Consider the following 55760-nt stretch of genomic DNA (forward strand, 5'->3'; position numbering starts at 1 on the left):
CGATGCCCGTCACCAGCAATTTGACGAGCTCGTACTGGCAGGTATTCGTGTCCTGGTACTCGTCCATCAAGAGGTAGCGCAGCTTGCGCTGCCAGCGGTCGCGGATCGACTCGTTGTTGCGGAACAGTTCCACCGGCAGGCGGATCAGGTCGTCGAAGTCGACCGCCTGGTAGGCGGCCAGCGTGGCGACATAGCTGCGGTAGATGCGGCCGGCCTGGGCTTCATCCTCGTCTTTCGCGGCATTGATCGCGTCTTCCGGGTCGACCAGGCCGTTCTTCCACAGCGAAATGGCATTCTGGATGCGCCGGATTTCCTGCTTGTCGGTGGTCAGGCCAAGGTCGGACACGATCGTGTAGCAGTCGTCGCTGTCCATGATGGAAAAGCGGTCTTTCAAACCGACGCCGGCCGCCTCCTGGCGCAGGATTTTCACGCCGAGCGAGTGGAAGGTGGAGACCGTGAGTTGCTTGGCCTGCTTCGGCTGCTTTAACAGCTTGGCGATGCGCTCCTGCATCTCGAGCGCGGCTTTATTCGTGAAGGTCAGTGCGGCGATCGTGCGCGGATCGTAGCCGCGGTCCTCGATCATGTAGGCGATCTTTTGCGTGATCACCCGCGTCTTGCCCGAGCCGGCGCCAGCCAGCACCAGGCAGGGGCCGTCGAGGTAAAGCACGGCTTCGCTTTGCGGCCCGTTCAGGCCGAACTTTGGTGCGTTGGACATGGGAAATATTCTTGAAGACAGCCGAGCATTGTAGCGAAGCCACCCGGGCTGCGCGCTACAATGTTCAGCATGAAAAAATTGCTTATTTTGCTGCTGGCTTGGACCCTGGCGCTGCCTGCGCAGGCGCGCCCGCTGCTGGTCGCTGCCGCCAGTGATCTCGGCTATTGTATCGACGAACTCGTCGGCGCGTACCGGAAAACGGCGCCCGATGCCGAGCTCAAGGTGTCGCTTGGTGCGTCTGGCAACTTTTTTGCACAAATTCGCAACGGCGCGCCCTTCGGCGTGTTTTTATCCGCCGACATGGACTACCCGCGCCAGCTGGCGAAGCTCGGCGCGGCCGATGGCGCCACCCTGACCCCGTATGCGTTTGGGCGCATCGCGCTGTGGTCGACCGATCCGCGGATCGACCCGGCGCGCGGGCTGGCAGCGCTCGTGCGTGACCCGCGCGTGCTGCGCGTGGCCATCGCCAACCCGGTCACCGCACCGTATGGCCGCGCCGCCAGGGCCGCCCTGGAACGCGACGGCCTGTGGACGGCGGTCCAGCCGAAACTTGTCGTTGGCGAAAACATTGCCCAGACCGCGCAATTCGTCCAGACCGGGAATGCCCAGGTGGGGATTGTGTCGTTCGCCACCCTGCATGCGACCAAGCTGAAGGGCGTCGGCCGGTATGCGCTGGTACCGCATGAAGGCCTGGCGCCGATCGAACAGGGCGCCATCGTGACGAAAGCCGGCGCGGGCAATCCGCATGCGGCCGGCTTCCTGCAGTACCTGTCCACACCCGAAGCCCGCGCCATCCTCGCACGTAACGGTTTCAGCCTTCCAGAAGGCGCGGCCCGATGACGGATTGGCAGTTCCCGGCCGAGCTATGGGACGCCATCGGCCTGACCCTGCGGCTGGCGGCAGTCACGTCCATCGTGCTGCTGGTGCTGGGCATTCCGCTGGCCAATTGGCTGAATAACAGCAAGATGCGCGGCATCATTTTTATCGAAACCCTGGTCAGCCTGCCGATCGTGCTGCCCCCCACCGTGATCGGTTTTTATTTGCTGATGCTGATGGCGCCGCAGCAGCCGGTCGGGGCGGCCTGGATGAATGTGTTCGGCCATCCGCTGCCGTTTTCCTTCGCCGGGCTGGTGGCCGGTTCCGTGCTGTACAGCCTGCCGTTCGCGGTGCAACCCTTCCAGGCGGCGTTTCGCGGCGTCGGGCGCGAGCTGGTGCAGTCGGCGCTGGCACTGGGATTAACGCGCCGCCAGACCTTCTGGGCGATCGTGATGCCGCTGTCGAAACACGGATTGCTCACCGGCGTCTCGCTCAGCTTTGCGCACACGATGGGCGAGTTCGGCGTCGTGCTAATGCTGGGCGGGAATATCCCCGGACAGACGCGGGTTGCCTCGATTGCGCTCTATGATGAAGCGCAGAAGTTGAATTACGGCGCAGCGCACGCATATGCACTGGTATTGCTGGCGATTTCGTTCGCCATCCTGATTGGCATTGCATTTTTACAGCGCAGGCAGAACGCGATCCTGCTGTCGAATTAAGTTCACCCCCTGGCGCGCCGCCAAGGTGGTACCACCCACTACGAGTACGAGAAACAATGATATTTGAACACCTGATTGAAATTAACGACCCGCTCAACCCGCTGCTCCACACGATCACGCGCGAGCAGCTATGGCGCGGGCTGGTGGTCCGCGCCGAGTCACCGAAGCTGTTCATCCCGCACCTCGACGAGTGCACCATCGGCGACCGCGACAGCGGCGTCTTCAAGCGCCGCCTGCGTTACGGCGACCTGATCGTCGAAGACACGGTCGTGCTGACCCCGCTGCAGGAGGTGCGTTTCGACGTGCCGGCGCAAGGCGACATCAGCGCCTCGAGCCTGACCATGACGATCGAGGCGCCGGACGAATTCCAGCTGTTCGTGCGCTTTTGTTACGACGACGGGATGGGCGAGGCGCTGGACGCTGCGACCGAAATGTATGCCGAGTTCAAGAAGTCGGCCTACCAGGAGGCCGATATCGACACGGTGCGCATCGTGCGCCAGATGGCCGAGCAGGGCAAACTGGATGCGAGCTATTTGAACTGACGGCGGGCGGTTGCGCCGCGGGTTCAAGGCTTACGTTCCCGGCTCCGAATCCGCCGCATCCGTGTGGCTTGCCCCTTTCGCCAGGTCCGCTGCCAGGTCGCGCAGCGCCGTGCGCACGCCTTCCTCGATCACGGGATGGTAAAACGGCATGTCCAGCATCTGCGGCACCGTCAAATGCGCCTGCACCGCCCAGGCCAGCAGGTGCGAGATATTCTCGCCGCGCGGCGCGATCATCTCGGCGCCGAGGAAGCGGCAGGTGCCGTACTCGGCATACACCCGCAGCATGCCCTTGTTCTGCAACATCACCCGGCTGCGCCCCTGGTTCTCGAACGACACCTTGCCGATCGCGAACTTCGGGCGTCCGCCCTCGCACAGGGTCCGGTAGTTCTTGCCGAGCGTCGCGATGTTCGGCTCGGTGAACGCGATCCCGAGTGGCGTGCGCCGCAGGCCAGGCCGTACGTCAGGGTAGCGTCCCGCGTTTTCGCCGGCGATCTTGCCGTGGTCGGCCGCTTCGGCCAGCAGCGGCAGCTCGTTGTTGGCGTCGCCTGCAATGAAAATGTGGCTGTTCCCACACTGCATGGTGCGGCTGTCGAACACGGGCACGCCGTTGTCCTTCAGCTCCAGCCCGGTTTCCTCCAGCCCCAGGCCGCCCACGTTCGGCGTACGGCCCGTCGCTACCAGCACGTACTGGAAGCGCTCGCTCGTTTCCTTGCCCAGCGCGTCGCGCGTGGTGAGCAGGACCTCGTCGCCCTGCTGCTCGGCACGCACCACTTCGGTCTGGAAACGCAGGTCGAGTTCCTCGCGCAGCGTGCGCATGGCCACGTGCAGCACCTCGGGGTCGCTCAGGTGGGCGACGCTGCCGCCGCGCGCGAAAATGCTCACGCGTACGCCAAGGCGGCTCAAGGCCTGGCCCAGCTCGAGCCCGATCACGCCGGAGCCGATCACGGCCACCGAGCTCGGTAAATCGTCCCAATAAAACACGTCGTCGCTGGTGACGATGCCGGGGCCGACGTTTTGCAGCTGCGGCAGCACCACGGGTGTGGAGCCGGTCGCAATCACGATGCGGGCGGCTTCGACTTCGGTATCGTCGTCGATCCGCAGCGTGTGCGGGCTGGTAAAGCGGGCGTGGCCGCGAATCCTGTCCTCTTCCGGGAAGCCCTCGACGCTCTCGAGGACAAAGCCGACGAAACGGTCGCGCTCGCGCCGCACGCGCTCCATCACGGCCCGTCCGTCGATGCGTTTTTCGCCCGGATGCACGCCGAAGCCCGGCGCCACGTCGAGCATGTGGGCAGCATCGGCGGCGGCAATCAGCAGTTTGCTCGGCATGCAGCCGACGCGGGCGCAGGTGGTGCCGTAGGCCCCGCCTTCGATCACGACCGTGCGCGCGCCTTGCGCATGGGCCGCGCGGTAGGCCGACATTCCGGCGGTGCCGGTGCCGATGACGGCGACATCAACTTGCAGTTTTTTCATGTTCTTTCCCGTGTATCTTCCGGCTTCACGATACGCCGTTTTCTAATCAAATGTCGAGCGGGTCCACTTCCAGCGACCAGCGCACGCGCGACTTCATCGACCGCAGCAGGGCCAGCCACTCCTTGAGGAAGGCCTGCAGCGCCGGACGCGAGTTCGATTCGACCAGCAGCTGGGCGCGGTCGACGTTATATACGCGCGTCATCGTCATCGGGATCGGGTCGTTGAGCGTGACGGCCTCGCTCGGCAGGATGTCGCGTGCTTCCTCCAAAAAGGCGACGGCGACCGCCAGCTCCGGCGCCTCGGCGCGCAGCAGCGCCTGGTACATGTAGGGCGGCAGCGCGGCCTGGTGGCGCTCTTCCAGCAGGTTCATGGCGAAGCGGTCGTAGTCGTGGCGCACCACGGCCGAATACAGCGGATGCTGGGCGTAGCGCGTCTGGATCAGCACTTCGGAGGCCAGGCCGGCGCGACCCGCGCGCCCCGCCACCTGCATCAGCTGCGCGAACAGGCGCTCGCTGGCCCGGTAATCCTGCGAGAACAGCGCGGTATCCGGGTTCAGGATGCCGACCAGGGTCAGCTTTTTGAAATCGTGGCCCTTGGCGACCATTTGCGTGCCGATCAGGATGTCGACTTCGCCGCGGTGCACGGTGTCGAACGCTTCCTGGGCGCTGCCCTTCTTGCGGGTCGAGTCGGCGTCGATGCGCAGGATGCGCGCTGCGGGGAACATCGCCGATAGCCCCTCCTCGAAGCGCTGGGTGCCGCGCCCGAGCGGCTGCAGGTCGACGTTGCCGCAGGTGGGGCAATGGCGCGGGATGCGAAGTTCCAGGCTGCAGTGGTGGCAGCGCAGCCGGTGCTCGGGCTTGTGCAGCACCATGAACGAGGTGCAGCGCGTGCAGTTACTGATCCAGCCGCAGGCTTCGCAGGTGATCACGGGCGCGTAGCCGCGCCGGTTCAGGAACAGCAGCGACTGCTCGCCCCGCTCCAGGCGCTGGCGCAGCGCGGCCAGCAGGCCGGCAGTGAGACCTTCTTTTGGTTTATCGCGCTCCATGTCGAGCAGGCGCACGGTCGGCAGCACGGCGTCGCGCACGGCGCGCTCGCGCAGTGGCAGCAAGTCGTAGCGCCCGGTCTGGGCGTGGTGCCAGCTTTCCAGCGAAGGCGTGGCCGAGCCGAGAACGATCGGGATCGCCAGCTGGCGCGCGCGCCACACGGCCAGGTCGCGCGCCGAATAGCGCAGCCCTTCCTGCTGTTTATACGAGGGGTCGTGCTCCTCGTCGATGACGATCAGCTGCAGGTGCGGCAGCGACGCCAGGATCGCCAGGCGCGTGCCCAGCACGATGCGCGCCTGGCCCTGGTGGGCCGCGAGCCAGTGCAGCATGCGCTCGCCCTCGGACAGGCTGCTGTGCAGCGTGGCGAGCATCAGGCCCGGGAAGCGCGCACGGATGTTCCCTTCCAGCTGCGGGGTCAGGTTGATCTCGGGGACCAGGATCAGGATTTGCGCCTGCGGGTCGCGCGCCAGCACCTGGGCGCAGGCCTGCAGGTAGACCTCGGTCTTGCCGCTGCCGGTGACGCCGTACAGCAGCGCCGGCGTGAAGCCGACTGCGCCGCCGATGGCGTCGGCCGCCTCCCGCTGCTCCGTGTTCAGCGGCGGCATGCCGCTCGGGGACGGGTCGCCCGGCGGCGGCAGCTTCGCCATTTTTTTCAGCGCGCGGTCGAGGGCGACGGTGGTCGGCACCCGCAGGTTTTTCGGCAGCCCGGGCAGCGCCACTTCGCCCAGCGGGCGCTGGTAATAGTCGGCCGCGAAACCCGCCAGCGCCAGCCACTGCGGCGAGAGGGGCGCGAGCTGGCTGCGCACGGCAATCGCGTTTTTCAGCTTGTCGGCCGGGACATCGCTCTCGGCCACGATGGCGACGATCAGGCCGACGACTTCACGCCGCCCGAAAGGGACCAGCGCTAACTGACCCACCTGCGGGCCAACCTGCGGTGCAGCATCGACTTCATGCGGCCAGCGGTAGTCGAATACGCTGTTAAGCGGCGTGTCGAGCGCGATTTGAAGAATGCAGTACGACAATCTTTACCTTATACCTGAGGCTGTGGACAACTTTGTGGAGAATGAAGCGCTTGACCCGTGGAGAAGTTTACGTTAAGTCAAACCGAACCTTGTTCAATTAAAACCATGAGGAAATAAATCATGAAAATTCAATGACTTAGCGCCAGCAAAGTAGTCCACAGCAACTACCTTCCTCTATCGCAACGATTGTGTATAACTGTGTTTTTGCTTACGGTAAATAGCTGCGCGCCGTGACGATTTAAACAAGTATCTTCGATGCATACGATAAGTGCTTGTCAACGCTGGGGATTTTGCTGATGAGCCGTGCAGCCTGTTGATAACTTTGTGAACAAGGGTGCACAAGCGGTCATTTCTGTAACGTAAAATCCGCTGCCCGACAGTTATTTCTCCTCCATTGTCGAGATAAACCCCAGCGATTTCAACGGCTTAGCTCGCCCGGCAGGATACTGTACATGTCCACAGCCTCCATACTCATGGTTTTACAACATGTGAACAAGTGTGATTTTGCTGCGCTGCGTAATGCCGCGCAGCGCGTCAAACGGGCACGGCGAAGCCTGCTCCTGGCCTCGACCGCGGCTTTACACCGCGCGCTGGCGGCGGCTGAAGTTGTGCACTGCTTCCACCATCGCCGTCACCGATTCCGGCGGGGTGAATTGCGAAATGCCGTGGCCGAGGTTGAACACGTGGCCCGAGCCAGCTGCTGGCACGCCGTAGGCGGTGAGCGAGCGCTCGACTTCCGCGCGGATCTGCTCGGGCGAGGCGAACAGGATGGCCGGATCGAGGTTGCCCTGCAGGGCAACGCGGTCGCCGACCAAGGCGCGGGCGCGGCCCAGGTTCACGGTCCAGTCCAGGCCGAGGGCATCGGCGCCGATATCCGCCATTTCGTCGAGCCAGATGCCGCCGCCCTTGGTGAACACGATGGCCGGGATGCGCACGCCGTCCTTTTCGCGCTGGAGCCGGCTCAGGACCCGCTCCATGTAGCGCAGCGAGAACTCCTGGTAGGCGCCATCGGCCAGCGCCCCGCCCCAGGAATCGAAGATCATGACGGCCTGGGCGCCGGCGTCGATCTGCGCGTTCAGGTACTGGGCGACGGCGGTGGCATTGATGTCCAGGATGCGGTGCATCAGGTCCGGGCGCGCGTACAGCATCTTTTTGATGGTGTGGAATTCGCGCGAACCCTGGCCCTCGACCATGTAGCAGGCCAGCGTCCACGGGCTGCCCGAAAAGCCGATCAGCGGCACGCGGCCATTGATTTCGGTGCGGATCTGCGTAACGGCTTTAAAAACGTAGTCGAGCGAGGCCATGTCCGGCACCTGCAGCGCCATCACGTCACTTTCCGTGCGCAGCGGGCGCTCGAACTTCGGGCCTTCGCCGTCGGCGAAATACAGGCCCAGGCCCATGGCATCCGGCACCGTCAGGATGTCGGAGAACAGGATCGACGCGTCCAGCGGATAGCGGTCAAGCGGCTGCAGCGTGACCTCGGTCGCGTAGTCGGGATTCTTTGCCAGCCCCAGGAACGAGCCGGCGCGCGCGCGCGTGGCGCGGTACTCTGGCAGGTAGCGTCCCGCCTGCCGCATCAGCCACACCGGCGTGTACTCGGTTGGCTGGCGCAGCAGAGCGCGCAGGAAGGTATCGTTCTTGAGCGGGGCAAATTGTGGCATGGCTGACAATCGTTGGCGTCGGAGGACGGCTATTATCGCATTCTCGGGACGCGCCGGGCAGTGGCGCGCCCGATGGCTTCGGGTGCCGGCCTTCCCTGTTCAGGTCCGCTGCCGGCCCCGGCCCTGCAAAGCTTCAGCCACCGGCACGCTTCGGATGATGGCCATGCTTCCTGAGCGCTTCCATCACCAGCTCGCAGTGGTCGCCCTGCACCTCGATGACGCCATCCTTTACCGTGCCGCCTGAGCCGCATGCAGTGCGCAATTGCTTGCCCAGCAGCGCCAGTGCAGCGGCATCGAGCGCGAGCCCCTTAACGAGTGTCACACTCTTGCCGCCCCGGCCCTTGGTCTGGCGCGACACGCGCACCACACCATCGCCTGCGGCCACGGCCCTGGCCTTGCACACGCACCCCTCGAGGGGCTGACGGCATTCAGGGCACATGCGCCCGCCATCGGTGGAATAGACCAGACCGCCGTTTGAACTGCTTTTCATGTTTTGCTCGATCAGGACCGCTTCAACTGGTCGATGACGCTCGCCACCTTGGTGGTAATGACATCGACTGCCGGGCCATTCGCGCCGTGGGGCAAAATGACATCGGCGTGGCGCTTGGTGGGCTCGATGAATTGCTTGTGCATCGGGCGTACCGTTTCCAGGTACTGGCCGACGATGCTCTCTACCGAGCGCCCGCGTTCGTTGATATCCCTTTGCATGCGGCGGATGAAGCGAACGTCGGAGGCGGTGTCGACAAAGATCTTCAGAGACATCATGTCGCGCAAGTCCGCGTCATACAGGGCAAACAGGCCTTCGACCACGATGACCGGGGCCGGTTTGACTGGAATGGTCTTGTTGGAACGGTTGTCGATCGTGAAATCGTATTCCGGCATCTCGATCGCCTCGCCATTGCGCAAGGCCTGGACGTGCTGCACCAGCAGTGGCCAGTCGAACGCGTTCGGATGGTCGTAATTCTGCTTGCGGCGTACGTCAGGGGTGAGATCGGACTGGTCGCGGTAGTAATCGTCCTGCATCACGACCGAGACCACATCGGCGCCGAACGACGCGAGGACTTGCTGGGACACCGTCGACTTGCCACTGCCGCTTCCGCCAGCGACACCAATGACAAACGGAGGGAAGGAAATCTCATTCATTCCCGAATGATACCGGAGTGGGGACTGAACTGACAGGGCCGGGCCGATTGCAGCCATGCCAGTGCACGAGCAATGTTTCTCTTGCGGCAAGCAAGCTGTGGCAGCCGCGCCGGGTGCCGGCGATTCGGCTCGCACCAACGTGACTCTGCCTGCGCGGCAGGGCTCTTATAATGCGGTTCCACCCTTTGAGAATGCCGACGCCATGACCCAGCCGAACCGCAAACAGGCCGCTCCCTGCGGCACCTGGACTTCCCCGATCAGCGCCGCCGTGGTGGCGGCCGGCGCCACGCCGCTGTCGCAGGTCGCGCTCGACGGCGCCGACGTGCTGTGGCTGGCCGGGCGCGCCAGCGAAGCCGGGCGCACCACGCTGCAGCGCTGGCGTGCCGGCGAGACCACCGACACGGCCGCTGAACTGACTCCGGCCCCGTTCAACGTGCGCACCCGCGTGCACGAGTATGGTGGCGGCGCGTATGCGGTGGACAAGGGCACGGTCTGGTTCTCGCATTTCGCCGACAACCATCTGTACCAGGCCGAAGCGGGCGGCGAACCCGTCATGATCACGAAAGAAGAAGCCGTGCGCTATGCCGACTTCGTGCCCGACCGCGCGCGCAACCGCCTGGTCGCGGTGCGCGAAGACCACTTGGCAGGCGAAGCCTACCCCGTCAACACGATCTGCGCGGTCGGCTTCGACGGCAGCGAGACGATCCTGGTCGACGGCAACGATTTTTATGCGGCGCCGCGCCTGTCCCCGGACGGCCGCCAGCTGGCCTGGCTGTGCTGGGACCATCCGCGCATGCCGTGGCAGGGCACCGAGCTGTGGGTGGCGGACATCCTGGAAGACGGCACGCTGGTCGATGGCCGCCTGATCGCCGGCGGCATGGACGAATCGATCTGCCAGCCGGAGTGGTCGCCCGGTGGCCTGCTGCACTTCGTGTCGGACCGCAGCGGCTGGTGGAACCTGTACCGCTTCGAGGATGGCTTGGTGCACCCGCTGTGCCCGCGCGAAGCGGAATTCGGCGGCCCCCACTGGAGCTTTGGCGGCTCGATGTACGGTTTCAGATCGAGCGAGGAAATCATCTGCACCTATATCGAGGATGGCGTCAGCCGCCTGGGGCGCCTGTCCACCCACGGCTGCACGCTCACCCCGATCGCCACGCCGTATGAAGAAATCCGCGAGCTGCGCGTCTCGCCGCAAGCGGTGGCCGTGCTGGCCGGCTCGCCGACGATTGCGGTGGAGCTGGCGCTGATCGACCCGGAGTCGGGAAAGCGTACCATCCTGGTGCAGTCGAGCGCGAACCTGCCGCACGTGGACTACCTGTCGGTCCCGCGCAGCATCCGCTACCGCAGCGCAAACGGGCGCACCGCCTACGCATTCCACTACGCGCCTGCCAATAAGGACTTCGAACCGCAGCCGGGCGAACTGCCGCCGCTGATCGTCATCGGCCACGGCGGCCCGACCAGCATGGCGACCAGCACGCTCAAGCTCGCCACGCAATTCTGGACCAGCCGCGGCTACGCCGTGCTCGACGTGAACTATGGCGGCAGCACCGGCTTCGGACGCGCCTACCGCGACCTGCTCAAGGGCCAGTGGGGCGTCATCGACGTCGAGGATTGCGTGGCCGGCGCGCGCTACCTGGCCGAACAGGGGCTGGCCGACCCCGAGCGCCTGCTGATCCGCGGCAGCAGCGCCGGCGGCCTGACCACCCTGTGCGCCCTCACCTTCCACGACGTGTTCAAGGCCGGCGCCAGCTATTACGGCGTGTCCGACCTGGCCGGGCTCGATGCCGACTCGCACAAGTTCGAGTCGCACTACAACGACTACCTGATCGCGCCCAAGCCTGCGGCCGAGCAGATCTACCGCGAACGCTCGCCGATCCACCATACCGATGCCTTGAAACGCCCGATGATCTTCTTCCAGGGGCTGGACGACAAGGTGGTGCCGCCGCAGCAGTCGGAAACGATGGTCGATGCCCTGCGCCGGCGCGGCGTGCCGGTCGCCTACATGACCCTCGAGGGCGAGGGCCATGGCTTCCGCAAGGCCGACAGCGTGGTGCGCACGCTGGAAGCGGAACTGGCGTTTTATTTGCGCGTGTTCGGCATTCCGGCGCCGCAAGGATTGCCTTCGGTCGAGATCGAGAATTTGGTTCAATGAGCGACTGCATCAGCGGAGCGCCCCTGATCGACGCGTTTGCCGCCAGCACGGCGCACCAGAAGCTGATCCTCGGCCTGCTGGCACTCGCCGGCGAGCCGTTCGGGCGCACGCGCCTGCGCGAGCATCTCGATCCGCTCGGCGAGTTCACGTCGGACGACGCGCTTTCCGAGGACCTTGCGCAGCTGCGCGAGCGCGGCCTGGCGAGCGAACTGGCGTCGCGCGGCACGGTGGTGGTGCCCGAGGCTGCCTGGCCGGCGATCGATTACCTGCTGCGCAACGGCCGCTTCACGGAGCTGCGCGAGGTCTTCGAGAGCGTCGGCCCGCTGCGCCGCGACTGGCAGGGCAACCCCGTGCTGCGCAGTTACCGCCAGGGCCTGTCCCTCTTGCGCATGGCCTTGGTAGGGGGTGACGGTCCCAGGACCGTCACCCCATTATTATCCGCCTGCCTGCGCTGCCACGAGGCGGCCTACCTGCACCCGCTGGTCGACATCTGCGCGCGCCCGTTCGAGCCCGGCCTGATCGAGCGCATCAATCCGGCGCTGCGCGACGAGGTGCTGGCGGTCCTGATCGACCACGCCCAGCGCGAACCGCTTGCCGCGCCGGCGATCCGCGCCCATGTGGAAAGCCATGTCGAAGGCTATGCGAACCCCGGCGGCGCGGCGATGGCGCTGCGCGTCGCCCTGGCCGAGCACCTGATCCTGTGCGGCCGCCTGGACGACGCCGACGCCCTGCTGGCCGACCTGGACGACTCGACCGCCCTGTTCTTCCGCAGCGTGCTGCTGCTCCTGCGCGACCACATCGACGAGGCGCTGGCCGGCTTCGACGCCGCCCTGAAACTCCTGCGGCGCGAAACCGGCAAGCGCAAAGCGGTGTTTGCCGGCATCGGCGGCCACCTGTACGTCGCCGCGTTATTACGGCGGGGTGATGCGAAACATCAAAAGGCCGTCGACAGCTATCTCGACAGCGCGACGCGCGCGGTGCAGAGCCATGACACGGCCGTCTACCAGCAACTCTCTATGCTGCGCCAGATCCGCGGCGGCACGGTCGACGCCGACGTGCTGCCCTCGCGCAATTGGGAAACGGCCTTGCAAGCCGTGATGTTCCGCGCCCTGCTGCACTGGTGGCTCGGGATGCCGCAATTATCAAATCAGCGCGCCCGGCTCGAAGAAGCGCTGGCCTCGTCGGAGGCGGCCGGCTTCGACCTGCTCAGCGCCCAATTGGCCGGCCTGCTCGGCCAGCTCGGGGGAGTCAGCCACGAGCAGCGCGCCATCGCCCTGCGCCAGCAGCATCGCTTCACCGACCTGACCCACTGGTTCGAGCGCGAGCAGCCGTGGGAGCGCCAGCTCAACGCGCTGATCAACCTGCAGCCGGCCGTGAACGTGGAGGTAGTCAAAGAGTCGCGCCTGGTCTGGCTGATCCGCCATGACCCGCACCTGGGGGTGCAGGAAATCGAGCCGCGCGAGCAGAAGCGCGACGCGCAGGGCGCCTGGAGCCGCGGCCGGCCGATCGGCCTGAAGCGCCTGACGGAAGACGCCGCCGCGCTCGACTTCCTCACCGCGCAGGATTTACTGGTCGTCTCGACCATCGGCGCCGCGCGCCAGTACTACGGCAGCGGCCTGCGCTACGAGTTCGACCTCGACAAGGCCCTCGCCGCGCTGATCGGACATCCCCTGCTGTTCTGGTTCGACGCGCCCGGCACCCGGGTCGAGCTGCTGCCGGGCGAGCCGGAACTGCTGGTGAAAGCGGCGCGCGAGCACGTGACGATTTCGCTGCAGCCGCCCATCCGCGAAAGCGCGGGCGACGTCGTCGTCACGCGCGAGACACCGACGCGCCTGCGCGTGGTGCGCATCCGCGACGAGCACCGCCGCATCGGCGCCATCGTCGGCGAGGCACTGGTCGTGCCCCTCGAAGCCGAAGTGCGGGTGCTGCAGGCGATCGGCGCGATTTCCTCGATCGTCACTGTGCAGTCGGACATCGGCGCCAGCGCCGCCGACATCGAACGGATCGCCGCCGACGCCCGCCTGCACGTGCACCTGCTGCCCTACCAGCAGGGCCTGCGCATGCGGATCCTGGTGCGCCCGCTCCCGAATACCGGCGCCTATTACGCACCCGGCAGCGGCGCCGAGCGCGTGATCGCCGATTTCAACGGCATCCGCACAGAAGCGAAACGCGACCTGAACGCCGAGCGCGAAGCCGAGCGCCAGCTGGTCGCGTCCTGCCGTGCCCTGGAAGGAGCCGAGCCGGAACACGACGAGTGGCTGCTCGGCTCGCCCATTTCCTGCCTGGAGCTGGTGAGCGAACTGCAGGAAATCGACGCCTCCCGGGTCCTGATCGCCTGGCCCGAGGGCGAGCCCTTCCGTGTCAGCAGGAAGGTAAGCTCGAAATCGGTGCGCATGAATATCAAGCGCGACAAGGACTGGTTTGCCGCCAACGGCGACGTGGTCATCGACGAGGGGCGCGTGATCGACTTGCGCGAGCTGCTGGAGAAGGTGCGCGGCAGCGACGGCCGTTTCGTGGCGCTCGGCGACAACCAGTTCCTGGCGCTGACCAATGAGCTGCACCGGCGCCTGCTCGACGTCGCCGCCTTCACCGACGCCGACGGCGAGGTATTGCGCGTACACCCGCTGGCCAGCTTCGCGCTGGAAGACCTGGCACTCGACGCCGGCGCCGTCGACGCCGACCGGGCCTGGCGCGCGCACCTGAAAAAAATGGCGGACAACGCGAAGTACGAGCCGCAGCTGCCCTCGACGCTGCAGGCCGAGCTGCGCGACTACCAGCGCGAAGGTTTCGAGTGGCTGGCGAGACTTGCGCACTGGGGCGTGGGCGCCTGCCTGGCGGACGACATGGGCCTCGGCAAGACGCTGCAGGCGCTGGCCCTGATCCTGCTGCGCGCGCCGAACGGCCCAACGCTCGTGGTCGCGCCGACCTCGGTCTGCACCAACTGGATCGCGGAGGCCGCGCGCTTCGCGCCGACCCTGAACGTCAAATTGTTCGGCCCCGGCGAGCGCGCCGCCATGCTGGACGATGCCGGACCCTTCGACGTGATCGTCGCCAGCTACGGCCTGCTGCAGCTGGAAGCGCCGCTGTTCGCCAAAAAGCGCTGGCACACGATCGTGATGGACGAGGCACAGGCGTTCAAGAACGCGCTCACGCGGCGCTCGCAGGCGGTAATGGCCCTGCAGGGGGATTTTCGCATGGTGGCCACCGGCACCCCGCTGGAAAACCACCTCGGCGAACTGTGGAACCTGTTCCGCTTCATTAATCCGGGCCTGCTCGGCACGCCCGACCAGTTCCAGCTGCGCTTTGCCGGCCCCATCGAAAAGGCCCAGCAGGACAAGAATTACGATAAACGTGCAGAAGCAGGCGCGCGGGCGCGCCTGCGTCGTTTAACCCACCCCTTCATCCTGCGCCGCACCAAGAGCCAGGTGCTGACCGAGCTGCCGCCGCGCACCGAGATCGTGCTGCCGGTCGAACTGACGGCCGAGGAAATGGCCCTGTACGAATCGCTGCGCCGCGAAGCGCTGGATAAACTCGCGTCCCTCGAAGCGCCACAGAACCAGAAATCGATCGCCATCCTGGCCGAGATGATGCGGCTGCGCCGCGCCGTCTGCAATCCGGAACTGGTGGCGCCGGGCCTCGGGATCGCCAGCAGCAAGCTGGCCACCTTCGCGCACCTGGTGGAAGGGCTGCTCGAGAACCGCCACAAGGTGCTGGTGTTCAGCCAGTTCGTGGATCACTTGTCATTAATTCGCAAGCACCTCGACGCGCGCGCCATCCGCTACCAGTACCTCGATGGATCGACGCCGATGCAGGAGCGTAAGAAACGGGTGGATGCCTTCCAGGCCGGCGAGGGCGACCTGTTCCTCATCAGCCTGAAAGCAGGCGGTGTCGGCATCAACCTCACCGCCGCGGACTACGTGATCCACATGGACCCGTGGTGGAACCCGGCGGTGGAAGACCAGGCTTCGGACCGCGCGCACCGCATGGGGCAGCTGCGGCCGGTGACGATCTACCGGCTGGTTGCGCGGCACACGATCGAGGAAGGCATCGTCGACCTGCACCGCCACAAGCGCGACCTGGCCGACAGCCTGCTCGAGGGCGGCGATGTGTCGGCCCGGATGTCGCCCACGGACATGCTGGCGATGCTCCACCTGGGGCTGGGCTCTAGCGTGGGCAACCGATCCATGTGATGATTCCGCTTTTTTGACGGAACACCACCATCATGGAAGAACAGAACGCGCCTGCCTCTCCACAGGCCCACGTCATCGGCGTCAAGTCGTGGCTGGCCTATGCCGGCGTGGCGGCGCTGGCCGTGCTCCTGTTCGGCGTGGCGCTGCCGGCAGCCTTCCTGTGGCACGAGCTGGCCGCGCTCGCGGTGCTGGTACTCTCGGCACTGCTGGTGGCCTACGAATTCCTGCAGGTGCGCAGCGTGCAGCTGTATTACGACGACCTCGGCGTCTGGGTGCACTCGGGCGTGCTGCCCTGGAAAAAGGGGATCACTGGCGTGAAGTGGCGCGACATGGACGAAGCGACGTTTATCAACGGTTTCAAGAGCTGGGCCACCGGCTCGTACACGATCCGCATCGGCCACCGTTTTACCCGGGGCAGCGAAATCGTGCTGACCAATATCGCGCGCGGCAAGCAGGCCGTGGCGACTCTCAACGCGCGCCACCAGGAGCTGATCCGCTCGGGGATCGTCGACTGATGGGGGTGCCGGAGGCGCTGGCTGTCGGCCGCACCAGGCCCAACATTTGTTACAAACCGGAGGGCGCGCAAGGGGCGCGAAAAATGCTAATCTGGCGCGCTGTCGCGCTCTACAAGGGCGCGCCGCCCACCCGATGTCTCCATATTTACGGGCCGAACACATGATCAAAACGAAACTCGCGCTGGCAGCCATCATCGCCAGCCTCGCACTGGCGCCCGCCAGTGCCAAGCAGACCAAGTCCTCCAAGCCGAAAGCGGTTAAGGTGGTCAAATCGAAGGCCTCCGCCAAGCGCGTGGCCGCCCCCAAGGCCAAGGCCGTCGCGAAGGCGAAAGGGCCAGTGAAAGCGAAGGGCAAAGGCAAGGGCAAGGCCGCCGCCGCTGTAGCCGCAACCGCTGCCGCCGCAAGCGCCGTGGCAGCAACCGCGCAAGCGGAGTCGCCATCGGCAGCGCCAGCGCCAGCGCCGGCGCCGGCATCGAACGAAAAGCGCCTCGACCGCCGTGCCGATTCGCTCGCCATGCAGTACCTCACCGCCTTGTGGCGCGTCGATCCGGAAGGCGGCATCGCGGTCGGCAAGTTCGAGGCCGCCGCCAACCTGACCATTCCCGACGAGGCCACGCGCGCCAAAAAGCTCGCGTTCGCGAACGAATGGCTGGAAAAATTCCGCAAGATCGACACGCGCCAGCTGTCGCCGCGCCAGCGCACCGACCTCGCGCTCCTGGTCAACAAGCTGGAAACGGACCGCTGGCGCCTGACGACCTTCCGCGAGTTCGAGTGGAACCCGGCGCTGTATAACATCGCCCAGCCGCTCGACCTGATCCTCAACACCGAGTACGCCGCCAAGCCGCAGCGCCTGCGCACCATCCTCAAGCGCCTGGCGAACGTGCCGGCCTATTACCAGGCGGCCCAAAGCTCCATCGCCAACCCGACCCGCGAGCACACCCAGCTGGCGATCGCGCAGGCGCCGGGCACGCTGGTCGTGCTGGCCGACCTCGGCCAGGCGGCGCAAAGCTCGATCCTGAATGCCCAGGAAAAGGCGATCTTCGCGCAGCGCATCGCCAACGCCGGCGCCGCCGTGGTCGCGTATGTCGACTTCCTGACGAACCTGGAAAAGACGCAGTCGCAAAGCGGCAAGGCGCGCCCGTTCAGGATCGGCAAGGCCTTGTATGAACAGAAGTTCGCGCTCGAGATCCAGTCGGCCAGCAGCGCCGAGCAGACCTTCCGCAAGGCCCTGGCCGCGCGCGAAGAACTCCTCACGCGCATGAATACGATTGCGGACGAACTCTGGCCGCGCTACATGGCCGGCACGAAAATGCCGCAGGACCGCTTCCAGAAGATCGGCATGCTGATCGATAAGCTGTCGGCCCGCCACGTCGCGCGCGAAAACTTCTTCCCCGAGATCCGCCGCCAGATCCCGCTGCTGCACGACTGGGTAATCAAGAACGACCTGCTCACGCTCGACCCGGGCAAGCCGCTGGAAGTGCGCGAAACGCCGATGTACCAGCGCGGCGTGGCCGGCGCCAGCATCGACGCGCCCGGCCCCTACCGCCCGAAGGACAAGACCTGGTACAACGTGACGCCGCTCGACGGACTATCCGCGGAACAGGCCGAGAGCAGCCTGCGCGAGTACAACGAATGGATCCTGCAGATCCTGAACATCCACGAAGCCATTCCCGGCCACTACGCCCAGCTGGTGCATGCGAACCGTTCGCCGTCGCTGGTGAAGTCGCTGTTCGGGAACGGCGCGATGGTCGAGGGCTGGGCCGTGTATGGCGAACGCATGATGCTCGAGTCAGGCTACGGCGGCAATGCGCCCGAGATGTGGTTGATGTACTCGAAGTGGAACCTGAGAAGCGTCACCAACACCATCCTCGACTACTCGGTGCACGTGAACGGCATGGGCCGCGAAGAAGCGCTCGACCTGTTGACGCGCCAGGCCTTCCAGACGCGCCAGGAAGCGACCGAAAAGTGGCGCCGCGTGCAGCTGTCGTCGGTGCAGCTGACCAGCTACTTCAGCGGCTACGAGCAGATCATGGAGCTGCGCGAGCAGCGCCGCCAGCTTCTCGGCGAGCGCTTCAACCAGAAGCAGTTCCACGACCAGTTCCTCAGCTACGGCAACGCGCCGGTGAAGATGATCGCGGAGCTGATGCGCGAGTAACCGTCGCAGCATGCAGCAGATCGAACCGGGGCCGCGTGCCCCGGTTTTTTTTGCACCCGCTTTTTCCCGCATCGGCTGGCTTGAAAATTGCATGCCTGACGGATGAGCTCAACGCGAGAAGGATCGTCGGATGCTGCTTCGAAACGATGTACTGCACTACGCCGGGGAGCGGCCGCGTACGCTGCGGATCCTGTGGATCGACAGTGCCGCCGCCCTGGCCTACACCTATGAAGTGGGCGTGGCCAATGCGTTACCGCGCGCCGCCTCGACCGCGGAGCTGATGGCCGACGTGCGCGAGCGGCACGCGCGCCTGGTGCCGCACGATCCGCTGCGCCAGGCGATCGATCTATCCACGCTGCCCCCCAGCTACCTGGCCTTGCGCGCGAATGCATGGGCCATCGTCAGCACGCTCATACGCGAGGAGCCGGCACTGTTCGACCCGCGCCTGCGGGCCCGCCTGGTGGCCGCCTGCAGTGCGGCGCATGGCGTCTCGCACCCGACCATCTACCGCTACCTGCGCCGCTACTGGGAGCGCGGGCAGCATCCCGACGCCCTGCTGCCCGACTACGCCAACTCGGGCGCGCCCGGCAGGACGCGTGCCGCCAATGCCGACGTCAAGCGCGGCAGGCCCAGTAAATCGGGCTCGCCCGGGCTGAATGCCGATGCCGCCGTGCGCGCCACGATGCGCGCCGCTGTCCTGCGTTACGCCGCCACCCACGAGGCATTCTCGCGGCGCGATGCCTACCGCCAGATGCTCGTCGATTACTTCGGCGCCAGCCGCAGCACCGCCCCGACCTACGGGCAATTCAGCTACTGGATCGACAGGGAAGATACGCCGTTCCCACCAGGCTGAGCCTTTCGCCAGAGCCGGGAGGCGCTGTGTGCTGTAGCGATGCATTTCCATCGAAAAATACTATTGCAGTGCGTAATGACGCAATTTGGTGCAGCGCACCAAATTGCGCTGCCCAGCTACGTTTCAAGGCATCGTCCGACTGCTGCCGTCTGCTGAAAAACATAGTGTGATCCGCAAAATAAAGTGTGTTCTCCGGACGGGTTAGACGCCGTCGCCGGCCATCCTGCTGCGTTCAGCAAACAAGGACATTGTTGTACGCGCCATTGCAGTGGATGCTGCATCGCAAAAAAGACATTATTTTCAGAGGCCTTCTTCCCCCTGCACCGGGCGTCCATGGCACGCCCCTTGCTATATGTTGCTTATATACAACATGAAAAGGGGTGACATATGGGTGGTCCGAACAAGTCATTAACACGGCGCGATTTCCTGTACCGGACGGCAGCCCTCGGCGGTTCGGCCCTGCTGCTCAACACGATGAACGCCTGGGGCATGGGGATTGCCTCGCGCGTCAGCGCGCCCCCGGTCCTGAGCGGCAGCGGCAAAGGCAAGAAAGTGCTGATCCTCGGCGCCGGCCTGGCCGGCATGACGGCGGCCTTCGAACTGGGCAAGCTGGGCTACGACTGCCAGGTGCTCGAGGCGCGCAGCTTTGCCGGCGGGCGCTGCCAGACGGCGCGCAAGGGTTTCAAATTGCAGGAACTCGGCGGCGAGGTCCAGGAATGCCAGTTCGACGCGGGCCATTACATCAACCATGGCCCGTGGCGTATCCCGATGCACCACGGCTCGACCCTGCATTACACCCGGCTGTTCAATGTGCCGCTCGAGGTGATGGTCAACGATAACGACCAGGCCTGGATCTACCTTGAAAACGGCGGGCCGCTGGCGAAGCAGCGGCTGCGCCCGGCCCAGGTCAAGTCCGACATGCGCGGCCACGTCGCCGAGCTGCTGGCCAAGTCGGTCAAGAACAGGCAGCTCGACCAGCAGGTGAACGCGGCCGACAAGGAGCTGCTGCTCGACTACCTTGCCAACGAGGGCCACCTCGACGCCGGCGACTTGCGCTACAAGGGCCGCAGCGGCCGCGGCTTCCGGGTCAACCCGGGCGCCGGCATGCAGCCCGGCGCTGGCCAGGCCTCCGATCCGCTCGGTTTCGGCGACCTGCTCGCATCGAAAGTCGGCAAGGTCTACAGCGCGGTACAGGACTTCCCCATGCAAAACACCATGTTCCAGCCAGTGGGCGGCATGGACCGCATCGCGCGCGCTTTCGAACAGCGCGTGGGCCGCCGGATCCGCTATGGCGCCGAGGTGCAGACCCTGCGCCAGGACGCCGGCAAGGTCACCGTCACGGTGAAGGACACGGCCAGCGGCAAGCTGTCCGCGGTCAGCGCCGACTACTGCCTGTGCACGCTTCCGCTGTCGGTGCTGCGCATGATCGACACCGATTTTTCGAGCCGCTTCAAGACGGCGGTGCAAGCCGTCACTTACATGCCGGTCGGGAAAATCGGGCTGCAGATGAAGCGCCGCTTCTGGGAAGAGGACGACCAGATCTACGGCGGCCACATCCTGACCGACCTGAAGGGCATCAACACGATCTCGGTGCCGTCCTCGAACTGGCAGCAGAAAAAGGGTGTCCTGCTCGGCTACTACAACTACATGCTGGACGCCATCGAAGTCAGCGCCCTGTCCCCGGCCGAGCGCGCCGAGTTCGCCCTCGCGGCCGGCCAGCAGATCTTCCCCGCCTACCGCGACGCTTACGAGAACGCCTTCTCGGTGGCCTGGCACCGCGTTCAGTACAACCTCGGCGGCTGGGCCGAGTGGACCGAAGAGAGCCGCAAGGCAGCCTACCCGCTCCTGCACGAAGGCGAAGGCCGGGTACTGCTCGCGGGCGAGCACCTCAGTTACCTGACGGGCTGGCAGGCCGGCGCCATCGAGTCGGCCTGGCAGCAGATCGAACGCATCCATGCGAGGGCCCAGGCATGAACCTCTACCGATTCTTCGTTGCCACCTTCGCCTGCGCCGCCCTGCTGCAGCCCGGCGCCGCCAGCGCCCAGGGCCAGGACGGCAAGGCGCTGTTCCAGAAAAACTGCGCGGCCTGCCACCAGGCCAACGGCAAGGGCATTCCCGGCGCCTTTCCGGCACTGGCCGGCAACCCGCTGGTGCAGGGACCGCCGGCCGAGGTGGCCACGGTCCTGCTCAAGGGACGCGGCGGCATGCCGGACTTCAGCGCCAGCCTGTCCGACGCCGACATCGCCCAGGTGTTGAGCTATGCCCGCGCGAGCTGGGGCAACGGGGCCGGGGCCGTTCCCGACAGCGAGGTCGCGGCGCTGCGCGCCTCGCTGCAGGCGGCGCGTGCCGGCACTGCGCGCCTGAGCAACAAGCACTGATTTCCCACTACGACAGGAACCACCATGAAAAACCTTTTGATCCCCTCCCTGCGCACGCTGCTCGCTCCCGCACTCCTGTGCGCCGCCATCGGGCCCGCCACTGCCCAGGACATCGTGCGCCACAAGATCCCCGGCTCCGACTTTCCGATCGCGCAGGCGGTGACGCTGCCGCCCAACGCGACCATCCACTTCATCAGCGGCCAAGTGCCGCCGGTGGTCGACAAGGGCGCCCCGGGCGACTCGCTGGCCGCCTTCGGCAACACCCGGCAGCAGACGGTCGGTGTCCTCAACAAGATCAAGGACATCCTCACCGGCATGGGTCTCACCATGGGCGACGTGGTCAAGATGCAGGTCTTCATCGTGGGCGACCCGGCCAAGGGCAACAAGGGCGACGTGGCCGGCTTCATGGAAGGCTATACCCAGTTCTTCGGCGGCGCCCAGCCCAACCTGCCGGCGCGCGCCGTGTTCCAGGTGGCGGCGCTCAGCAACCCCGGATGGCTGATCGAGATCGAGGTGGTCGCCGCCAAAAAATAAGCCTGCCCGCAGCGCCGCAGATCGCCGGCCACCGCGCCGACCACCGGGTTTCAACTATCGCTCACCAAACAGGGGTATCCATGCTCAAGGCCACACTCAAACAAGGCGCCGCCGCCATCATCCTGCTGCACTCGGGCCTGTCGTTCGCCCAGGAAGTACAGGTCGCCATGGCCGACATGCCGGCGCCGGACGCGCTCTCCGGCCCCACCACCACCGGCGTCGTGATCGTCACTGGCACCCGTGCCGCCGGCCTGAAAGTCGAGAACAGCGCTTCGCCGATCCAGGTGCTCGATTCCGCCTCCCTGAACCGCACCGGCCAGGCCGACCTGCGCCAGGCGCTCGGCCAGAACCTGCCCTCGTTCACGATCCAGGCCTTCGGGTCCGACATGGCGGCGATGACGCTGTCGGCGCGCCTGCGCGGCCTGAGCCCGAACAATACGCTGGTGCTGGTCAACGGCAAGCGGCGCCACGGCACCGCCAACCTGGCCGTGCTGGGCGGCGCCTTCCAGGGCGGCGCCGCGGCTGACCTGAACTACATTCCGCTGGCCGCGATCGACCATGTCGAGGTACTGCAGGATGGCGCCGCCGCCCAGTACGGGACCGATGCGATCGCCGGTGTCATCAACATCATCCTGAAGTCCAACAACAGCGGCCTGTCGGGCAACATCAACGGCGGCGGCTACCACGACGGCGGCGGGCATACCGGCCATGCCAGCGCCAACATCGGCCTGGCGCCCTTCGAATCGGCCTGGCTGAGCCTGACGGCCGAAACGAAATACCACGGCTTTTCCAACCGCGGCGGCATCGACCCGCGCGTGAACGACCCGGCCACGCTCGCGGCCCAGCCGCAGCTGCTGCAGGCGCCCGGCTACCCCTACCTGAACCGGATCCAGGGCGACGCCCAGTACCGCCAGCACGTGGGGGCGATGAACTTCGGCTTCGACATCGGCGCCGACACCAGCTTCTACAGCTTCGCGACCTATGGCGAAAAGCGGGCGCGCGCCTTTGAAAACTACCGCATGCCGAGCCGCATTCCCGCCGTCTATCCGCTCGGCTTCAGCCCGCTCGAAACCTTCGACGAAACCGATGCCGCCCTGACCGCCGGGATCAAGGGCACGCTGGGCGGCTGGAAATGGGACCTGTCCAGCACCTACGGCAAGGACGTCACGAAGGTCGGCGTGGACACCTCGGTCAACGTCTCGCTGTTCGCCGACACGGGCTTTTCGCCGACGGTGTTCAAGGCCGGCGAATTCCGGGCCAGCCAGTGGACCAACAACCTCGACCTCAGCCGCGAGTTCGACATTGGCTGGGCCGCGCCGCTGAACTTCGCGGTCGGCCTCGAGCAGCGTCGCGACACCTACGAGATCGTCGCCGGCGACCCGGCCTCGCGCTACAAGGAAGGCTCGCAATCCTATCCGGGCTTCCTGCTGACCGACGCCGGCCGCCATGAGCGCGACAACGAAGCCTTCTACGTGAACGTCTCGTCGCAGCCGGTCGCGAACCTGACGGTCGACCTGGCCGGCCGCTACGAGCATTTCAGCGATTTCGGCAGCGCCAGGGTCGGCAAACTGACCTCGCGCTACGATTTCTCGCCGGCCTTTGCCCTGCGCGGCACCTTCAGCAACGGCTTTCGCGCCCCGACCCTGGCCGAATCCTTTTATTCGGCCACCAACGTCTCGCCACGCAGCGCCTTCGTGCAGCTGGCGCCTAACTCCCCGGGCGCGCGCCTGGTCGGCATCGACGGCCTGAAACCGGAAGCCTCGACCAACCTGTCGGCCGGCATGGTCCTGAACCCCGCCCCCGGCCTCACGGTCACGCTCGACGCCTACCAGATCAAGATCCGCGACCGCATCGTCGGCAGCGGCGCCCTGTACGGCTCGGGTGGCGCGGTGAATTCGCCGGCGGTGACGGCGGCGATCCTCGCCAACGGCAACGTGCTCGACCCCACGGTCGTCGAAACCGGCATCAACATCTTCTCGAACGCGGTCAACACCCGCAGCCGCGGCCTTGAATTCGTTGCCACCAAAAGCAGCAACTACGGCGGCTACGGCCGGGTCGACTGGTCGGCGGCGGCCAACTACAACGTGGTCAAGGTCATCCAGGTCAACCAGGCGCCAATCCAGCTGCAGCCCCAGCTGCTGCTCGACACCACGGCGATCTCGGACATCGAAACCGCGTCCCCCAGGCTGCGCCTGAACCTGGGCGCCTTATGGAAGTCAGGCGCATGGACGGTCAATCTGCGCGAAGCGATCTACGGCAAATCGTCCGAGATGCAGTCGCCGGACGGCGGCGCCACCTATTACAAGACCGAAATCGGCAACCTGGCGGTGACCGACCTGGAGGCGGCGTACAAGATCAGCCAGGCCTGGACGCTGGCGGTCGGCGCGAACAACCTCTTCAACAAGTACCCGGACGGGATCAACCCGGAGGTGCTGCGCATCCAGCGCGAGAACCTCGACAATTCGGCGGTCACGATCTATCCATCGTTTTCGCCGATCGGGATCAATGGCGGTTATTACTACGCGCGGGCCAACTTCAAGTTTTGAGGCCATCCCGCCATGATTATCGAACCGGGGCCGCGTGCCCCGGTTTTTTATGCATCCGCCCCCCTTCTGGGGGCAATTTCGCATCAGCCCTACCGTACTTTTGAGTTGCGGCAGGGGCAGGAACTCGGCCGATCCGTCGCCTACAAACAACAGGATCACAGGTTTGGGGCAAAGCTTTGTGGTGAATCATGCGCAATTTTGCCCCAGCGCACATGCTTCACGGAAACCGAATAAGTAAAGAGCTAATGATTCGTGGCATTATCACAGATGCACTGGTAGCGTTAGCGTTTTGCAACTGCTCGTTTTTGTCCTGAAAGACAACGAGAACGGCGTTTCGGAAAACCCCATATCAACAACCGGAGAGCATCAATGAAGAAGACGAGCCTTGCCATCGCCCTGTTATCCATCCTGCCGCTGGCGGCCCACGCGCAGACCAACGTGACGATCTACGGCATTGCCGATGCCTCGGTCGGCCGCGAAGACACCGATGCCCCAGGCGTGGGCGCGCGCACCGTGATCAGCTCGGGCACCCAGTCCACCAGCCGCATCGGTTTTCGCGGCACCGAGGACCTGGGCAACGGCCTGAAGGCGCTCTTCAACTTTGAAGCCGGTCTCGCCCTGGACACTGGCGCGCAGGATGCCGCCGGCCTGTTCCAGCGCCGCGCCGTCGTCGGCCTGCAAGGCGCGTTCGGCACCGTGACCGTCGGCCGCGAATACGGCCCGATCGCGGCCGTGGTGCAGGCCAGCGACCCGCTCGGCCATGGCTTCTATGGTTCGAACCTGGGTAGCTTCGGCGCCAACCGCCTGACCCGCCGCCTGTCGAACTCGGTCAACTACAAGAGCGAATCCATCGCCGGCTTCACCGGCCTGGCCGCGTACAGCGCAGGCGAGCGCAACGAGAGCGAACCGTCGGGCGACCTGGCCGGCGCCGCGCTGGAATACCGCAACGGCCCGGTGTACGTGGGCGCCGGCTACCAGCGCGTCGAGCGCCTGGCCACCGGCGACGACAAGGAGTTCGCATTCGGCGCCGGCCTCACCTTCGGCGCCTTCGAAGTGCGCGGCAGCTATTCGGAGGCCGACCTGACCGGCCCGAACAACGAGTTCAAGTACCTGATCCTGGGCGGCAACTACACCCTCGGCGCCAACAAGTTCTTCGTCGCCGCCCACCAGCAGCGCCAGGAGGCAGGCAACGGCCGCGGCAAGGGCTTCACGCTGGCCTACAGCTACACCCTGTCAAAGCGCACCAACCTGTACAGCACCTACGCCCGCGTAAACAACAACGGCACCGGCAACTTCGGCCTGACCTCGGCCGGCGGCACCTTCGCCCCGCCAGCCACCGCCTTCGGTGCCGATCCATCGGTGTTCAACGTCGGCGTGCGCCACTCGTTCTAAACGCGTAGCAAGCACGGACCTCCGATGAAGAAAAAGTGTGACTTCCGGGCGGGCAGAAAGCGGCGGGACAACCCGATGGAATGAGTGACAGTGACCGTCATCTCGCCTGGGCTCGCTGTCCGTAGACCCGAGCGCTCATGCGCCATGCATGGGCGCCCGGGCGCTTGCCTGACTGCCGGTACAAAACCACGCTATTCACCGCAGGATGTGAGCTCGATTTCAGGCCTGCGGCCCGAAACAATATCGGCCAGCGCCCGCCCGGAGCCGCAAGCCATCGTCCATCCCAGCGTGCCGTGCCCGGTATTAAGGTACAGGTTGGCATAGCGTGTCGTGCCGATGTACGGTACGTTCGATGGCGTCAGCGGCCGCAGGCCCGCCCAGTAGCTTGCGCGATCGTAGTCGCAGGCCTCGGGGAACAGTTCGCGCACGCGGCGCGTGACCGCCTCGCAGCGGATGGTGTCCAATGCGCGCGAATACCCGTTCAATTCGCAGGTGCCGGCCACGCGCAGGCGCGATCCCAGCCGAGACAGCACGAGCTTGTGGCCGTCGTCGGTCAGCGACACGGTCGGTGCTGCAGCCGCGCTGATGATCGGGTAGGTTGCCGAATAGCCTTTGCCGGGATAGACCAACAGCTTGACTCCCAGCGGGGCGAGCAACGTGGCCGAAAAACTCCCGAGGGCCACGACGAAGGTGTCTGTATGCAGCGCCTGATGTCTGCCTTCGCCATCGATCACTTCCACGCCGGTGACTTTACCGGCCTCGGCAAGCATGCGTGTCGCGGTCATGTTGTAGCGGAAGCGAATGCCGGCCGCCTGACCCTTTGCTGCCAGCTGCGACGTGAATTTGTAGACGTCACCCGATTCGTCGCTGGCGGTGAAGTCGCCGCCCACCAGCCTGGCGCGCGCCGCGGCCAGGGCAGGCTCGATGCGCACCACCTCGTCGGCGTCGATCGTCACGCGCGGGCAGCCCAGTTCACGTATTGCCGCCGCAGCGCGGCAGGCCCTGTCGAACTCCTGCTGGTCGGTATAGAAATGCAGTATCCCGCGCGCCAAGCTGTCGTATTCGATCCCCGTTTCCGCACGCAGGGCCCGCAGGCTACGGCGACTGTAATCGGCGATGGCGACGATCCGGCTCAGGTTGGCGGCAACGCGCGCCGGCTGGCATTCGCGCACGAATTGCAGGCACCAACGCCATTGCAGCGGATCGCCGCGCGGGCGGAACAGCAACGGCGCGTCCTGGCGCCCGAGCGAGCGCAATACCTTGAGCAAGGTGGCGGGATTGGCCCAGGGCTCGGCGTGCGAAACCGAAATCTGGCAACCATTCGCGAAGCTCGTCTCCAGCGCGGGGCCAGGCTGGCGTTCGAGCACCGTGACTTCATGCCCTGCCTGCCGCAAGTACCATGCGGACGCCGTTCCCACCACGCCCGCACCCAGTACGATGACTTTCATCGGTCCGCGCCGTTCCGTCATGTAAACAGGCCTGCCAATTCGTGCACTGCAACGCCGATTTCCTGCGCGACGTTATGCGTCGTTATGCCGCCGATGACGACACATGACAGCAAGAGCTCGGCCCTGGCCCGGTCGACGATCCCGGCGGACGTCGTCACCGAATACTGTACATCGATCCCGCGTGACTTCGGCATTGGGCGGGTTGCCGCCTCGTCCACCATGGCGGTGGCTGAGAGGAATTTGGGGGTAGGGGTATTCATGTGGCTCCTTGTTGGCTTCCCGATGGATTGAGCAGGAGCCAGCGAAGGAGTGTAGAGAGACGGCACACGGCCAGTATCAATATGCTTCCCTTCGCTGGCATTACCCAGATCAGGTTCAGAGGGTGTTTCTCACCCGCAGGTCGCGTTCGCGACATGCAGGACCCCTAGCGTTTGCCCTTGTTCGGCAGAGCAGATTTTAAACGGTTCGTGCCAAGCCGGCAATTCGGGAATTGTCAGGCATCCGGGCGTCGACGCGACATGGCCCACGCAGTCTTGTCGCATCCGATAACTGATGGCCTCATAACGGATAGCGGTCTGCCTGGCGCGCAAACTCGATAAATGATTGCAAGTAGTCGATGGCGTAGTCGGATTCGCGGACGCCAAGGTAAATATGCTTTTTGATGCCTGCTGGTCCAAGCCGCAAGGTACGAAGTTGGAGATGCGGCGCATAGTCCGTCACGAGCCATTTGGGCAATGCCGTCACGCCACGGCCACTGGCTACCATCTGCAGCATGATATCGGTTGTTTCGATTGTTTTGTGCCTGCGTGGCGCACAGTTCGCTGGCAGCAGAAACATATTGTATATGTCCAGCCGTTCGATCGGAACAGGATAGGTAATCAGGGTTTCCTCGTTGAGCTGCTCTGGCGCCACCTCTTCCTGGTTTGCCCAAGGGTGCTCTTTGTGCACGACCAGCACCTGTTCGTAAGCAAATACGGGTTCGAAATGCAGACCTGGTTTGAACAATGGATCAGGTGTTACCAGCAAATCTATATCAAACCCAAACAGTGCACCGATTCCGCCAAACTGGAACTTCTGCTTCACGTCGACATCGACCAACGGCCAAGCCGAGAGGTAGCGCGAAACGATTTTCAGCAGCCATTGGTAGCAAGGATGGCACTCCATGCCAATACGTAGTGTGCCGCGCTCGCCTTGAGCATATTGCCTTAATCGTTCCTCGGCTAGCGAGAACTGCGGTAGCAGACGCTGCGCAACTACATGGAGATATTGACCCGCTTGTGTCAGACGCAGGCTTCGTCCCTCTCGCAACCAGATATCCGTTCCCAGTTGTTGCTCCAGTTTTTTCATACTATGGCTGAGCGCCGACTGCGTTACGTGAAGGACTTCTGCCGCGGCAGTCAATGACCCTTGCTTTTCAACTTCCAGCAAAGTCGCGAGATGGATGCGTTCGAGCATGATATATGAGCGATATTCATGGATATGTGAAAAAAGACCATTTTACTTCATCGTATGGCGGTCTCTATTATGACCGTCTGAAAACTATTTAGGATCTTTTCCATGATTACCGTCCACAATCTCGGCTTTCCCCGCATCGGCGCCACGCGGGAACTGAAGTTCGCCCTGGAGGCATATTGGAAGGGCGAATTCGCGCGCGATGCCCTGCAAGACCTTGGGGCCAGACTGCGCAAGCGCCACTGGGAGGACCAGGCCGGACTGGATCTGGTACCGGTGGGTGACTTCGCTTTTTATGACCAGGTGCTGGACATGAGTTTTACATTGGGCAACCTGCCCGAGCGCGTGAGCAATTTGAAAGGCGATCAGCTGGACAATTACTTTCGCGTGGCCCGAGGCCGTTCGGCGCAGTCGGCTACAGAGCCGCATGCCTGTTGCAGCAATGTAGCAGCTGGTGAAATGACCAAGTGGTTCGACACCAATTACCACTATATCGTGCCAGAGTTCTCGGCAGCTACCGAGTTCAAGCTCGACGCCACACGTCTGGTCGAGCAGCTAGGGGAAGCGAAGCGGCAAGGCGTCAAAGCCAAGCCGGTGATTATCGGCCCCGTTACCTACCTGGCGTTGGGCAAAGCAAAAGACGATTCCAATAAATTAACGCTGCTGCCATCCCTGCTCGATGTATACGCACAGTTGTTGGAAACACTTGCTGAACAAGGCGTGGAATGGGTACAGGTCGATGAGCCCATCCTGGTTACCGAGCTGACTCAGGATTGGCAACATGCTTTGAATTTTGCCTATCACCAGTTGAAGGCTTGCCGCGTCAAGCTGCTGCTCGCCACCTATTTCGGCCAGCTGGAGGAAAACCGCTACTTGGCGGTCAACTTGCCAGTGGCAGGCTTGCACGTCGATGCGGTCACCGGTCGTGATGATCTACAACCGCTCCTCAATTTGTGGCCGGACCACAAGGTGCTGTCCTTGGGCGTCATAAACGGCCGCAATATCTGGAGAACCGACCTGACTGCGGTGCTGGATTGGCTCGAACCGCTAGCCAAGCGCCTCGGCGACAAACTATGGATCGCGCCTTCGTGCTCGCTCCTGCACGTTCCGGTAGACCTGAGCAGCGAGCAGAATCTCGATGCCGAGATCAAACCCTGGCTGGCTTTTGCAGTGCAAAAACTCGAGGAACTGCGGGTGCTGGCGCAAGGGCTGCGGGCCGGTCGTGCTTCGGTGAGGGAGGCATTGGCGGCCAACCAGGCGGCGTTAGCCAGCCGTAGTGCATCGCCGCGCGTGATGAATCCGGTCGTGCAAAGGGCTGTTGCCGAGATCGACGCCAAGCTGAGTACACGCAACAGCAACTATGCCCGCCGCGCCGCTGAACAGGCCAAGCGACTAAAGCTGCCCGTGTATCCGACCACGACCATTGGCTCCTTCCCGCAAACGGTGGAAATCCGCCGGGCCCGCAGCGCCTTCAAGGCCGGGACGCTCGACGAAACCGGCTATAAGAAGGCAATGCAGGCAGAGATCGAACGCGGCGTACGCGAACAGGAAGCGCTCGGCCTGGATGTCCTGGTCCATGGTGAGGCCGAACGCAACGATATGGTCGAATACTTCGGCGAACAGCTCGAAGGCTACGTTTTCAGCCAGTTCGGCTGGGTGCAGTCGTACGGCTCGCGATGCGTGAAGCCGCCGATCCTGTTCGGCGACATCCGCCGCCCCAAAGCGATGACGGTGGAATGGACCACCTATGCGCAGTCGCTGACCGAGAAGCCGATGAAAGGCATGCTGACCGGTCCGGTCACTATCCTGAACTGGTCCTTTGTCCGCGACGATCAGCCTCGCTCGACATCATGCAGGCAGCTTGCCCTGGCTATTCGGGAAGAAGTGCTGGATCTGGAAAAAGCCGGAGTGCGCGTGATTCAGATCGACGAGGCGGCGCTACGTGAAGGCCTGCCGTTGCGCAGGGCTCAGTGGAAGGAATACTTGAGTTGGGCGATCGAATGCTTCCGCATCGCCGCCAACGGCGTGGCAGACCAGACTCAGATCCACACCCACATGTGCTATTCGGAGTTCAACGATATCATCGCGTCGGTTGCCGATATGGACGCCGACGTGATCACGATCGAAACCTCGCGCTCTGACATGCAGCTGCTGGATGCATTCGATAATTTCGATTATCCGAATGAAATTGGGCCGGGCGTCTATGACATCCACTCGCCAAACATCCCCACGCAGGAACACATCGTGCAACTGATGAAGAAAGCGGCCGAGCGGATCCCGGCGTCGCGCCTGTGGGTGAATCCCGACTGCGGTCTGAAAACGCGTCAGTGGGCCGAAGTCCTGCCCGCGCTGACGAACATGGTGGCCGCTGCCAAGCTTTTGCGGGAGGCAGCGTAATAGCGGTGTCGATGCGGACGTAGGCTGGCCGGCATCGAGGGGACATCGTGCTGATCAGCCAGCGCGATTCATGATATAGCCGCCAGAGGACCCTGCTGTGCAAAACCGCACAAGCGGCGTGCCTGCGCGCCGCTTGTGCGCAGTTTCTCCAGGTCTAGAATAAGTTGGCGATTTCCCTTCGCACAATAAAATAGACAACCGGAGACAAGCCATGCATTCCCTTCCTTCGCCCGCCTCCTAGCGTTCGCGCGGCTGCCTGCTTTCCTCTGTCTTTCCCTTTGTGTCACGATCCGGGTGCGGCTTTCCTGCGCCGCCGCGTCCTCGCTCGCCCACCACGCAACGGAGGCTCCAATGGCATTTTCCTTCCCGCAGGCGGCCCGCCAGGCCTTGCTCCTCGCCGCGTTTCTACCCTGGGCCGGCGCCCAGGCCCAGGTCCAGGCCGGTCCCGGCACCTGGAGCGGCAACCAGACCTGGGCGACCGACAGCGTCAACGGCGGCGCGCTGACCGGCAATTACTACTGGCCCGCGACCGCGCCCAGCCTGGCCGGCAAGCGCGCCCTGGTGCTGGTGCTGCACGGCTGCGCCCAGACCGCCGCCGGCGACATCATCGACGGCACCGGCGACAAGGGCTATAACTGGAAAGGCGCCGCCGACGCGTACGGCGCCGTGATCCTGGCGCCGAACGCCACCGGCAACCTGTACGGCGCGCACTGCTGGGACTGGGCGAAGAGCACGCACAGCCGCAGCACCGGGCACTCGGGCGTGCTGCTCGACCTGGTCAACCGTTTTGTCAGTAACCCGCAGTATGCGATCGACCCGAAGCAGGTGTATGTCGCCGGCCTGTCCTCGGGCGGCGCCGAGACGATGGTCCTGGGTTGCCTGGCGCCGGACATTTTCGCCGGCCTCGGCATCAACGCCGGCCCGCCGCCCGGCGTCTCGACCAGCCAGATCGGCATGGTGCCGTCCGGGTACACGGCCACCACCGCCGCCAACAACTGCAAGAACCTGGCCGGCGCCAATGCGCCTCAGTTCGCCACCCAGGTCGCAGGCGTCATCTGGGGCACGAACGACTACACGGTGGCGCAGGGCTACGGCCCGCTCGACGCGGCGGCCATGCGCATCGCCTACGGCGGCACCTATACCAAGGGCGCGGCGGTGAGCGTGCCGACCGGGGGCAGCAACATTCCCCATACGGATGCGAACGGCAAGGTGCGCACCTCGGAAATCGCGGTGACCGGCATGGGCCATGCCTGGCCAGCCGGCGCCGGCGGGCAAAGCGGCAATTATGTCGATGCCAGCAAAGTGAACTACCCTGCCTTCGTGATGGACTTCTGGTTCAAGAACAACCTGCGCGTGGCGCGGGCGGCGGCGCCCAGCATGACGTCGTGCAGCGCCAGCGCCTCTGGTTCCACAATCACGGTCAACGGAGCCGCCACCGGCACGATCGGCAGCTACCAGGTGGTGCTGAACGGGCCAACGCCGGTGAACGACGCGGCGGCCGGCAGCGGCGCCAGTTTCAGCAAGGCCTACACGGCGCGCGCCGATGGCTACTACAGCGGCAGCGTCACTGCGACCGACAGCAGCACCGGGCTGACGTCAAGCGCCTGCCCCATCGCGCAGTTCCTGGTGGGCGCGGCGCCGGCACTCCAGGCCCCGGCCAATCTCGCGGTCGGCGCGCGGTCCGCCAGCAGCATCGCGCTGAGCTGGAATGCGTCGAATGGCGCCATCGGCTACAACGTCTACCGCAACGGCAACAAGGTCAACGCGTCGGCCGTGGCATCGACGGGCTATACCGATACCGGTTTGACGGCGGCAACGAGCTACAACTACCAGGTGTCGGCACTCGGCAATGGTGGAGTAGAAAGTGCGCGCTCGGCGACGGTCACGGGCAGCACGAGCTCGGGTTTCGTGTGCACCACGACCACGTCCAGCAACTACGCCCACGTGACGGCGGGACGCGCCCACGACAGCGGCGGCTATGCGCTGGCCAAGGGCTCGAACCAGAACATGGGACTGAACAACACCTTCTACACGGCCACGCTGGCGCAGACCTCGGCCGGCTACTACATCATCGGCAATTGCCCATAAGGTGACAGGTGTGACCTTTGCCGGGGCCTCGGCCCCGGTTTTTTTTGTCCTTTTGAAGAAGTTACGCAGCGCCCTCACCCCCACTGGATATTTTCGTATTGGCAACAATTGGTGAGTTTTCCGTTCAATATTTACTGCTATTCTCGCCATCGCCGCGCCTGACTTGCGGTTACCAGGGAGAATACAAATGGAACTGACCAATAACGCACCGACCGTCGGCGCTTCGCCTGCCAGCGCTTTCACCACCATGCTCTACGAGCCGACCGCGACGTTCCAGCGACTGGAAGCCAAGCCAAGGGGCTGGTTCCCGACGATCCTCCTGATGGTGTCGACGGCTGCGCTCACGCTCTGGTACTTCTCGATGGTCGATTTTGCCTGGCTGCTCGACCAGATGCTGGCCATCATGAAGCCGGAGGAACGCGAGCAGGCGGCGAAATTCATGTCGAGAAACATGATGCAGATCTCCTCCCTCGTCAGTTCCTTGCTGATGCTTCCCCTCTTTTTCGCGCTCCTCGGTGTCTACCTGATGATCGTGTCCAAGGCCCTGTCGCACGGGATCTCCTTCGGTAAAGGCTTCGCCCTCGCGGCATGGTCGAGTGTCCCCGCCATCCTGCTGTTCCCGCTGGGCGCCATGCAGATCCTGATGGCATCAGGCGGGCAGCTCAGCTTTTCCGAGCTCAACCCGGTGTCGCTGAACCAGCTGCTGTTCCATTACGACATGACGCACCCGCTGTCCACGCTGATGGACACCCTGAACCTGACGACCTTCTGGAACATCTTCCTGCTCGTGATCGGCTTCCAGGTGTGGGCCAAAGTGAAGCGCTCGACCGCGATCCTGGTCGTGCTGGTACCGTTTGCCCTGATCTACGGCGGGTGGTTTGCCTATGGAATGAGCAAAGTTGCATGAAAAAGCAGCATATCCTCGGGATCGCACTGGCCGCGATCTTCTGTGTTCCTGTCGCCATGAAATTCACCCGGTCCGAACCGGCGCGTGCGGTGGATGTGGAAAAGATTGCCTACCGCGATATCAAATCGTCGGTGCTCGCCTCCGGCCACCTGCTCTACGAGGAGCAGGTGTTGCTGTCGCCGGAAGTCATCGGCAAGGTCAGCACGATCTTCGTGAAGGAAGGCCAGCAGGTTGCCAAGGGTGATTTGCTGCTGCACCTGGACGACCAGAGTTATCGTGCCGAAGTGGCGCAGCAGGAAGCTGCAGTAAAACAGCAGCGCATCAATATCGAGCAGCAACAGCTGAACCTGGCGAACCAGGAAAACCAGCTGCGCAGAAAAGTCGAACTGCACCGCGTCAAGATGATCTCCGACGCCGTCATCGACGATGGCCGCTTCGCCGTCGATGCCGCGCGCATCGAGCTGCGCAACAGCCGCTCGCGCCTGGAGCAGGCCGAAGCGATCCTGCGGCAGTCGAAGGAACGGCTGGCCAAGACCACGATTCGCGCCCCGATCGGCGGCACCATCACTGCGCTCGACATCAAGGTCGGCGAGACAGCCGTGGCCAGCCAGGTGGCGATTGCGGGCTCGAGCCTGATGACGATCGCGAATACCTCCACCATGATGACCGAGGTGAACGTCGACGAAGCCGATATCGCCAGGATCGTCCTGGGCCAGGAAGTGGCGATCCACACCGCCGCCTATCCGGATACGCCGCTCAAGGGCGAAGTCGCGATCATTCCCCTGTCGCCCAAGCAAACGCCGGGCACCCCTCAAGCGGGCGCGTCGCTGGCACGCAGCTATAACGTCAAGGTCAAGCTGTCCGACACGAAGGCGCTGACGCTGCGCCCAGGCATGACCTGCCGCGCCGAGATTTTTACCGCCAGTTCCGGCAAGTCGCTGTCGCTGCCCTTGCAAGCGGTATTGTCGAACAACGACGAAAACACGGACGTGGCCAAGAAAAAGGGCTCGCGTGACAAGGCGCAAGTGAAAACCGAGCACTGGGTGTTCGTGAATAACGGCGGCAAGGCGGAAAAGCGCGTGGTGACGGTCGGCGTTTCGGACGACAGCCAGCAGCAGATCCTCTCCGGCGTGAAAGCGGGCGAAGGCGTCATCACCGGCCCCTATAAAATCCTGCGCCACCTGAAACCGGGCGACGCCGTCACCGGCTCGCCCGCAGAGGCCCCGGCCGCCACGACTACCGCAGCGACCAGTACGACATGAGCGGTGACGCCGCATTGATCCGCCTGCAAGGCATCGCCAAGCATTACCAGATGGGCGGCGAGACGATTGCCGCCCTGAACGGTATCGACCTGGACATCGCCCGCAACGATTACGTCGCCTTCATCGGCTCGTCCGGCTCGGGCAAGTCGACCATGATGAATATCCTCGGCTGCCTGGACACCCCGACCGTGGGCAAGTATTTCCTGAACGGGCGCGACGTGGCCGGGATGAGCGAGACCGACCTGGCGATTACCCGCAACGTGGAAATCGGCTTCATTTTCCAGAGTTTTAATTTGCTGACCCGCGTCACGGCGCTGCAGAACGTCATGCAGCCCCTGATCTACCGTGGCATCCGTCCCGCCGAGCGGGCACGCCGGGCGAAAGAGGCGATGGCGCGCGTCGGCCTGGAAAAGCGCATGGACCATCTGCCGAATCAATTGTCGGGCGGCCAGCGCCAGCGCGTGGCGATTGCCCGCGCCCTGTGCAGCGAACCGTCGATCCTGCTGGCGGACGAGCCCACCGGCAACCTCGATTCCTCGACCGCGGCCGACATCATGCTTCTCTTCGACACCCTGCACGCGGAAGGGCAAACCGTCATCATCGTCACCCACGAGCCCGACATCGCGGCGCATTGCCGGCGTGCGGTGCGCCTGGCCGACGGCAAGGTCTTGAGCGACGTCGTCAACACCGAGCGCGCCGCGTTCCGCTCGCGGGAGGACGTACATGTTTAGCGTCATCGAGAGCTTTCGCTCGGCCCTGCAGAGCATTCGGGCGCACAGCCTGCGCAGTTTCCTGACCTCGCTGGGCATCATTATCGGCGTGGCCTCGGTGATTGCCGTGGTGTCGATCATCCAGGGCCTGTCGGCCTCAATCAGCGCCGAATTCAAGGGCCTGGGCGCCAACAGCCTGACCGTCTTTGCCGACACGCCCTTCGAAGAGTCGATGCAGGGCAAGCGCAACGTGCTCACGATGAACGACTTCGACAAGATCGTGTCCCACATCGACGACATCAGCAATGTGTCGCCGGCCTTCGGCCCTTTCGGGGACTTCGGCACCACCGTGCGCCACGCCGGCCAATCCACGTTTACCCGGGTCACCGCCGTCACCGCCGCCTACCAGGAGGCGAGCCAGTCGTTCCCCCAGTACGGGCGCTTCATCAGCGCCAGCGACGACCGCTCGCGCCGCAAGGTCTGCGTGATCGGGCCGAAGGTGCGCGACAAGCTGCAGCTGCCGGAGAACCCGGTAGGAAAATTCATCGAAGTCGGCGGCGAGTGGTTCAAGATCATCGGCATGAACGAAGCGCAGGGCGAAAGCTTTGGCTTTTCCAAGGACGACTATGTGCTGATCCCGTTCATGGTGGGCAGCGCGATTGCCGGCAACGACAGCAAGCTCGATATCAACATCACGTTCACCGTCGACGACATCGAGCAGCTCGAGGCCGTGCAAGGCCGCCTGACCGGCCTGCTGCGCACGGCGCACAAGCTGAAACCCGGACAGCGCAATGACTTCAAGGTGCAGACGGCGGCGCAGCTGGGCGAGAGCTTCGAGAGCATCATCAGCATGATGACGATGGTGCTGGGCGGGATCGTCAGCGTGTCGCTGCTGGTGGGCGGCATCGGCATCATGAACATCATGCTGGTGTCGGTGACCGAACGCACGCGCGAAATCGGCATCTGCAAGGCGCTGGGAGCGCAGCGCCACCACATCCTGCTGCAGTTCCTGATCGAAGCGACCACCCTGTCGCTGCTCGGCGGCCTGGTCGGGCTGGCGCTGGGCTATGGACTCGGCTTCGGGGCGGCCAAGATGATTCCGAATTTCCCCGATGCCTTCGTGCCCTGGTGGGCGATCGTGATGGCGATCGGTTTTTCCAGCGTGGTCGGGATCGTGTTCGGCATCATGCCGGCGGCCAAGGCGGCCAACCTGCATCCGATCGACGCCCTGCGTTACGAGTAGCCGACCGCGCCCACGCCCGCGCTCAGCATCCAGCCCGCCAGCAGCAGGAACAGCATCGCCATCGCAAACAGCACCGCAATACGGCGGTTGGCGACGCCCTCCTCGAACATGGCCGGCTTGCCGTAGTTGTGTCCGACGAAATAAGCGTAGAACACGGTGGCCATGTAGTGCATGGCGCCGAAGGTTTCGCCCAGTTCTCCCTTGCGCGGGTGCTCGACCAGCAGGTGCGACAGGGCGACCAGCGTCACGTACACGATGGACGCGCCCAGCGGCGGCAGGTACAGGCCCATCTGCTCGACCCAGCGCTGCAGGCCGGGACGCTTGCGCGCCAGGAAGGGCAGGATCAGGTTGTGGGTCAGGCCGGCGATCACGATCAGCTTGAGCAGCACGTTCTTGTGCAGGCTGCCGCTGCCCACGGCCAGGTTGTGCAGGTTGGTTTCGGCCTGGCGGTTATTCTGGAGGAAGAACTCCGACGAGGTAACGTTCAGCACGCGCTGGAACCAGCTGATCTCTTCGAGGGCGGCCAGCGCCACCAGAGCCGTCAGGCCCGCCAGCACCAGCAGCTCGAACTTCGAGGTTCCCGGCTGCCCGCGGCGTTCGACGAAGACAAAACCGAGCATGGCCGCGGTCGCCGTGAAGGCGAGGAACTGCATCCATTCGACGATGCCGTCCTCGACCAGCACGCGTCCCAGCGCGTGCTGGTCATCCGACCAGGCCAGGGTCAGGCCGAGGAGGAAGACATTGATGGCAATCGCCATGAGGATTACCGGATGCGAGTGCCATTTCCTGTTTGCCACCTGTTACTCCTTACTGATTGAAAATTGTTCTATCGGGGCGGCCTTGCCCAGTGCCGGCGCGCCGGCGAGCCGGCGCAGGGCAGCACGGGCCAGCGTCACCAGGGCCCAGCCCCACAGCAGCGGGTCGAGCACGGCATCCCACAGGTTGCCGCTTGGCAGGCGCAGCAGGGTGAACAGCAGCAGCGCACCGAGCAGCGCGCCGTTTTGCCGGCTGCCGCGCCCGCGCAGCAACGCCAGCGCGCACCCGGCCGTGCCGATCAGCGCCACGGTCGGCGCCCCGACCGGGCCGAAGCCCGCGTAATAATAGCCTTGCGACAACCAGCCGATGGCATCGAGGTAGAGCGCCGTGCCCGCGATTGCGATGGCGGCAGCCACCGAGAGCGGCATGAAATCAACTGACTGCGCGCCTGCCTGCGCGCCTGCCGCTTCGCCCTGCCAGCGCGCGCGCAGCCCGAGCAGGCACAAACCGACCAGCATGCCGCTCGGGTACTGGAAGCCCAGGCCCAGCCAGTAGGCGGGCGAGGCCTCGCCCGGCAGCGCCATCGACAGGGCGCTGGCGGCCAGCACCGCGGCCAGGACGCCGCGCGGCAGCCGCCGGGCAGCGGGCCAGAGGGCGACCAGCATGGCCGCGACGACGATGGCCCAGGCCAGCCGGCCATAAGCGATTTGCCATGCGAGATCGGGCAAACTCATCAGATACTCTCTCCTGTGCGAATCCGGTAAGCGCGGTAGGCGATGGCCTGGCGCTGGTGGGTGTAGGTGACATGCAGTTCGTCGCCGACCTGGTGCATGGTCGGGTACGAGAATTCGTCGCCGGCCTTGCCGCTGGCGATGTCGTCGATCGTGCGCCAAGCGCGGCCGTCCTTCGAAATCGACAGGCGCAGCATGCTGCGCGAAGAACCGCCCTCGATGACGTGGTTGTGCAGCATGAGGATTTCTCCGCTGGAGAGGCGGATGGCGGCCAGCGAGGTGCTGTGGTTGGGCAGGTCGAGCGCCGGCAGGTCTTCCCAGCTGGCGCCGCCATCGCGGCTGTAGGCGTGCTGCACGCGCTGTTCCTCGCTCGCGTCGCGCATCCAGGCCCGCACTTCGGTATTCGAGATCGGCACGATGGCTGGCTGCAGCGTCGACATGCGCGCGCCGATGCGTCCCAGGCGGGCCGGTTCGCCATTGGCGTCAAAAGCCATCAGCATCGGATACTTGATGCCGAGTTCAAAGTACACGGGCAGCCACCAGCCGCCATCGGCCAGGGCAACCGGCGACGTACGCACCAGCACGCTGGTATTGAACAGGGGCGACAGCGGAAGCACCCGGCGCACCGCGAAATTCACGCCGGCGTCGGGCGACACCATGTGCACGACGCGCGAGGCCGCCCAGCCGCCCAGGCCGGTCGCCACGACATACAGGTGGACCTTGCCGTCGGGTGCCGTCCAGGCCACCGGATTGCCGATCCGGCGCACGCCGAACCCCAGCGCCCGTCCGAGCGATTCACGGCTGGCCACTTCCCAGGGCGCACCCCATTGACCATTGACCGAGCGCGCGGCGTAGACCTTGACGTCGGGCCCGCTCTCGCGGCTGCCGGCCCACCAGAAGGCCAGCATGCCGCCAGGCACCGTTGCGAGGGCGCTCGCGTGTGCGGACGGCGTATTCCTCGGCATCGGGATCAGCGAATTCGAGATTTCAGTCAGGCTGGCCTCGCCGGGCGCAGCGCTGGCTGCCATCGTCAGTGCCGAGGGCGCAGGCACGGCGCGTGTCCAGCGCAGTGCCTCGGCGCCGAAGGCCGCGAGCACGACCAGGGCACAGGCAGCGATGGTGCGTTTCGAGTAGCGTTTTGCTAGGGTCTGGGATGGATGCATGGGTTTCCTGAGAGCGGGCAAGAGGGAAAAAGCAAAGCTCGCCCTGGAGGAAACGCCCGCGGTGCCGGTTTTTAAGCGGCCGAAACAGCGATTTTATCCCGAACTGGCGGGCCGGTGCCTGGAAGCGAGCGTAAACGCCCGGCCAGTGTGGCCGATCCAACGCGGCGGTGGGGAGTATGATGACCTATTCTTATTATTCAGCCATCGGATTCACATGACCCAGGACGGACAACCCACACCAGGCTCCCTCGACGCGCTGCGCAGCCGTTTCGAGGAACAGTCGCGCAAGGCGCAAACCTATTACACGGTCATGCACGCGATCAAGGGCGTGGTCGGGAATGACGACGCGGCCAATGCCTGGATGAGCGCGCCGCTGCCGGCATTCGAGGGCAGGACGCCGGCCGAACTGGTGGGCAACGGGCGTGCCGAAGAAGTGCTGGGGCACATCCGGACCCTGCAGCCGGGGACGGCGAGGTGAGGTCAGGTAAGGGCGCAGCCATGCTGCCCTTGCCTAACCCTAGCGCAAGTGCGCAATTTCGACAGAACCCTTCTCGTCGAAAATCGGGCAGGCTTCCGCCAGGCGGACGGCGTCGTTGAAATCGGTGGCCGTGATGATCGCATAGCCGGACAAGGCGCTGCTGCTCAGCTTGGGGCCGATCAGGCGGGTCGGCACCTCGACACTGCCGTGGCTGAGGGCGCCGCGGTCGACCAGCGCCGGGCCCAGCGTGTCGAACCACGCAGTCCAGCTCTCGGGATGATGGGGCGGGCCTTCCGCTTCTTCGATGGTCCCACCGCGAAAAACGATCAGAAATCTTTCCATGCCGGCTCCCCTGCGCTTAGGTTTGGCATGCGGCGATGCGCCACATGCTGGAACCTTAATACAAGCCGCTCAGCGGTGACGCACGGTATCCGGACAACGTAGGAGGCAGTGGTTTGCGGCAAGAAATCGAGAAAGGCAGAATTTATTGTTGTGAAGTGAAGGATTGATCATTTCGTCACAGGCACTACGATTCAAACAACCGCAACATGACAAGTTGGAACGCCTTGAAGAGTGGCTGCCGGTCTACTACGCCTACAACAGCGTAGACAGATTGAAGCTACCAAATCTGACCCAGAAGCCAGGCTGGGCGGTCCAGACCCTGAGAGCGATCCTGGTGTCTACACCGTCGGCGCTGCCTGACAGCACCCCTGATTCATCAGTGCATACGACCTTGTATCACCTGGTTGAATCACTGCGCAAAGGCGGGGAAACTTCGCAGGATCCGGCGCGGCCAGATCGTTTCCAGCAGTTCGGCATTCTTCTCGACGAGACAGTCATCCCAGAAATCCTGACCAACTGGTTTTTGCTTCTGGTGTACAAAGGCGATAAATTGTTTTTCCTGACTGGCGAAGACCTGGTGAATTTCTATCGCCACCTGAAGACCATGGCGCTTCGCCCTAACAATGACGCACTTGTTCGCGCCCTTGCCCGTCTTAAATCCGATCCATTCATGCCGAATATTCTTGCTGTAATCGACCCTGATGTAGACAGTTCGGATCCAGACGAGGACCCTAAGCCGACGAGCCTGAAAATGTGATCCCGATCAGGCCGGCTCTTCAGGCGCCTGCGTCATTCTCACGAACAGCGGCGCGACCAGCAGGCCCAGCTCGAATAGCAGGCACATCGGAATGGCGAGCGCCAGCTGGCTGACCACGTCCGGCGGCGTGACGATGGCGGCGATGACGAAGGCGCCGACGATCAGGTAGGGACGGATTTCCTTGAGCTTCTCGATGCTGACGATGCCCATGCGGACCAAGATGATGACCACCACCGGCACTTCGAAGGTGGCGCCGAAGGCCAGGCACATCGACATGACGAAATCGAGGTAGTTCTCGATGTCGGGCATCACCGCGATGGAAGATGGGGCGAATTCGGCGATGAAGTGGAACACGCGCCCGAACACGAGGAAGTAGCAGAACGCGACGCCGGCGATGAACAGGAACGAGGACGAGATCACCAGCGGCAGCACCAGGCGCTTTTCGTGCTGGTACAGGCCGGGGGCCACGAACGCCCACAGCTGGTAGAACACCCAGGGCAGCGCCACGATCAGTGCGAACATGAGCGTGACCTTCATCGGCACCAGGAAGGGCGAAACGATGCCGGTCGCAATCATCGTCGCCCCGGGCGGCAGCGACTGCAGCATCGGGGTGGCGAGGAAGTCGTACACCTCCTTCGGTCCCGGCCAGATCATCAACCCGATGCAGACGATGGCCACCCCGATGATGGCCTTGACCAGGCGGTCGCGCAGTTCGATGAGGTGGGAGATGAAGGTTTCTTCGACTGGCGCTTCGTCGGTCATTAGAAGAATGAAGAGTTAGATTTGACGCCCGGTCGGAACTTGCGCACGCGCGCGGCGCCCGACAATACCCGGGTCTTGCCGCCGTGGCGGTTCTTGTACCACGCAGGAATGGCCGACGAACGCACCAGTTTCTTGCGGCGGAAGTCTTTTGCCTTGCGCTCGAGGTCGCCCAGGCTGGCGGCGGGGGCCGGCGCGGAAGGCTGGATGTCGCCGTGCCAGGCCGACTCCACGTCCTTGATGCTGCTCGACAGGTGGTGCTCGATGTCGGACTGGAACTCGGTCGCGGTATCGTGCACCTCCTTGGAGAGGTTGCGCAATTCGTCGAGCTCGATCTCCCGGCTGACCTCGGACTTGACGTCGTGCAGGTAGCGCTGGGCGCGGCCATAGAGCGTGCCGGCCATGCGGGCCACTTTCGGCAGCTTTTCAGGGCCGATCACGATCAGCGCCACCACACCGATGATGGCGATCTTCGACAGTCCCAGGTCGATCATGGAGCGACTGCGGGATTACGAACGGTGCTTTTCGCGGGTTTCGACGTCGATCGTCGACTTGTCCGCTACCTGCTGGGTCGGGTGGGTCGTCGTGCCTGGATTGGCAGCCGATTTCTCTTCCTCGCCCTTCACGCCATCCTTGAAGCCCTTGACGGCCTTGCCGATGTCGGAACCGACATTACCCAGCTTTTTGGTGCCGAACAGCAGCACCACGACGACCAGCACGATTACCCAGTGCCAAATGCTCATTGAACCCATGATGATCTCCTCGGTGGGCGCTCGCGCCCGAATCAGTGAAGCGTACCGTGCCAGTATAAGCGATGCAGCGCATCCGTGGCCGGTTCAGAATGTTGTCGGATCGTATCCGGACCTTCAGGTACCCAGGCCGCGCCAGGGGCGCGGACCGCCATACATATGCAGGTGCAAGTGATACACCTCCTGCCCGCCGTTTGGTCCGGTATTGATCAAGGTTTTAAAACCGCCGCTGCGCTTGCCCTGGGCGTCTGTCGTCACGGCCACCCCATGTTCAGCCGCCAGCTTCGGCGCCAGCGCCAGCATCTTGCCGAGCACGGCCGTGTGCTCGTCGCTCACGTCCGACAGCGTGCTCACGTGCTGCTTCGGGATCACCAGCAGGTGCACGGGTGCGGCCGGGTTGATGTCCTTGAACGCCAGCAGGTCGTCGTCTTCATAGACGACGGCGGCCGGGATCTGCTTCGCGACGATCTTGCAGAAAATGCAGTTATCCATGTTGCCTCCAGCGAAGTCGGTTGTATTCATATTACATGCGAACGATGACGCCGCGATGACGGCCACCAGACTTACTCGTCCTTGCGGGCGGCCTTTTCTTCCAGGCCGGAAATTCCCTCGCGCCGTGCCAGTTCGTCGAGCACCTGCTGCGGCGTGAGGTCGAACTTGGCCAGCATTACCAGCGAATGGAACCACAGGTCGGCGCATTCGTACAACAGCTTCGTCGCATCGCCCGAGACGCGGGCATCCTTGGCGGCCATCACGGTCTCGACCGCTTCCTCGCCGATCTTCTTGAGGATCGCGTCGTCGCCCTTGGCGAACAGTTTCGCGACATAGGACGTGGCCGGGTCGCCGCCGTTTTCCGGCTTGCGCGATTCGATGACTTGGGCCAGGCGGGCCAGGGTCGTGCTCATGATGGTTTCTTTTTGTTCGTGTAAATCGTTTCCGGGTCCTGCAGCACGGGTTCCACCGCCTGCCAGTCGTCGCCGTCGAATTTCTGGAAGAAGCAGGAGTGGCGGCCGGTGTGGCAGGCGATGCCCCCAGCCTGCTCGATCTTGAGCAGGACCACGTCTTCGTCGCAGTCGAGGCGCATTTCCAGCACCTTCTGGGTATGGCCCGATTCTTCGCCCTTGTGCCAGAGTTTTTTACGCGAGCGGCTCCAGTAGACGGCTTCGCCCGTCTCGACGGTGCGTGCCAGTGCGTCGCGGTTCATCCAGGCGAACATGAGGATCTCGCCGGTGGCGGCTTCCTGGGCAATTACCGGCACCAGGCCGTTTTCGTCCCAGCGGACCTTTTTCAGCCACTTGGCGTTCGCCGCCGCGCTTGTTGTCGAATTTGGCATCAGTTACTCCAGGCGCATCGGGATGCCGAGGCCGGCCATGAAGCGCTTCGCCTCGCCGACCGTGTGCTGCCCGTAGTGGAAGATGGAGGCGGCCAGTACCGCATCAGCATGCCCTTCCAGCACGCCGTCGGCCAGGTCTTGCAAGCCGCCGACGCCGCCCGAGGCGATCACGGAAATGCCGACCGCATCCGACACGGCGCGCGTCAGGCCGAGGTCGAAACCGGACTTGGTGCCGTCGCGGTCCATGCTGGTGAGCAGCAGTTCGCCGGCGCCGAGCTGTTCGAGCCGGACGGCCCACTCGACCGCATCGAGCCCGGTGGCATTGCGTCCGCCGTGGGTGAAGACTTCCCATCTGCCGGGCGCGACCTGCTTGGCGTCGATCGCCACCACGATGCACTGGGCGCCGTGCTTTTGCGATGCTTCGAACACCAGCTGCGGGTTCTGCACGGCCGAGGTATTCATGCTGACCTTGTCGGCACCGGCATTCAGGAGACGCCGCACGTCTTCGACCTTGCGCACGCCGCCGCCCACGGTCAGCGGAATGAAGACCGTGGAGGCGACCTGTTCGATGATCGGCAGGATCAGGTCGCGGCCGTCGGAGGATGCCGTAATGTCGAGGAAGGTGAGCTCGTCGGCGCCCTGGCCGTCATAGCGGCGCGCGATCTCGACCGGATCGCCGGCGTCGCGCAGTTCGGTGAAATTGACGCCCTTGACGACGCGCCCGCCCGTCACGTCGAGGCAGGGGATAATGCGTTTTGCAAGCATAGAAGTCCGCTGAAGCCCTCAGGCTTCTTCGCCCTCGGTCAGCTCGTCGGCGCGCAACTGGGCCGAGGCCAGGTCGAGCGTGCCTTCGTAGATCGAGCGCCCGCAAATGACGCCCTCGATGCCTTCGTCCTGCACCGCGCACAGCGCCTCGACGTCGGCCAGGTTGTGCAGGCCGCCGGAAGCGATGATCGGGATGCGCACGGCCTGCGCCAGGCGCACGGTCGCTTCGATGTTCACGCCGCCCATCATGCCGTCGCGGCCGATGTCGGTGTAGATGATCGATTCGACGCCGTAACCCTCGAATTTCTGGGCCAGGTCGATGACTTCGTGGCCGCTCATCTTGCTCCAGCCATCGGTGGCGACCTTGCCGTCTTTCGCATCCAGGCCGACGATGATCGAGCCGGGGAAGGCGCCGCAGGCGTCGTGCAGGAAGCCCGGGTTCTTCACCGCGGCGGTGCCGACGATGATGTAGCTGATGCCGTCGTCGAGGTAGCGCTCGATGGTGTCGAGGTCGCGGATGCCGCCGCCCAGCTGCACCGGGATCTCGTCGATGCCGTTTTCCTCGGCAAACTCCTGCACCATTTTGAGGATCGACTTGATGGCCGGCTCGTTCTTCGGTTTACCCGCGAACGCCCCGTTCAGGTCGACCAGGTGCAGGCGGCGCGCGCCCTTCTTCAGCCAGTGCAGGGCCATTTCGGCGGGGTCTTCGGAGAAGACGGTGGCGAGGTCCATATCGCCCTGTTTCAGGCGAACGCAGTGACCGTCTTTCAGGTCGATGGCGGGGATCAGCAGCATGGTCGTTGTCGGTAAGTAGGCGGTGGAGTGAACGCGGGAGCGCCCGGTTGGGTCAAGGATTCCAGTGGATGAAATTGTGATACAGGCGCAGCCCTGCGGCGGCGCTTTTCTCGGGGTGGAACTGGGTGGCGACGATATTCTCGCGCGCAACGGCGCAGGTATAGGCGCCGCCGTAATCGGCTTCGCCGATGGTGTCGCTTGCCATGTCGGGCGCGACATAATAACTGTGGACGAAGTAGAAGTAGCTGCCGTCCTCGACGCCGTCCCAGAGCGGATGCGCGCGCGTCTGGCGCACGCGGTTCCAGCCCATTTGCGGCACCTTGAAGCGCGAGCCGTCGGCCTGGGTTTTTCCGTCCAGCTGGAAGCGGACGACCTTGCCGGGCAACAGGCCCAGGCCTGGCGTGCCGTCGTTCTCTTCGCTCTCGTCGAACAGCATCTGCTCGCCGACGCACACGCCCATCACCGGGCGGTTCCTGACGGCCCGCAGCAGGGCTTCCTCGGCGCCGGATTCACGCAGGCTGCGCATGCAGTCGCGCATGGCGCCCTGGCCCGGCAGCACGATGCGGTCGGCCGCGTCGATGTCTGCCGCCTTGTTCGAGACCAGGATGTCGGCATCGGGCGCCGCGGCGCGCAAGGCCTGCGCCACCGAGCGCAGGTTGCCCAGACCATCGACCACAACAATCTTGTTCGTCATGGCGGTTACAGGCTGCCTTTGGTGGAAGGGATGATGCCGGCGGCGCGCTCGTCGAGCTCGGTCGCCATGCGCAGCGCGCGCCCGAAGGCCTTGAAGACCGTCTCGCACTGGTGGTGCGCATTCACGCCGCGCAGGTTGTCGATGTGCAGGGTCACGCCGGCGTGGTTCACGAAGCCACGGAAGAATTCGCCGGTCAGGTCGACGTCGAAGCTGCCGATCATCGCGCGCGTCCACGGGATGTGCATTTCCAGGCCCGGGCGGCCCGAGAAATCGATGACCACGCGCGACAGCGCTTCGTCCAGCGGCACATACGAGTGGCCGTAGCGGGTCATGCCCTTCTTGTCGCCGACGGCTTTCGCGATCGCCATGCCGAGGGTAATGCCGGTGTCCTCGACCGTGTGGTGGGCATCGATGTGCAGGTCACCCACGGCCTCTACTTCCAGGTCGATCATGCCGTGGCGGGCAATCTGGTCGAGCATATGGTCGAGGAAGGGGACGCCGGTATTCAGTTTCTGGCGGCCGGTACCGTCGAGATTGAGCGAGACGCGGATCTGCGTCTCGTTGGTGTTGCGGGTGATGTCTGCGGTGCGGGTCACGGTGCTGGTCATTAAAGAGATGCTCGTCGAATCAGGCGCCAGGCTGGAGGGCTGCCTTCAGGCCATTCAGGAATGCGGAATTTTCTTCCGGCGTACTGACCGTGACACGAATGCAATTGGCCAGCATGGGATGCATTTTACTCAAATTTTTAATCAGCACCTTCTCGGACATAAGTTTCTCGCAGACAGCGGCGCCGTCGGGCACGCGCATCGAGATGAAATTTGCCGCTGACGGAAATACTTCGACCCCCGGCAGCGCCGCCAGTTCGGCCGCCAGCAGCGTGCGCTCGGCGTTGATCGCCTCGGCCTGGGCATCGAGCACCTCGACGTGGTCGAGCACGAATTCGGCCGCCACCTGGGTCAGCACGTTGACGTTGTACGGCGGGCGCACCTTCTCGAACTCGTTGAGCAACTGGGGCGCGGCCGTCATGTAGCCGAGGCGGATGCCTGCCAGGCCGAGTTTCGACACCGTGCGCATCACCACCAGGTTCTCGAACTCGGGCAGGCGGTCCATGAAGGTCTGGCGCGCGAACGGCTGATAGGCTTCATCGAGTACGGCGATGCCGTTTTCTCCCAGCGCGCGCAGGATCGCTTCGATGTCCTCGACGGCAAACAGGTTGCCGGTCGGGTTGTTCGGGTAGGCCAGGAAGACGACGGCAGGCTGGTGCAGGGCAATCGCGGCCAGCATGGCTTCCATGTCGAGCGAGAAGTCTTTCTTCAGCTTCACGCCGACGAAGTCCGCTCCTGCGAACTGGGCCGCGCGCGAATACATGACAAAGGCCGGCACCGGCGCCAGCACGGTGGCGCGCCGCTTCTGGTTGGCGACCGTGGTGGTGACGATCTGGATCAGCTCGTCCGACCCGTTGCCGAGCATGACGTCGTAGCCGGCCGGGATGCCGAGCTTGTCGCACACTTTTGCCTTGAGCGTCGCGTACGAGCCCCGCGGGTAGCGGTTCAGCACCGCGTCCGCCAGGCGCTGCCCCAGCTCTTCGCGCAACGCGCGCGGCAGCTCGTACGGGTTTTCCATCTGGTCGAGCAGGACGAAGCCGCTCCCGTCCGCCACCGCATAGGCGGCGTTGGCGCGGACATCCTCGCGGATGACGTTGGCGATCAGGTTCTCGATAAAACTCATGCTTCCTCCTCGGTGGCGGCGTTGGTGGCGGACCTTACCGCCTTGGCCGCGCGGATCGCAGCCTTGGCTTCCCGCGCGATGCTCTTGCGTTGTTTGATGGTGAGGGCCGGCGCGCTTGAGGCCAGGCGCGCCTCGATGATGGCGCAGTACTCCGGGTTCAGCTCGAAACCGGCGTACTGGCGGCCCGTGTTGCGCGCCGCAATGGCCGTCGTGCCGCTGCCCATGAAGGGGTCGAGCACGACCCCGCCGGCCGGGCAGGACGCCTTGATCATGCGCTCGATGATCTCGAGCGGCTTTTGCGTGGGGTGGTCGGCACGCTCCGGATGCTCGCGGTGCAGGCGCGACACGCTCCACACATCCTTCGGGTTATAGCCCACCTCCAGCCATTTCGCGCCGACGAAAATCGACCGCGAACGCGCCTTCTTAGTCGCCTCGTCGTACGGGATGCGCACGGCGTCGAGGTCGAAATAGTAATCCTTGCGGTTCACGAAAAAGCCGATCGTGTCGTGTACCGACGAGAAGCTGCGCACGCTGCCGCCCATCGAGGGTACGCGCCGGTCCCAGATGATCTCGTTCATCATCGTCATGCGTTTTTTCAGCATCACGAAGATCTCGGGCGCAAAGCGCCAGGTGAGGAAGATGTAGAGGCTGCCATTGGGTTTCAGCTTGGGCAGCGCCGCATTGATCCACCCTTCGGTCCAGGTGAGGTAGGCTTCGATGCTTTGCTGGTCGGAGCCGTTGCCGTAGTCCTTGCCGAGGTTGTAGGGCGGGTCGGTCAGGATCAGGTCAACGGCGCCATCGGGGATGCGCGCCAGTCCCGCCAGCGCATCCTCGCAGAAGACCTGGTTGACCCAGTCCGTCATGACTGCTTCAAGCGTAACTCTGCGCTACGCGCGTGGGCCTGCAGGCCTTCGCCATAGGCCAGTTCGGCGGCTACCTTGCCCAGGGTCTGGGCGCCGGCTTCGCTCACATGGATGATGGACGAGCGCTTCTGGAAATCGTAGACGCCCAGCGGCGAGGAGAAGCGCGCCGTGCGCGAGGTCGGCAGCACGTGGTTCGGGCCGCAGCAATAATCTCCCAGCGACTCCGACGAAAAGCGGCCGAGGAACATGGCGCCGGCGTGGCGGATCTGGTCAGCCCACTGCTGCGGGTTCTCGGCCGAGATCTCGAGGTGCTCGGCGGCGATGTCGTTGGCGATCGCGCAGGCCTCCGCCATGTCGCGCACCTTGACCAGTGCACCACGGTCGGTGAGCGAAGTCGTGATGGTCTCGGCACGTGGCATGGTTGGCAGCAGCTTGTGGATGCTCGCCTCCACCTGCGCGATGTAGTCCGCATCGGGGCACAGCAAGATGGCCTGCGCCAGCTCGTCGTGCTCGGCCTGCGAGAACAGGTCCATCGCCACCCAGTCCGGGTCGGTGGTGCCGTCGCACAGCACCAGGATTTCGGACGGGCCCGCGATCATGTCGATGCCGACGGTGCCGAACACGCGGCGCTTGGCGGCGGCCACATAGGCGTTGCCGGGGCCGACGATCTTGTCGACGGCCGGAATCGTTTCGGTGCCATAGGCCAGCGCGCCCACTGCCTGCGCGCCGCCGATGGTGATCACGCGCGTCACGCCCGCAATTGCGGCGGCCGCCAGCACCATCTGGTTTTTCACGCCGTCCGGGGTCGGCACGACCATGACGATGTCTTTCACGCCCGCGACTTGGGCGGGAATGGCGTTCATCAGCACCGACGACGGATACGCAGCCTTCCCGCCGGGGACGTAGATGCCGACGCGGTCCAGCGGCGTGACGCGCTGGCCGAGCACCGTGCCGTCCGCTTCGGTATAGGTAAAACCGTTCAGTTCCTGCTTCTGGCGCTCGTGGAAGACGCGGATGCGTTCGGCCGCCGTTTGCAGGGCCGCACGTTGCGCTTCGGGAAGCCCATCCAGTGCCGCCTGCAGTTCTTCCTGCGACAGGTCGAAGGCGGCCATGCCCTGCGCACTCACGCGATCGAAACGGTTGGTGTACTCCAGCACCGCGGCGTCGCCGCGCGCCTTCACCTCGCGCAGGATGGTCGCCACGCTCGACTCGATCGCATCGTCGGTCGCGGCCTCGAAGGCGAGCAGCGCACGGAGCTGCGCATGAAAGCCGTCGTGGGTGGAGTCGAGGGTGCGGATCGATAAGGTCATGGTTCAGCTTTGGGTTCTGGAAGCCCGTTCGAAGGCTTCGATAATCGGTTGCAGGCGTGCGCGCTTGAGTTTCAATGCGGCCTGGTTGACGACCAGGCGCGACGAGATGTCCATGATCTTTTCGACTTCGACCAGGTTGTTCGCGCGCAGGGTGTTGCCGGTCGAGACCACGTCGACGATGGCGTCCGACAGCCCGACCAGGGGCGCCAGCTCCATCGAGCCGTACAGCTTGATCAGGTCGACGTGCACGCCCTTTGCTGCAAAATGCTGGCGCGCGGTATTCACGAACTTGGTCGCCACGCGCAGGCGCGCGCCCTGGCGCACCGCGGTGGCGTAGTCGAAGCCGGCGTTCACCGCCACCGACATGCGGCAGGCGGCGATGTTCAGGTCGACCGGCTGGTACAGCCCCTCGCCGCCATGCTCGAGCAGCACGTCCTTGCCGGCCACGCCGAAGTCGGCCGCGCCGTACTGGACATAGGTCGGCACGTCGGTGGCGCGCACGACCAGCACGCGCACGGCCGGGTCGTTGGTCGGCAGGATGAGCTTGCGCGAGGTCTCCGGGTTTTCGAGCACGGTGATGCCGGCCGCTTCCAGCAGCGGCAGCGTGTCCTCGAAAATCCGGCCTTTCGACAGCGCGAGGATCAGGCCCCCGTCCGGTGATTGTGTTGCGATGGTCATGTTTACGCTAATTGAGTCATTACTTGATGCGCACGATGTCCGCACCGACCTTCGACAGCTTCACTTCCATGCGGTCGTAGCCGCGGTCGAGGTGATAGATGCGGTCGATCAGGGTGGTGCCTTGCGCCGCCATGGCGGCGATCACCAGCGAGGCCGAGGCGCGCAGGTCGGTTGCCATCACCTGGGCGCCGACCAGGCGCTCGACACCCTTGATGAACGCGGTATTCCCCTCGGTCGAGATGGCAGCGCCGAGGCGGTTCATCTCCTGCACGTGCATGAAGCGGTTCTCGAAAATGGTCTCGGTCACGCGGCTCGGGCCGGCGGCGATGGTATTCACCGCCATGAACTGGGCCTGCATGTCGGTCGGGAAGCCCGGGTATTCGGTGGTGCGGAACGACACAGCCTGCGGGCGCGCATCCATGCGCGCGCGGATGGTATTCGTGCCGCGATTTGTACCTACCTCGAGCTGCAGGCCGACTTCGCGCAGTTTGTCCAGGGCGACATCGAAAATGTCGGTGCGGGTGTTGGTCAGCAGGATGTCGCCGCCGGTGGCCGCCACCGCGCACAGGAAAGTCGCGGCCTCGATGCGGTCGGAAATCACGGCGTGCTTCGCGCCGTGCAGTTCATTGACGCCCTGGATCACCAGGCGGTCGGTGCCGATACCGTCGATCTTCGCGCCCATCGCCACCAGCAGGTTGGCCAGGTCGGTCACTTCCGGCTCGCGCGCGGCGTTTTCCAGGATCGTCTCGCCTTCGGCCAGGGTCGCGGCCATCAGCAGGTTTTCGGTGCCGGTGACGGTGATCATGTCGGTCAGGATGCGCGCACCCTTGAGCTTTTTCGCTTTCGCGTAGATGTAGCCGCCTTCGATCGTGATCTCGGCGCCCATCTGGCGCAGGCCCTTGATGTGTTGGTCGACCGGGCGCGAACCGATCGCGCAGCCGCCCGGCAAGGACACCTTGGCTTCGCCGAAGCGCGCCAGCAGCGGGCCCAGCACCAGGATCGACGCGCGCATGGTTTTTACGAGCTCGTACGGCGCTTCGAGGCTGGTGATATTCGCGCCGTTCAGGGTGACGTTTTCATCATCCTGCACTACCTTCAGGCCGGTCTGCTCGAGCAGGCGCAGGATGGTTTTCACGTCGTGCAGGCGCGGCACGTTCGACAGTTCGACGTCGCCGCTAGTAAGCAGGCCTGCGCACAGGATCGGCAGCGCCGCGTTCTTGGCGCCGGATACCGCGATCTCGCCGTTCAGGGGCTTGCCGCCAACGATTTGCAGTTTATCCATGTTCAACCTCCGTACTCTTCTGGCGTCAGGGTCTTCATCGACAGCGCGTGGATCTCTTCGCGCATGCGGTCGCCGAGCGCCGCATACACCAGCTGGTGGCGCTGGATCGGGCGCTTGCCGGCAAAGGCGGGCGACACGATCAGGGCCGAGAAGTGACGGCCATCGCCCTCGACCTGCAAGTGCGTGCATTGCAGGCCGTTTTCGATGTAGCTGTGGATCAGTTCTGGTGTGGTCGACACGATAATTCCTAATGAGTCAGTGGCGCAGCTTGTAGCCGTGCCGAAGCAAGTTGATCGCCACCACCGCCAGCACCACGAAGAACGCGGAGACGACGGCAAGGCTGGTCCAAGGCGAAATGTCGGACTGGCCGAAGAATCCGTGGCGGAATCCGTCAATCATATAAAAGAACGGGTTGAAATGCGAGACTGCCTGCCAGAAACTTGGGAGCGAATGGATCGAATAGAACACACCGGCCAGGAAAGTGGCGGGCACGATCAGGAAATTCTGGAAGGCGGCCAGCTGGTCGAATTTATCGGCCCAGATGCCTGCGATCACGCCCAGCGTGCCGAGGATGGCCGCGCCCAGCAGCGCGAACACGACGATCCACAGGGGTGCGGCAAAACTCAGGTGCGCAAACGCGGCCGTGACGGCGAACACGCCGGCACCCACCACCACGCCGCGCACGACCGAGGCGGCCACATAGGCGAGCAGGATTTCCCAGTGCGACAGCGGCGGCAGCAGGATGAACACCAGGTTGCCCGTGATTTTCGACTGGATGAGCGACGAGGAGGCGTTGGCGAAGGCATTTTGCAGCACGCTCATCATCACCAGGCCGGGCACCAGGAAGGCCGTGTAGGAGACGCCCGGATACACCTCCACCCTGCCCTCGAGCACGTGGCCGAAGATCAGCAGGTAGAGCATGGCGGTCAGGATCGGCGCGGCAATGGTTTGCGTGGCGACCTTCCAGAAACGCAGCATCTCTTTGAAAAACAGGGTGCGGAAACCCACGGAAACGACACTCACAGGGCACCCCTATCCATAATTTGCAGGAAGATATCTTCGAGGTCGGCCTGCTGCAGCTGCATCTCGTCGATGACGGCGCCGCTCTCGCGCAGGCGCGCCAGGATCGGCTCGACTTCCGCATAGTCGTTTACGCGCAGGCTGTATTTATTGCCGGCACCATTGCCGTGCTCGTCGTGCGACACCAGGTGGCGCAGGCCTTCCGGCAGCGCGCCGCTTTTCAGGTGCACGATCAGCTGCGAGCCCGATACGCGGCGCAGCAGCGCGCTCATGGTGTCGAGCGCGACCACCTGGCCGGATTTGAGCATCGCCACGCGCTGGCACATGGCTTGCGCTTCTTCCAGGTAGTGGGTGGTGAGCACGACCGTGTGTCCGCCTTCGCGGTTCAGGCGCGAGATGAATTTCCACAGGGTCTGGCGCAGTTCGACGTCGACGCCGGCGGTCGGCTCGTCGAGCACGATGACGGGCGGTTTGTGCACCAGCGCCTGGGCGACCAGCACGCGCCGCTTCATGCCGCCCGAGAGCGCACGCATGTTGACGTCGGCCTTGTCGGTCAGGTCGAGGTTGTCCATGACCTCGTCGATCCACTTGTCGTTGTTCTTGATGCCGAAGTAACCCGACTGCAGGCGCAGCGTTTCGCGCACGGTGAAGAACGGGTCGAACACGAGTTCCTGCGGCACCACGCCGAGCTTTTTGCGCGCTTCGCGAAAGTCGGTGACGACGTCGTGGCCATGGATTGCCACGCTGCCGACGTCCGGGCGAATCAGCCCGGCAATGGTGGAAATCAGGGTGGTTTTGCCGGCCCCGTTGGGGCCGAGCAGGCCGAAGAACTCGCCTTGCTCGATCGTCAGGGAAACGCCCTTCAGGGCCTTGAAGGCCTTGTAGCTTTTCTCGACGCTGTTAATCTGGATCGCTGTCATTCTTCTTCGGGGGGGACCGAGCGGGGAAACGACCCATTATAGGGGAAATCGGGAATGCAAGAGGCTGGTGGCTTGCCGGAAAGATGGAGATGTAAAAACGCAAGGGACGTCGGGTGGGCGACTTTGCCGCCCACCCGACGTCCCTTGCGCTTCAGGATGCGATTGGCAGGCAATCACCCGCGCGCCAGCACCCCGTCCAGCCCGTACAACTGCGTCAGCGCATCAATATTGCATGGAACATTGATAAACGTGAGCTTTTGCCCCGCATCGCGCGCGCGGCGCTGCCAGGCGAGCAGCAGGGCCACGCCCGACGAGTCGGCGGCGCGCACGCCGCCGAGGTCGAACACGGTCTCGCCGGCGCGGATCGCCAGGCAGCCCTGCTCCAGCGCCGCCTGGGCGGTGTCGAAGGTCAGGGCGTCGAGCGACAACATCGGATTTGCTTCAGCCATGCTTACTTCGGCGCCTTCAGCGGCTTGTTCGCCAGCTGCTTGTTGCGCTCGGCCAGTTTGGCGATCAGGCCGTCGACGCCCGACTTGTTGATCTCGGCAGCGAAGGTGCCCTTGTAGGTCTCGACCAGCCACGCGCCCAGCACGTTGATGTCATAGATCTTCCAGCCCTGCGCGCCCTTGGCCAGGCGGTAGTTCAGGGTGATCGGCTCGCCGCGGGCCACGTTCACCTGCGAACGCACCTCGACGTCGGTGGCGCCGGCGTCAGCGCGCATCGGCTTGAACTCGATGGTTTCGTTCTTGATCTGCGACAGCGCGCCCGAGTAGGTGTACACCAACAGCGTGCGGAATTCTTCCGACAGGCGCTTTTGCTGTTCCGGGGTAGCCTGGCGCCAGAAGCGGCCGGCGGCCTGAGCGGTCATTTTCTCGGCATCCACGTGCGGCAGGATCTTCGAGTTGACCAGTTCCATGATGCGGTTGCGGTTGCCGGCCTGGATGTCCTTGTCGGCCTTGACGGTCTCGATGACGTCGGCGCTGATGCGCTTGACGAGCGCGTCCGGCGCTTCATTCTGCGCGCGCGCCGGGGCGACGAGAACGGTGGTGGCGAATGCGATGGTGGCTGCAGTGGCGAAGATATGGGCGATTGGTTTCATGAGCTCTCTTTTCTTGTCGTTTGCGGTAATGTTGGAGTATGCGCCGCTTCCAGCGGCGCACAGCTCAACTTCATATCTGCATACAATTCTTACTATTCGTATTACTTGCTCGGGGTTTCGGCAGAGCCGGCTGGATCGGGCACGACTTGCGTGTCCTTCGTGTTCGCTGGTGCATCCTTGGCTGC

The 55760-nt window shown here is 64.3% G+C and carries 55 protein-coding genes and 1 riboswitch (2 of these 56 cut by a window edge); of the genes, 21 read left to right on the forward strand and 34 right to left on the reverse strand.

Annotated features, from left to right (window positions below):
- Positions 1-715 carry the 5' portion of a UvrD-helicase domain-containing protein gene (locus tag ACFPN5_RS08615; protein ID WP_379782143.1) on the reverse strand. It extends 1367 nt beyond the left edge of the window, so only the first 715 of its 2082 coding nucleotides appear in the window; its start codon is at positions 713-715; the stop codon falls past the left edge of the window.
- A 69-nt stretch (positions 716-784) separates the two neighbouring features.
- Here ACFPN5_RS08615 and modA point away from each other — a divergent pair, with 69 nt between their 5' ends.
- From modA to ACFPN5_RS08630, 3 genes are read left to right on the forward strand one after another with little or no spacing between them, the layout of a single operon-like run.
- The gene (gene modA, locus ACFPN5_RS08620; RefSeq protein WP_379782145.1) at positions 785-1555 is read left to right on the forward strand and encodes a molybdate ABC transporter substrate-binding protein; all 771 of its coding nucleotides are present in this window, start codon (positions 785-787) and stop codon (positions 1553-1555) included.
- Positions 1552-2250 carry a molybdate ABC transporter permease subunit gene (modB, locus tag ACFPN5_RS08625; RefSeq protein ID WP_379782147.1) on the forward strand — a complete coding sequence of 233 codons (699 nt, stop codon included), beginning with the start codon at positions 1552-1554 and terminating at the stop codon, positions 2248-2250. The genes modA and modB overlap by 4 nt, the downstream gene beginning before the upstream one ends.
- Before the next feature lie 56 nt (positions 2251-2306).
- Positions 2307-2792: an SRPBCC family protein gene (locus tag ACFPN5_RS08630; protein ID WP_379782149.1), complete on the forward strand. Its 486-nt coding sequence runs from the start codon at positions 2307-2309 to the stop codon at positions 2790-2792.
- Positions 2793-2822: 30 nt separating this feature from the next.
- On the opposite strand, the gene ACFPN5_RS08635 is transcribed toward ACFPN5_RS08630, so the two are convergent.
- The 5 genes from ACFPN5_RS08635 to udk all read right to left on the reverse strand — a co-directional run bounded on the left by ACFPN5_RS08635 (position 2823) and on the right by udk (position 9131).
- Complete coding sequence (locus ACFPN5_RS08635; RefSeq protein ID WP_379782151.1) at positions 2823-4262, reverse strand: dihydrolipoyl dehydrogenase; 1440 nt, start codon at positions 4260-4262, stop codon at positions 2823-2825.
- 46 nt (positions 4263-4308) lie between these two features.
- Positions 4309-6327, reverse strand: coding sequence for a primosomal protein N' (locus ACFPN5_RS08640; RefSeq protein ID WP_379782153.1), 2019 nt, complete (start codon positions 6325-6327; stop codon positions 4309-4311).
- Positions 6328-6905: 578 nt separating this feature from the next.
- Entirely contained in the window at positions 6906-7988 is a 1083-nt protein-coding gene (gene hemE, locus ACFPN5_RS08645) for a uroporphyrinogen decarboxylase (protein ID WP_379782155.1), read from the reverse strand.
- Positions 7989-8121: 133 nt separating this feature from the next.
- The gene (locus tag ACFPN5_RS08650) at positions 8122-8478 is read right to left on the reverse strand and encodes a translation initiation factor Sui1 (protein WP_379782157.1); all 357 of its coding nucleotides are present in this window, start codon (positions 8476-8478) and stop codon (positions 8122-8124) included.
- An 11-nt stretch (positions 8479-8489) separates the two neighbouring features.
- Positions 8490-9131 (reverse strand): uridine kinase, encoded by a 642-nt coding sequence (gene udk / locus ACFPN5_RS08655; protein WP_379782159.1) that lies wholly within the window; start codon positions 9129-9131, stop codon positions 8490-8492.
- Between the two features lie 202 nt (positions 9132-9333).
- Here udk and ACFPN5_RS08660 point away from each other — a divergent pair, with 202 nt between their 5' ends.
- The 10 genes from ACFPN5_RS08660 to ACFPN5_RS08705 all read left to right on the forward strand — a co-directional run bounded on the left by ACFPN5_RS08660 (position 9334) and on the right by ACFPN5_RS08705 (position 25846).
- Positions 9334-11283, forward strand: coding sequence for a dipeptidyl-peptidase 5 (locus tag ACFPN5_RS08660; RefSeq protein WP_379782161.1), 1950 nt, complete (start codon positions 9334-9336; stop codon positions 11281-11283).
- Positions 11280-15473 (forward strand): DEAD/DEAH box helicase, encoded by a 4194-nt coding sequence (locus ACFPN5_RS08665; protein ID WP_379782163.1) that lies wholly within the window; start codon positions 11280-11282, stop codon positions 15471-15473. The genes ACFPN5_RS08660 and ACFPN5_RS08665 overlap by 4 nt, the downstream gene beginning before the upstream one ends.
- A gap of 32 nt (positions 15474-15505) precedes the next feature.
- Positions 15506-15988, forward strand: coding sequence for a hypothetical protein (locus ACFPN5_RS08670; protein WP_379782165.1), 483 nt, complete (start codon positions 15506-15508; stop codon positions 15986-15988).
- A 160-nt stretch (positions 15989-16148) separates the two neighbouring features.
- A complete protein-coding gene (locus tag ACFPN5_RS08675) occupies positions 16149-18143 on the forward strand; it encodes a DUF885 domain-containing protein (RefSeq protein ID WP_379782167.1) in 1995 nt (664 codons plus the stop codon).
- Positions 18144-18273: 130 nt separating this feature from the next.
- A complete protein-coding gene (locus ACFPN5_RS08680) occupies positions 18274-18996 on the forward strand; it encodes a hypothetical protein (protein ID WP_379782168.1) in 723 nt (240 codons plus the stop codon).
- Positions 18997-19383: 387 nt separating this feature from the next.
- The gene (locus ACFPN5_RS08685) at positions 19384-20970 is read left to right on the forward strand and encodes a flavin monoamine oxidase family protein (RefSeq protein ID WP_379782170.1); all 1587 of its coding nucleotides are present in this window, start codon (positions 19384-19386) and stop codon (positions 20968-20970) included.
- Entirely contained in the window at positions 20967-21374 is a 408-nt protein-coding gene (locus ACFPN5_RS08690) for a c-type cytochrome (protein ID WP_379782172.1), read from the forward strand. Before ACFPN5_RS08685 ends, ACFPN5_RS08690 begins: the two co-directional genes overlap by 4 nt.
- Before the next feature lie 24 nt (positions 21375-21398).
- Positions 21399-21908 (forward strand): RidA family protein, encoded by a 510-nt coding sequence (locus ACFPN5_RS08695; protein ID WP_379782173.1) that lies wholly within the window; start codon positions 21399-21401, stop codon positions 21906-21908.
- 80 nt (positions 21909-21988) lie between these two features.
- On the forward strand, positions 21989-24454 hold the full coding sequence (locus ACFPN5_RS08700) for a TonB-dependent receptor plug domain-containing protein (RefSeq protein ID WP_379782175.1): 2466 nt from the start codon (positions 21989-21991) through the stop codon (positions 24452-24454).
- A 369-nt stretch (positions 24455-24823) separates the two neighbouring features.
- Positions 24824-25846: a porin gene (locus tag ACFPN5_RS08705; RefSeq protein ID WP_379782177.1), complete on the forward strand. Its 1023-nt coding sequence runs from the start codon at positions 24824-24826 to the stop codon at positions 25844-25846.
- Positions 25847-26037: 191 nt separating this feature from the next.
- Here ACFPN5_RS08705 and ACFPN5_RS08710 read toward each other — a convergent pair whose 3' ends face one another.
- From ACFPN5_RS08710 to ACFPN5_RS08720, 3 genes are all read right to left on the reverse strand, one after another.
- Positions 26038-27294, reverse strand: coding sequence for a D-amino acid dehydrogenase (locus ACFPN5_RS08710; protein WP_379782179.1), 1257 nt, complete (start codon positions 27292-27294; stop codon positions 26038-26040).
- Positions 27295-27311: 17 nt separating this feature from the next.
- Positions 27312-27554 carry a beta/alpha barrel domain-containing protein gene (locus ACFPN5_RS08715; RefSeq protein ID WP_379782181.1) on the reverse strand — a complete coding sequence of 81 codons (243 nt, stop codon included), beginning with the start codon at positions 27552-27554 and terminating at the stop codon, positions 27312-27314.
- A 69-nt stretch (positions 27555-27623) separates the two neighbouring features.
- Positions 27624-27730: riboswitch (TPP riboswitch) on the reverse strand.
- Between the two features lie 122 nt (positions 27731-27852).
- Positions 27853-28749 (reverse strand): LysR family transcriptional regulator, encoded by an 897-nt coding sequence (locus tag ACFPN5_RS08720; RefSeq protein ID WP_379782183.1) that lies wholly within the window; start codon positions 28747-28749, stop codon positions 27853-27855.
- 102 nt (positions 28750-28851) lie between these two features.
- On the opposite strand from ACFPN5_RS08720, the gene metE reads away from it, so the two are divergent.
- The 6 genes from metE to ACFPN5_RS08750 all read left to right on the forward strand — a co-directional run bounded on the left by metE (position 28852) and on the right by ACFPN5_RS08750 (position 37353).
- Positions 28852-31143, forward strand: a complete 2292-nt coding sequence (gene metE, locus ACFPN5_RS08725) for a 5-methyltetrahydropteroyltriglutamate--homocysteine S-methyltransferase (protein WP_379782185.1) — start codon at positions 28852-28854, stop codon at positions 31141-31143.
- A 351-nt stretch (positions 31144-31494) separates the two neighbouring features.
- A complete protein-coding gene (locus ACFPN5_RS08730) occupies positions 31495-33231 on the forward strand; it encodes an extracellular catalytic domain type 1 short-chain-length polyhydroxyalkanoate depolymerase (protein WP_379782187.1) in 1737 nt (578 codons plus the stop codon).
- Between the two features lie 187 nt (positions 33232-33418).
- Positions 33419-34138, forward strand: coding sequence for a YIP1 family protein (locus tag ACFPN5_RS08735; RefSeq protein ID WP_379782189.1), 720 nt, complete (start codon positions 33419-33421; stop codon positions 34136-34138).
- On the forward strand, positions 34135-35400 hold the full coding sequence (locus ACFPN5_RS08740; protein ID WP_379782190.1) for an efflux RND transporter periplasmic adaptor subunit: 1266 nt from the start codon (positions 34135-34137) through the stop codon (positions 35398-35400). Before ACFPN5_RS08735 ends, ACFPN5_RS08740 begins: the two co-directional genes overlap by 4 nt.
- Complete coding sequence (locus ACFPN5_RS08745; RefSeq protein WP_379782192.1) at positions 35397-36131, forward strand: ABC transporter ATP-binding protein; 735 nt, start codon at positions 35397-35399, stop codon at positions 36129-36131. The genes ACFPN5_RS08740 and ACFPN5_RS08745 overlap by 4 nt, the downstream gene beginning before the upstream one ends.
- Positions 36124-37353 (forward strand): ABC transporter permease, encoded by a 1230-nt coding sequence (locus tag ACFPN5_RS08750; protein WP_379782194.1) that lies wholly within the window; start codon positions 36124-36126, stop codon positions 37351-37353. Before ACFPN5_RS08745 ends, ACFPN5_RS08750 begins: the two co-directional genes overlap by 8 nt.
- Here the strand turns inward: ACFPN5_RS08750 and ACFPN5_RS08755 are convergent.
- The 3 genes from ACFPN5_RS08755 to ACFPN5_RS08765 are packed head-to-tail and all read right to left on the reverse strand — an operon-like array spanning position 37344 to position 40003.
- Positions 37344-38150 carry a hypothetical protein gene (locus ACFPN5_RS08755; protein ID WP_379782196.1) on the reverse strand — a complete coding sequence of 269 codons (807 nt, stop codon included), beginning with the start codon at positions 38148-38150 and terminating at the stop codon, positions 37344-37346. The two genes, ACFPN5_RS08750 and ACFPN5_RS08755, sit on opposite strands and share 10 nt — an antisense overlap.
- 3 nt (positions 38151-38153) lie before the next feature.
- Complete coding sequence (locus ACFPN5_RS08760; protein WP_379782198.1) at positions 38154-38843, reverse strand: hypothetical protein; 690 nt, start codon at positions 38841-38843, stop codon at positions 38154-38156.
- A complete protein-coding gene (locus tag ACFPN5_RS08765) occupies positions 38843-40003 on the reverse strand; it encodes a sialidase family protein (protein WP_379782200.1) in 1161 nt (386 codons plus the stop codon). Before ACFPN5_RS08765 ends, ACFPN5_RS08760 begins: the two co-directional genes overlap by 1 nt.
- A gap of 214 nt (positions 40004-40217) precedes the next feature.
- Here ACFPN5_RS08765 and ACFPN5_RS08770 point away from each other — a divergent pair, with 214 nt between their 5' ends.
- A complete protein-coding gene (locus ACFPN5_RS08770; RefSeq protein ID WP_379782202.1) occupies positions 40218-40481 on the forward strand; it encodes an MbcA/ParS/Xre antitoxin family protein in 264 nt (87 codons plus the stop codon).
- Positions 40482-40520: 39 nt separating this feature from the next.
- On the opposite strand, the gene ACFPN5_RS08775 is transcribed toward ACFPN5_RS08770, so the two are convergent.
- A complete protein-coding gene (locus ACFPN5_RS08775; RefSeq protein WP_379782204.1) occupies positions 40521-40823 on the reverse strand; it encodes a YciI family protein in 303 nt (100 codons plus the stop codon).
- A 214-nt stretch (positions 40824-41037) separates the two neighbouring features.
- Between ACFPN5_RS08775 and ACFPN5_RS08780 the strand changes: the two genes are divergently transcribed.
- Complete coding sequence (locus tag ACFPN5_RS08780) at positions 41038-41580, forward strand: hypothetical protein (protein ID WP_379782206.1); 543 nt, start codon at positions 41038-41040, stop codon at positions 41578-41580.
- A gap of 6 nt (positions 41581-41586) precedes the next feature.
- On the opposite strand, the gene tatC is transcribed toward ACFPN5_RS08780, so the two are convergent.
- From tatC to ACFPN5_RS08885, 21 genes are all read right to left on the reverse strand, one after another.
- Positions 41587-42342, reverse strand: coding sequence for a twin-arginine translocase subunit TatC (gene tatC, locus ACFPN5_RS08785; RefSeq protein ID WP_379782208.1), 756 nt, complete (start codon positions 42340-42342; stop codon positions 41587-41589).
- Complete coding sequence (gene tatB, locus ACFPN5_RS08790) at positions 42342-42833, reverse strand: Sec-independent protein translocase protein TatB (protein ID WP_379782210.1); 492 nt, start codon at positions 42831-42833, stop codon at positions 42342-42344. Before tatB ends, tatC begins: the two co-directional genes overlap by 1 nt.
- A 15-nt stretch (positions 42834-42848) precedes the next feature.
- Entirely contained in the window at positions 42849-43091 is a 243-nt protein-coding gene (gene tatA / locus ACFPN5_RS08795) for a Sec-independent protein translocase subunit TatA (protein ID WP_379782212.1), read from the reverse strand.
- 114 nt (positions 43092-43205) lie between these two features.
- A complete protein-coding gene (locus ACFPN5_RS08800; protein ID WP_379782214.1) occupies positions 43206-43580 on the reverse strand; it encodes a histidine triad nucleotide-binding protein in 375 nt (124 codons plus the stop codon).
- Between the two features lie 71 nt (positions 43581-43651).
- Positions 43652-43993, reverse strand: coding sequence for a phosphoribosyl-ATP diphosphatase (locus tag ACFPN5_RS08805; protein ID WP_379782216.1), 342 nt, complete (start codon positions 43991-43993; stop codon positions 43652-43654).
- Complete coding sequence (gene hisI, locus ACFPN5_RS08810) at positions 43990-44421, reverse strand: phosphoribosyl-AMP cyclohydrolase (protein WP_379782218.1); 432 nt, start codon at positions 44419-44421, stop codon at positions 43990-43992. Before hisI ends, ACFPN5_RS08805 begins: the two co-directional genes overlap by 4 nt.
- A gap of 3 nt (positions 44422-44424) precedes the next feature.
- Positions 44425-45186: an imidazole glycerol phosphate synthase subunit HisF gene (gene hisF, locus ACFPN5_RS08815; RefSeq protein ID WP_379782220.1), complete on the reverse strand. Its 762-nt coding sequence runs from the start codon at positions 45184-45186 to the stop codon at positions 44425-44427.
- 18 nt (positions 45187-45204) lie between these two features.
- Positions 45205-45981 carry a 1-(5-phosphoribosyl)-5-[(5-phosphoribosylamino)methylideneamino]imidazole-4-carboxamide isomerase gene (hisA, locus tag ACFPN5_RS08820; RefSeq protein ID WP_379782222.1) on the reverse strand — a complete coding sequence of 259 codons (777 nt, stop codon included), beginning with the start codon at positions 45979-45981 and terminating at the stop codon, positions 45205-45207.
- Between the two features lie 52 nt (positions 45982-46033).
- Positions 46034-46675, reverse strand: a complete 642-nt coding sequence (gene hisH, locus ACFPN5_RS08825) for an imidazole glycerol phosphate synthase subunit HisH (protein WP_379782224.1) — start codon at positions 46673-46675, stop codon at positions 46034-46036.
- 5 nt (positions 46676-46680) lie between these two features.
- Positions 46681-47283 carry an imidazoleglycerol-phosphate dehydratase HisB gene (gene hisB, locus ACFPN5_RS08830; RefSeq protein ID WP_379782226.1) on the reverse strand — a complete coding sequence of 201 codons (603 nt, stop codon included), beginning with the start codon at positions 47281-47283 and terminating at the stop codon, positions 46681-46683.
- Between the two features lie 19 nt (positions 47284-47302).
- Entirely contained in the window at positions 47303-48403 is a 1101-nt protein-coding gene (gene hisC / locus ACFPN5_RS08835) for a histidinol-phosphate transaminase (protein WP_379782228.1), read from the reverse strand.
- Positions 48400-49266 carry a DNA-methyltransferase gene (locus tag ACFPN5_RS08840; protein ID WP_379782230.1) on the reverse strand — a complete coding sequence of 289 codons (867 nt, stop codon included), beginning with the start codon at positions 49264-49266 and terminating at the stop codon, positions 48400-48402. Before ACFPN5_RS08840 ends, hisC begins: the two co-directional genes overlap by 4 nt.
- Positions 49263-50576, reverse strand: a complete 1314-nt coding sequence (gene hisD, locus ACFPN5_RS08845) for a histidinol dehydrogenase (protein ID WP_379782232.1) — start codon at positions 50574-50576, stop codon at positions 49263-49265. The genes ACFPN5_RS08840 and hisD overlap by 4 nt, the downstream gene beginning before the upstream one ends.
- A 3-nt stretch (positions 50577-50579) precedes the next feature.
- Positions 50580-51254 carry an ATP phosphoribosyltransferase gene (hisG, locus tag ACFPN5_RS08850; RefSeq protein WP_379782234.1) on the reverse strand — a complete coding sequence of 225 codons (675 nt, stop codon included), beginning with the start codon at positions 51252-51254 and terminating at the stop codon, positions 50580-50582.
- A 19-nt stretch (positions 51255-51273) separates the two neighbouring features.
- Positions 51274-52536 (reverse strand): UDP-N-acetylglucosamine 1-carboxyvinyltransferase, encoded by a 1263-nt coding sequence (gene murA, locus ACFPN5_RS08855; RefSeq protein ID WP_379782236.1) that lies wholly within the window; start codon positions 52534-52536, stop codon positions 51274-51276.
- 2 nt (positions 52537-52538) lie between these two features.
- On the reverse strand, positions 52539-52775 hold the full coding sequence (locus ACFPN5_RS08860) for a BolA family protein (protein WP_056341013.1): 237 nt from the start codon (positions 52773-52775) through the stop codon (positions 52539-52541).
- 16 nt (positions 52776-52791) lie between these two features.
- Positions 52792-53559, reverse strand: coding sequence for an ABC transporter permease (locus ACFPN5_RS08865; RefSeq protein WP_379782238.1), 768 nt, complete (start codon positions 53557-53559; stop codon positions 52792-52794).
- The gene (locus ACFPN5_RS08870) at positions 53556-54476 is read right to left on the reverse strand and encodes an ABC transporter ATP-binding protein (protein WP_379782240.1); all 921 of its coding nucleotides are present in this window, start codon (positions 54474-54476) and stop codon (positions 53556-53558) included. The genes ACFPN5_RS08865 and ACFPN5_RS08870 overlap by 4 nt, the downstream gene beginning before the upstream one ends.
- Before the next feature lie 173 nt (positions 54477-54649).
- Positions 54650-54925: an STAS domain-containing protein gene (locus tag ACFPN5_RS08875; protein ID WP_379782242.1), complete on the reverse strand. Its 276-nt coding sequence runs from the start codon at positions 54923-54925 to the stop codon at positions 54650-54652.
- Between the two features lie 2 nt (positions 54926-54927).
- Positions 54928-55575, reverse strand: coding sequence for an MlaC/ttg2D family ABC transporter substrate-binding protein (locus tag ACFPN5_RS08880; protein ID WP_379782244.1), 648 nt, complete (start codon positions 55573-55575; stop codon positions 54928-54930).
- A 101-nt stretch (positions 55576-55676) separates the two neighbouring features.
- Positions 55677-55760, reverse strand: partial view of an MlaA family lipoprotein gene (locus tag ACFPN5_RS08885; protein ID WP_379782246.1) — the 3' portion only. 762 nt of this gene lie beyond the right edge of the window; 84 of the gene's 846 nt are visible here — the last part of the coding sequence; the start codon falls outside the window, past its right edge; its stop codon occupies positions 55677-55679.

The organism is Massilia niabensis (assembly GCF_042655085.1).
In the GTDB taxonomy this organism is placed as follows: domain Bacteria; phylum Pseudomonadota; class Gammaproteobacteria; order Burkholderiales; family Burkholderiaceae_D; genus Telluria; species Telluria niabensis.

What these genes read in the sequence shown, in the direction of transcription:
- modA (WP_379782145.1), top strand. Translation starts at nt 785, where the DNA reads ATGAAAAAATTGCTTATTTTGCTGCTGGCTTGGACCCTGGCGCTGCCT.
- modB (WP_379782147.1), top strand. Translation starts at nt 1,552, where the DNA reads ATGACGGATTGGCAGTTCCCGGCCGAGCTATGGGACGCCATCGGCCTG.
- ACFPN5_RS08630 (WP_379782149.1), top strand. Translation starts at nt 2,307, where the DNA reads ATGATATTTGAACACCTGATTGAAATTAACGACCCGCTCAACCCGCTG.
- ACFPN5_RS08635 (WP_379782151.1), bottom strand. Translation starts at nt 4,262, where the DNA reads ATGAAAAAACTGCAAGTTGATGTCGCCGTCATCGGCACCGGCACCGCC.
- hemE (WP_379782155.1), bottom strand. Translation starts at nt 7,988, where the DNA reads ATGCCACAATTTGCCCCGCTCAAGAACGATACCTTCCTGCGCGCTCTG.
- ACFPN5_RS08650 (WP_379782157.1), bottom strand. Translation starts at nt 8,478, where the DNA reads ATGAAAAGCAGTTCAAACGGCGGTCTGGTCTATTCCACCGATGGCGGG.
- udk (WP_379782159.1), bottom strand. Translation starts at nt 9,131, where the DNA reads ATGAATGAGATTTCCTTCCCTCCGTTTGTCATTGGTGTCGCTGGCGGA.
- ACFPN5_RS08660 (WP_379782161.1), top strand. Translation starts at nt 9,334, where the DNA reads ATGACCCAGCCGAACCGCAAACAGGCCGCTCCCTGCGGCACCTGGACT.
- ACFPN5_RS08665 (WP_379782163.1), top strand. Translation starts at nt 11,280, where the DNA reads ATGAGCGACTGCATCAGCGGAGCGCCCCTGATCGACGCGTTTGCCGCC.
- ACFPN5_RS08670 (WP_379782165.1), top strand. Translation starts at nt 15,506, where the DNA reads ATGGAAGAACAGAACGCGCCTGCCTCTCCACAGGCCCACGTCATCGGC.
- ACFPN5_RS08675 (WP_379782167.1), top strand. Translation starts at nt 16,149, where the DNA reads ATGATCAAAACGAAACTCGCGCTGGCAGCCATCATCGCCAGCCTCGCA.
- ACFPN5_RS08680 (WP_379782168.1), top strand. Translation starts at nt 18,274, where the DNA reads ATGCTGCTTCGAAACGATGTACTGCACTACGCCGGGGAGCGGCCGCGT.
- ACFPN5_RS08685 (WP_379782170.1), top strand. Translation starts at nt 19,384, where the DNA reads ATGGGTGGTCCGAACAAGTCATTAACACGGCGCGATTTCCTGTACCGG.
- ACFPN5_RS08690 (WP_379782172.1), top strand. Translation starts at nt 20,967, where the DNA reads ATGAACCTCTACCGATTCTTCGTTGCCACCTTCGCCTGCGCCGCCCTG.
- ACFPN5_RS08695 (WP_379782173.1), top strand. Translation starts at nt 21,399, where the DNA reads ATGAAAAACCTTTTGATCCCCTCCCTGCGCACGCTGCTCGCTCCCGCA.
- ACFPN5_RS08700 (WP_379782175.1), top strand. Translation starts at nt 21,989, where the DNA reads ATGCTCAAGGCCACACTCAAACAAGGCGCCGCCGCCATCATCCTGCTG.
- ACFPN5_RS08705 (WP_379782177.1), top strand. Translation starts at nt 24,824, where the DNA reads ATGAAGAAGACGAGCCTTGCCATCGCCCTGTTATCCATCCTGCCGCTG.
- ACFPN5_RS08710 (WP_379782179.1), bottom strand. Translation starts at nt 27,294, where the DNA reads ATGAAAGTCATCGTACTGGGTGCGGGCGTGGTGGGAACGGCGTCCGCA.
- ACFPN5_RS08715 (WP_379782181.1), bottom strand. Translation starts at nt 27,554, where the DNA reads ATGAATACCCCTACCCCCAAATTCCTCTCAGCCACCGCCATGGTGGAC.
- ACFPN5_RS08720 (WP_379782183.1), bottom strand. Translation starts at nt 28,749, where the DNA reads ATGCTCGAACGCATCCATCTCGCGACTTTGCTGGAAGTTGAAAAGCAA.
- metE (WP_379782185.1), top strand. Translation starts at nt 28,852, where the DNA reads ATGATTACCGTCCACAATCTCGGCTTTCCCCGCATCGGCGCCACGCGG.
- ACFPN5_RS08730 (WP_379782187.1), top strand. Translation starts at nt 31,495, where the DNA reads ATGGCATTTTCCTTCCCGCAGGCGGCCCGCCAGGCCTTGCTCCTCGCC.
- ACFPN5_RS08735 (WP_379782189.1), top strand. Translation starts at nt 33,419, where the DNA reads ATGGAACTGACCAATAACGCACCGACCGTCGGCGCTTCGCCTGCCAGC.
- ACFPN5_RS08740 (WP_379782190.1), top strand. Translation starts at nt 34,135, where the DNA reads ATGAAAAAGCAGCATATCCTCGGGATCGCACTGGCCGCGATCTTCTGT.
- ACFPN5_RS08745 (WP_379782192.1), top strand. Translation starts at nt 35,397, where the DNA reads ATGAGCGGTGACGCCGCATTGATCCGCCTGCAAGGCATCGCCAAGCAT.
- ACFPN5_RS08750 (WP_379782194.1), top strand. Translation starts at nt 36,124, where the DNA reads ATGTTTAGCGTCATCGAGAGCTTTCGCTCGGCCCTGCAGAGCATTCGG.
- ACFPN5_RS08760 (WP_379782198.1), bottom strand. Translation starts at nt 38,843, where the DNA reads ATGAGTTTGCCCGATCTCGCATGGCAAATCGCTTATGGCCGGCTGGCC.
- ACFPN5_RS08765 (WP_379782200.1), bottom strand. Translation starts at nt 40,003, where the DNA reads ATGCATCCATCCCAGACCCTAGCAAAACGCTACTCGAAACGCACCATC.
- ACFPN5_RS08770 (WP_379782202.1), top strand. Translation starts at nt 40,218, where the DNA reads ATGACCCAGGACGGACAACCCACACCAGGCTCCCTCGACGCGCTGCGC.
- ACFPN5_RS08775 (WP_379782204.1), bottom strand. Translation starts at nt 40,823, where the DNA reads ATGGAAAGATTTCTGATCGTTTTTCGCGGTGGGACCATCGAAGAAGCG.
- tatC (WP_379782208.1), bottom strand. Translation starts at nt 42,342, where the DNA reads ATGACCGACGAAGCGCCAGTCGAAGAAACCTTCATCTCCCACCTCATC.
- tatB (WP_379782210.1), bottom strand. Translation starts at nt 42,833, where the DNA reads ATGATCGACCTGGGACTGTCGAAGATCGCCATCATCGGTGTGGTGGCG.
- tatA (WP_379782212.1), bottom strand. Translation starts at nt 43,091, where the DNA reads ATGGGTTCAATGAGCATTTGGCACTGGGTAATCGTGCTGGTCGTCGTG.
- ACFPN5_RS08800 (WP_379782214.1), bottom strand. Translation starts at nt 43,580, where the DNA reads ATGGATAACTGCATTTTCTGCAAGATCGTCGCGAAGCAGATCCCGGCC.
- ACFPN5_RS08805 (WP_379782216.1), bottom strand. Translation starts at nt 43,993, where the DNA reads ATGAGCACGACCCTGGCCCGCCTGGCCCAAGTCATCGAATCGCGCAAG.
- hisI (WP_379782218.1), bottom strand. Translation starts at nt 44,421, where the DNA reads ATGCCAAATTCGACAACAAGCGCGGCGGCGAACGCCAAGTGGCTGAAA.
- hisF (WP_379782220.1), bottom strand. Translation starts at nt 45,186, where the DNA reads ATGCTTGCAAAACGCATTATCCCCTGCCTCGACGTGACGGGCGGGCGC.
- hisA (WP_379782222.1), bottom strand. Translation starts at nt 45,981, where the DNA reads ATGCTGCTGATCCCCGCCATCGACCTGAAAGACGGTCACTGCGTTCGC.
- hisH (WP_379782224.1), bottom strand. Translation starts at nt 46,675, where the DNA reads ATGACGAACAAGATTGTTGTGGTCGATGGTCTGGGCAACCTGCGCTCG.
- hisB (WP_379782226.1), bottom strand. Translation starts at nt 47,283, where the DNA reads ATGACCAGCACCGTGACCCGCACCGCAGACATCACCCGCAACACCAAC.
- hisC (WP_379782228.1), bottom strand. Translation starts at nt 48,403, where the DNA reads ATGAGTTTTATCGAGAACCTGATCGCCAACGTCATCCGCGAGGATGTC.
- ACFPN5_RS08840 (WP_379782230.1), bottom strand. Translation starts at nt 49,266, where the DNA reads ATGACGGACTGGGTCAACCAGGTCTTCTGCGAGGATGCGCTGGCGGGA.
- hisD (WP_379782232.1), bottom strand. Translation starts at nt 50,576, where the DNA reads ATGACCTTATCGATCCGCACCCTCGACTCCACCCACGACGGCTTTCAT.
- hisG (WP_379782234.1), bottom strand. Translation starts at nt 51,254, where the DNA reads ATGACCATCGCAACACAATCACCGGACGGGGGCCTGATCCTCGCGCTG.
- murA (WP_379782236.1), bottom strand. Translation starts at nt 52,536, where the DNA reads ATGGATAAACTGCAAATCGTTGGCGGCAAGCCCCTGAACGGCGAGATC.
- ACFPN5_RS08870 (WP_379782240.1), bottom strand. Translation starts at nt 54,476, where the DNA reads ATGACAGCGATCCAGATTAACAGCGTCGAGAAAAGCTACAAGGCCTTC.
- ACFPN5_RS08875 (WP_379782242.1), bottom strand. Translation starts at nt 54,925, where the DNA reads ATGGCTGAAGCAAATCCGATGTTGTCGCTCGACGCCCTGACCTTCGAC.
- ACFPN5_RS08880 (WP_379782244.1), bottom strand. Translation starts at nt 55,575, where the DNA reads ATGAAACCAATCGCCCATATCTTCGCCACTGCAGCCACCATCGCATTC.